This is a genomic window from Trichococcus pasteurii (assembly GCF_900112935.1).
Classification (GTDB): Bacteria; Bacillota; Bacilli; order Lactobacillales; family Aerococcaceae; genus Trichococcus; species Trichococcus pasteurii.
This window is the reverse complement of record NZ_FONM01000001.1, coordinates 363,132-420,802: the sequence shown is the minus strand read 5'-3', so window position 1 is coordinate 420,802 and position 57,671 is coordinate 363,132. Positions and strand designations below refer to the sequence as shown.

General features: G+C 47.2%; 51 protein-coding genes and 1 CRISPR repeat array (1 of these 52 only partly in view). Of the genes, 20 read left to right on the top strand and 31 right to left on the bottom strand.

The genetic code is table 11. From position 1 onward, the window contains the following. From BM184_RS01985 to BM184_RS01965, 5 genes are all read left to right on the top strand, one after another. Nucleotides 1–276: the 3' end of a polyphosphate polymerase domain-containing protein gene (locus BM184_RS01985; RefSeq protein ID WP_086942334.1), read on the top strand. It extends 411 nt beyond the left edge of the window; 276 of the gene's 687 nt are visible here — the last part of the coding sequence; its start codon lies beyond the left edge, outside the window; its stop codon occupies nt 274–276. A 25-nt stretch (nt 277–301) separates the two neighbouring features. Next, complete coding sequence (locus tag BM184_RS01980) at nt 302–976, top strand: DUF4956 domain-containing protein (RefSeq protein ID WP_086942333.1); 675 nt, start codon at nt 302–304, stop codon at nt 974–976. A 78-nt stretch (nt 977–1,054) separates the two neighbouring features. Continuing rightward, a complete protein-coding gene (locus tag BM184_RS01975; RefSeq protein WP_086942332.1) occupies nt 1,055–2,911 on the top strand; it encodes a carbohydrate-binding domain-containing protein in 1,857 nt (618 codons plus the stop codon). Between the two features lie 32 nt (nt 2,912–2,943). Next, a complete protein-coding gene (locus BM184_RS01970; RefSeq protein WP_086942331.1) occupies nt 2,944–3,912 on the top strand; it encodes a serine hydrolase in 969 nt (322 codons plus the stop codon). 256 nt (nt 3,913–4,168) lie between these two features. Further along, nucleotides 4,169–4,765 carry a 50S ribosomal protein L25 gene (locus BM184_RS01965; protein ID WP_086942330.1) on the top strand — a complete coding sequence of 199 codons (597 nt, stop codon included), beginning with the start codon at nt 4,169–4,171 and terminating at the stop codon, nt 4,763–4,765. 103 nt (nt 4,766–4,868) lie between these two features. On the opposite strand, the gene BM184_RS01960 is transcribed toward BM184_RS01965, so the two are convergent. Continuing rightward, a complete protein-coding gene (locus BM184_RS01960; protein ID WP_086942329.1) occupies nt 4,869–5,390 on the bottom strand; it encodes an NAD(+) diphosphatase in 522 nt (173 codons plus the stop codon). Nucleotides 5,391–5,626: 236 nt separating this feature from the next. Beyond that, nucleotides 5,627–6,076: an SRPBCC family protein gene (locus BM184_RS01955; RefSeq protein ID WP_086942328.1), complete on the bottom strand. Its 450-nt coding sequence runs from the start codon at nt 6,074–6,076 to the stop codon at nt 5,627–5,629. A 401-nt stretch (nt 6,077–6,477) separates the two neighbouring features. On the opposite strand from BM184_RS01955, the gene BM184_RS01950 reads away from it, so the two are divergent. Further along, entirely contained in the window at nt 6,478–7,710 is a 1,233-nt protein-coding gene (locus tag BM184_RS01950) for a DUF438 domain-containing protein (RefSeq protein WP_245830608.1), read from the top strand. Between the two features lie 107 nt (nt 7,711–7,817). On the opposite strand, the gene BM184_RS01945 is transcribed toward BM184_RS01950, so the two are convergent. The 4 genes from BM184_RS01945 to BM184_RS01930 form a co-directional block, all read right to left on the bottom strand. Next, on the bottom strand, nt 7,818–8,078 hold the full coding sequence (locus tag BM184_RS01945; RefSeq protein WP_086942327.1) for a hypothetical protein: 261 nt from the start codon (nt 8,076–8,078) through the stop codon (nt 7,818–7,820). An 18-nt stretch (nt 8,079–8,096) separates the two neighbouring features. Further along, the gene (feoB, locus tag BM184_RS01940) at nt 8,097–10,226 is read right to left on the bottom strand and encodes a ferrous iron transport protein B (protein ID WP_086942326.1); all 2,130 of its coding nucleotides are present in this window, start codon (nt 10,224–10,226) and stop codon (nt 8,097–8,099) included. Continuing rightward, nucleotides 10,226–10,462 (bottom strand): FeoA family protein, encoded by a 237-nt coding sequence (locus BM184_RS01935; protein WP_200831798.1) that lies wholly within the window; start codon nt 10,460–10,462, stop codon nt 10,226–10,228. Before BM184_RS01935 ends, feoB begins: the two co-directional genes overlap by 1 nt. 232 nt (nt 10,463–10,694) lie before the next feature. Next, nucleotides 10,695–11,192: an AI-2E family transporter gene (locus tag BM184_RS01930; RefSeq protein WP_245830606.1), complete on the bottom strand. Its 498-nt coding sequence runs from the start codon at nt 11,190–11,192 to the stop codon at nt 10,695–10,697. Between the two features lie 159 nt (nt 11,193–11,351). On the opposite strand from BM184_RS01930, the gene BM184_RS01925 reads away from it, so the two are divergent. Continuing rightward, nucleotides 11,352–12,692 (top strand): hydroxymethylglutaryl-CoA reductase, degradative, encoded by a 1,341-nt coding sequence (locus BM184_RS01925; RefSeq protein ID WP_256212988.1) that lies wholly within the window; start codon nt 11,352–11,354, stop codon nt 12,690–12,692. A 283-nt stretch (nt 12,693–12,975) separates the two neighbouring features. Here the strand turns inward: BM184_RS01925 and BM184_RS01920 are convergent, their stop codons facing one another. Beyond that, on the bottom strand, nt 12,976–14,148 hold the full coding sequence (locus tag BM184_RS01920; RefSeq protein WP_086942323.1) for a hydroxymethylglutaryl-CoA synthase: 1,173 nt from the start codon (nt 14,146–14,148) through the stop codon (nt 12,976–12,978). A gap of 257 nt (nt 14,149–14,405) precedes the next feature. On the opposite strand from BM184_RS01920, the gene BM184_RS01915 reads away from it, so the two are divergent. The 6 genes from BM184_RS01915 to BM184_RS01890 all read left to right on the top strand — a co-directional run bounded on the left by BM184_RS01915 (nt 14,406) and on the right by BM184_RS01890 (nt 20,619). Next, complete coding sequence (locus BM184_RS01915) at nt 14,406–15,587, top strand: acetyl-CoA C-acetyltransferase (RefSeq protein ID WP_086942322.1); 1,182 nt, start codon at nt 14,406–14,408, stop codon at nt 15,585–15,587. A 188-nt stretch (nt 15,588–15,775) separates the two neighbouring features. Beyond that, complete coding sequence (gene thrC, locus BM184_RS01910; protein WP_086942321.1) at nt 15,776–17,263, top strand: threonine synthase; 1,488 nt, start codon at nt 15,776–15,778, stop codon at nt 17,261–17,263. Between the two features lie 322 nt (nt 17,264–17,585). Then, nucleotides 17,586–18,029 (top strand): YaiI/YqxD family protein, encoded by a 444-nt coding sequence (locus tag BM184_RS01905; protein ID WP_086942320.1) that lies wholly within the window; start codon nt 17,586–17,588, stop codon nt 18,027–18,029. A 114-nt stretch (nt 18,030–18,143) separates the two neighbouring features. Then, on the top strand, nt 18,144–18,755 hold the full coding sequence (locus BM184_RS01900) for an IS607 family transposase (RefSeq protein WP_086942319.1): 612 nt from the start codon (nt 18,144–18,146) through the stop codon (nt 18,753–18,755). Next, nucleotides 18,742–19,839 carry an RNA-guided endonuclease InsQ/TnpB family protein gene (locus BM184_RS01895; RefSeq protein ID WP_086942318.1) on the top strand — a complete coding sequence of 366 codons (1,098 nt, stop codon included), beginning with the start codon at nt 18,742–18,744 and terminating at the stop codon, nt 19,837–19,839. The genes BM184_RS01900 and BM184_RS01895 overlap by 14 nt, the downstream gene beginning before the upstream one ends. Nucleotides 19,840–19,995: 156 nt before the next feature. Continuing rightward, nucleotides 19,996–20,619, top strand: coding sequence for an HD domain-containing protein (locus BM184_RS01890; protein WP_086942317.1), 624 nt, complete (start codon nt 19,996–19,998; stop codon nt 20,617–20,619). 96 nt (nt 20,620–20,715) lie between these two features. Here the strand turns inward: BM184_RS01890 and BM184_RS01885 are convergent, their stop codons facing one another. The 12 genes from BM184_RS01885 to BM184_RS01830 all read right to left on the bottom strand — a co-directional run bounded on the left by BM184_RS01885 (nt 20,716) and on the right by BM184_RS01830 (nt 35,186). Beyond that, complete coding sequence (locus BM184_RS01885; RefSeq protein ID WP_086942316.1) at nt 20,716–21,687, bottom strand: ROK family glucokinase; 972 nt, start codon at nt 21,685–21,687, stop codon at nt 20,716–20,718. Nucleotides 21,688–21,778: 91 nt separating this feature from the next. Beyond that, entirely contained in the window at nt 21,779–22,846 is a 1,068-nt protein-coding gene (locus BM184_RS01880) for a Gfo/Idh/MocA family protein (RefSeq protein WP_086942315.1), read from the bottom strand. A gap of 15 nt (nt 22,847–22,861) precedes the next feature. Beyond that, on the bottom strand, nt 22,862–23,830 hold the full coding sequence (locus BM184_RS01875) for a sugar phosphate isomerase/epimerase family protein (RefSeq protein ID WP_086942314.1): 969 nt from the start codon (nt 23,828–23,830) through the stop codon (nt 22,862–22,864). Nucleotides 23,831–23,881: 51 nt separating this feature from the next. Next, complete coding sequence (locus BM184_RS01870) at nt 23,882–24,613, bottom strand: ThuA domain-containing protein (protein ID WP_086942313.1); 732 nt, start codon at nt 24,611–24,613, stop codon at nt 23,882–23,884. A 15-nt stretch (nt 24,614–24,628) separates the two neighbouring features. Next, nucleotides 24,629–25,735 carry a Gfo/Idh/MocA family protein gene (locus BM184_RS01865; protein WP_086942312.1) on the bottom strand — a complete coding sequence of 369 codons (1,107 nt, stop codon included), beginning with the start codon at nt 25,733–25,735 and terminating at the stop codon, nt 24,629–24,631. Nucleotides 25,736–25,944: 209 nt separating this feature from the next. Next, nucleotides 25,945–26,772, bottom strand: coding sequence for a carbohydrate ABC transporter permease (locus BM184_RS01860; protein WP_086942311.1), 828 nt, complete (start codon nt 26,770–26,772; stop codon nt 25,945–25,947). After that, complete coding sequence (locus BM184_RS01855) at nt 26,772–27,632, bottom strand: carbohydrate ABC transporter permease (protein ID WP_086942310.1); 861 nt, start codon at nt 27,630–27,632, stop codon at nt 26,772–26,774. The genes BM184_RS01860 and BM184_RS01855 overlap by 1 nt, the downstream gene beginning before the upstream one ends. A 72-nt stretch (nt 27,633–27,704) precedes the next feature. Continuing rightward, nucleotides 27,705–28,952 carry an ABC transporter substrate-binding protein gene (locus BM184_RS01850; protein ID WP_218150964.1) on the bottom strand — a complete coding sequence of 416 codons (1,248 nt, stop codon included), beginning with the start codon at nt 28,950–28,952 and terminating at the stop codon, nt 27,705–27,707. Between the two features lie 167 nt (nt 28,953–29,119). Then, complete coding sequence (locus tag BM184_RS01845; protein ID WP_086942308.1) at nt 29,120–30,133, bottom strand: LacI family DNA-binding transcriptional regulator; 1,014 nt, start codon at nt 30,131–30,133, stop codon at nt 29,120–29,122. Between the two features lie 690 nt (nt 30,134–30,823). Next, a complete protein-coding gene (locus BM184_RS01840; protein WP_086942307.1) occupies nt 30,824–32,011 on the bottom strand; it encodes an iron-containing alcohol dehydrogenase in 1,188 nt (395 codons plus the stop codon). A gap of 26 nt (nt 32,012–32,037) precedes the next feature. Then, nucleotides 32,038–33,432 (bottom strand): aspartate aminotransferase family protein, encoded by a 1,395-nt coding sequence (locus BM184_RS01835; protein ID WP_086942306.1) that lies wholly within the window; start codon nt 33,430–33,432, stop codon nt 32,038–32,040. 338 nt (nt 33,433–33,770) lie between these two features. Next, nucleotides 33,771–35,186 carry an aminotransferase-like domain-containing protein gene (locus tag BM184_RS01830; RefSeq protein WP_086942305.1) on the bottom strand — a complete coding sequence of 472 codons (1,416 nt, stop codon included), beginning with the start codon at nt 35,184–35,186 and terminating at the stop codon, nt 33,771–33,773. A gap of 147 nt (nt 35,187–35,333) precedes the next feature. Here BM184_RS01830 and pdxS point away from each other — a divergent pair, with 147 nt between their 5' ends. After that, entirely contained in the window at nt 35,334–36,224 is an 891-nt protein-coding gene (pdxS, locus tag BM184_RS01825; protein ID WP_086942304.1) for a pyridoxal 5'-phosphate synthase lyase subunit PdxS, read from the top strand. 2 nt (nt 36,225–36,226) lie between these two features. Beyond that, on the top strand, nt 36,227–36,799 hold the full coding sequence (gene pdxT / locus BM184_RS01820) for a pyridoxal 5'-phosphate synthase glutaminase subunit PdxT (RefSeq protein WP_086942303.1): 573 nt from the start codon (nt 36,227–36,229) through the stop codon (nt 36,797–36,799). A gap of 255 nt (nt 36,800–37,054) precedes the next feature. Here pdxT and BM184_RS01815 read toward each other — a convergent pair whose 3' ends face one another. The 6 genes from BM184_RS01815 to BM184_RS01790 form a co-directional block, all read right to left on the bottom strand. Next, nucleotides 37,055–38,464, bottom strand: a complete 1,410-nt coding sequence (locus BM184_RS01815; RefSeq protein WP_086942302.1) for a 6-phospho-beta-glucosidase — start codon at nt 38,462–38,464, stop codon at nt 37,055–37,057. An 11-nt stretch (nt 38,465–38,475) separates the two neighbouring features. Beyond that, the gene (locus tag BM184_RS01810) at nt 38,476–39,894 is read right to left on the bottom strand and encodes a glycoside hydrolase family 1 protein (RefSeq protein ID WP_086942301.1); all 1,419 of its coding nucleotides are present in this window, start codon (nt 39,892–39,894) and stop codon (nt 38,476–38,478) included. Nucleotides 39,895–40,136: 242 nt separating this feature from the next. Next, nucleotides 40,137–42,092 (bottom strand): beta-glucoside-specific PTS transporter subunit IIABC, encoded by a 1,956-nt coding sequence (locus BM184_RS01805; protein WP_086942300.1) that lies wholly within the window; start codon nt 42,090–42,092, stop codon nt 40,137–40,139. Nucleotides 42,093–42,226: 134 nt separating this feature from the next. Beyond that, nucleotides 42,227–43,066: a BglG family transcription antiterminator LicT gene (licT, locus tag BM184_RS01800; protein WP_086942299.1), complete on the bottom strand. Its 840-nt coding sequence runs from the start codon at nt 43,064–43,066 to the stop codon at nt 42,227–42,229. Between the two features lie 271 nt (nt 43,067–43,337). Then, nucleotides 43,338–43,994: a DUF6198 family protein gene (locus BM184_RS01795; RefSeq protein WP_086942298.1), complete on the bottom strand. Its 657-nt coding sequence runs from the start codon at nt 43,992–43,994 to the stop codon at nt 43,338–43,340. A 31-nt stretch (nt 43,995–44,025) separates the two neighbouring features. Further along, nucleotides 44,026–44,667: a pentapeptide repeat-containing protein gene (locus BM184_RS01790; RefSeq protein WP_086942297.1), complete on the bottom strand. Its 642-nt coding sequence runs from the start codon at nt 44,665–44,667 to the stop codon at nt 44,026–44,028. A gap of 140 nt (nt 44,668–44,807) precedes the next feature. On the opposite strand from BM184_RS01790, the gene guaD reads away from it, so the two are divergent. Next, the gene (gene guaD, locus BM184_RS01785; protein WP_086942296.1) at nt 44,808–46,178 is read left to right on the top strand and encodes a guanine deaminase; all 1,371 of its coding nucleotides are present in this window, start codon (nt 44,808–44,810) and stop codon (nt 46,176–46,178) included. A 311-nt stretch (nt 46,179–46,489) separates the two neighbouring features. Beyond that, complete coding sequence (gene gloA / locus BM184_RS01780) at nt 46,490–46,870, top strand: lactoylglutathione lyase (RefSeq protein ID WP_086942295.1); 381 nt, start codon at nt 46,490–46,492, stop codon at nt 46,868–46,870. Between the two features lie 103 nt (nt 46,871–46,973). On the opposite strand, the gene BM184_RS01775 is transcribed toward gloA, so the two are convergent. Then, the gene (locus tag BM184_RS01775; protein WP_086942294.1) at nt 46,974–48,287 is read right to left on the bottom strand and encodes a uracil-xanthine permease family protein; all 1,314 of its coding nucleotides are present in this window, start codon (nt 48,285–48,287) and stop codon (nt 46,974–46,976) included. Between the two features lie 330 nt (nt 48,288–48,617). Between BM184_RS01775 and BM184_RS01770 the strand changes: the two genes are divergently transcribed. Beyond that, a complete protein-coding gene (locus tag BM184_RS01770; protein ID WP_086942293.1) occupies nt 48,618–49,034 on the top strand; it encodes a bis(5'-nucleosyl)-tetraphosphatase in 417 nt (138 codons plus the stop codon). 201 nt (nt 49,035–49,235) lie between these two features. On the opposite strand, the gene BM184_RS01765 is transcribed toward BM184_RS01770, so the two are convergent. The 5 genes from BM184_RS01765 to BM184_RS01745 form a co-directional block, all read right to left on the bottom strand. Then, nucleotides 49,236–49,949, bottom strand: a complete 714-nt coding sequence (locus BM184_RS01765) for a GntR family transcriptional regulator (RefSeq protein WP_086942292.1) — start codon at nt 49,947–49,949, stop codon at nt 49,236–49,238. Between the two features lie 196 nt (nt 49,950–50,145). Then, nucleotides 50,146–52,221 carry a DEAD/DEAH box helicase gene (locus BM184_RS01760; protein ID WP_086942291.1) on the bottom strand — a complete coding sequence of 692 codons (2,076 nt, stop codon included), beginning with the start codon at nt 52,219–52,221 and terminating at the stop codon, nt 50,146–50,148. Continuing rightward, on the bottom strand, nt 52,221–53,549 hold the full coding sequence (locus BM184_RS01755; protein ID WP_086942290.1) for a BREX system ATP-binding domain-containing protein: 1,329 nt from the start codon (nt 53,547–53,549) through the stop codon (nt 52,221–52,223). The genes BM184_RS01760 and BM184_RS01755 overlap by 1 nt, the downstream gene beginning before the upstream one ends. Then, nucleotides 53,542–54,858 carry a tellurite resistance TerB C-terminal domain-containing protein gene (locus BM184_RS01750; RefSeq protein WP_086942289.1) on the bottom strand — a complete coding sequence of 439 codons (1,317 nt, stop codon included), beginning with the start codon at nt 54,856–54,858 and terminating at the stop codon, nt 53,542–53,544. Before BM184_RS01750 ends, BM184_RS01755 begins: the two co-directional genes overlap by 8 nt. A gap of 72 nt (nt 54,859–54,930) precedes the next feature. Then, nucleotides 54,931–55,401, bottom strand: a complete 471-nt coding sequence (locus tag BM184_RS01745) for a hypothetical protein (RefSeq protein ID WP_086942288.1) — start codon at nt 55,399–55,401, stop codon at nt 54,931–54,933. Nucleotides 55,402–55,698: 297 nt separating this feature from the next. On the opposite strand from BM184_RS01745, the gene BM184_RS01740 reads away from it, so the two are divergent. Both BM184_RS01740 and BM184_RS15475 read left to right on the top strand, forming a co-directional pair. After that, the gene (locus tag BM184_RS01740; protein WP_086942287.1) at nt 55,699–56,226 is read left to right on the top strand and encodes a type II toxin-antitoxin system HicB family antitoxin; all 528 of its coding nucleotides are present in this window, start codon (nt 55,699–55,701) and stop codon (nt 56,224–56,226) included. Between the two features lie 783 nt (nt 56,227–57,009). Then, complete coding sequence (locus tag BM184_RS15475) at nt 57,010–57,132, top strand: hypothetical protein (RefSeq protein ID WP_256212976.1); 123 nt, start codon at nt 57,010–57,012, stop codon at nt 57,130–57,132. 155 nt (nt 57,133–57,287) lie between these two features. Next, nucleotides 57,288–57,662: a CRISPR direct-repeat array (repeat unit 33 nt; unit sequence ATTTCAATCCACGCACTCGTGTAGAGTGCGACC). Nucleotides 57,663–57,671 lie beyond the last annotated feature (9 nt).

Here is a 57,671-nt window from a genome sequence, read left to right as displayed (position 1 = left end):
CCGAAAGTGATCATCACCTACGAGCGGGAAGCTTTCGCCTATGGACCAGGGAACACACGCATCACACTGGATTTTGATATGCATGCCAGCACGCAAGTAGCCGCTTTCTTCCATGATGGCCGTATCGGAATACGAGAACCCGGGATTGACTGCGTACTGGAAGTCAAATTCGACAACTATCTGCCGGAATGGATCCAAAGTCTGGTCCAGACAGAAGAAACAACCAGCACCTCCCATTCAAAATACGTCATCGGAAGACACCTAAACCAAATATAAGAAAATACCCAGGAGGAACATTGAAATGACAACATTTACAGACATCTTAAAAAACAGTTTTTTGGAGGCAACTTCCGATTTTTCAATCGCAGCGGCTTCGGTTTCCCTGCTATCGGCGCTCTTCATCGGCCTGTTCATCTTCTTCATCTATAAAAAAACCTATGCCGGCGTCATGTATTCGAAACCCTTCAACACTTCTTTGGTGCTGCTGACGGTCCTGACGACTTTCGTCATCCTGGCTGTAACTTCCAACGTAGTCCTTTCCTTGGGGATGGTCGGTGCCCTTTCTATCGTCCGCTTCCGTACCGCCATCAAGGAGCCGCTTGACCTGGTCTTCCTTTTCTGGTCGATCAGCGTCGGCATCATCCTGGGAGCTGGCTTGTATTCTCTGGCTTTCCTCGGATCTGCATTCATCACGGTCATCCTGCTCGTTCTGACAGGAAAGGTCGATTCTTCGGCCCCCTACATTTTGATGCTGCAACTGGAGAATGAGAATGCGGAATTGCAGGCGACCGAAATCATCAAAAACCGTTTCGGCAAAGTCATCGTAAAATCCAAGAGCATCACAGACGGCCAACCGGAATTGATCTATGAAGTAAAAGTCAAGAACAACGAAACAAGCTTCATGAATGAATTGAGCGCCATCGAAGGCGTCCAGAACGCCACATTGGTCAGCTACAACGGCAACCAAGCAGGATAGGAAAAAATTACCAATGAAGCTGGACATTAAAATCAGATATTAAATAAAAAAAACAATTCCCGATAGGAGAACACACCCATGAAAAGTACTATAATGAACTTAAAGAACAGACCTCTTACGCAAATGCTCGCACTAACAGGCACCCTTGCCTTATTGACCGCTTGCTCCACTGAAGCGAGCACGACTACAGCATCCAGCGACGTCTCGACCACTGAGGCGACCGTTGAATCCACCCTTGTATCGGATTCCAGTTATTCAGAAAGCAACAGCACAGCCATCACTTTTTCCGATCAAACGATCACAGTCGACGGATCCGGAGCTGCTGCTGACGGTTCCATTCTGACCATTACCCAACCGGGCACGTATATCCTCAGCGGAACCTTGAGCGAAGGCCAGGTCCGTGTCGAAACAGTCGATGAAGCCGATGTCCAGATCGTTCTCGACGGGGCTGCCATCACGAATTCCGCCGGAGCCGCCATCTACGTGAAAAGCGCCAACTCCGCGACCATCACTTTGGCTGAAGGAACGACCAATACTTTAAGCGACGGAGAAACCTATACCTTCGAAGACAGTGAAGACGAGCCGGACGCTACCCTGTTCAGCAAATCAGACCTCATCCTGAACGGAAAGGGAACGTTGGTCATCGATGCCAATTATGCCCATGCCATCAAAGGTAAAGATGATGTGACCATCGCAGAAGGAACCTATGAAATCACTTCTGTCGGCGATGCAATCAAAGGAAGCGATTCGCTCTTCATCAGTTCCGGTACTTTCACGATTGATGCGGGCGGCGACGGACTGCAATCGACTAACGAGGAAGAAGAAGGAAAAGGAACTTTGACGATTGAATCAGGCACCTTCGCGATTACGGCAGCTTCTGACGGCATCCAAGCCGCAACCGATCTGCAGATACTTGGTGGCGACTTCACGATCACAACCGGCGGCGGCAGCGCGAACAGCAGTACAGCGAGCGAGGCTTGGGGAACATGGGCAGTACCTAGCGCAGAAGCAGCCGCAACTACCACTGAGGAAACAACCAGCGCCAAAGGTTTGAAAGCGACAGGCTCATTAGCGATTTCCGGCGGTACCTTCATCTTGGACACATCCGATGACTCCATCCATACCAATGACACGATCCAAATCACGGGCGGAGACTTCACGATCGCTTCTGGGGATGATGGTATCCATGCCGACAACACCTTGACAATCGATGACGGAACCATTAATATCAATCAAAGTTATGAAGGCATCGAGGCTACCGAGATCACTCTGAGCGGCGGGGTCATCACTTTGACATCCTCAGATGACGGCATCAATGCCGCAGGCGGAAACGATGCGTCAGCCGTCAGCGGACGCCCTGGCGAAAACACGTTCACCTCGACTGCAGAAGGAGCAGGACTCTTGACAATCAATGGCGGGACCCTTGTGGTAAACGCTAGCGGAGACGGACTCGACAGCAATGGCAGCATCGAAATGAACGATGGCACTGTAATCGTCAACGGCCCTACCGACAGCATGAATGGTACATTGGATTACGACAGCACGTTCAACATCAATGGCGGGACCCTGATCGGTGTCGGCAGCTCCGGAATGGCGATGAGCCCTTCTTCAACATCCACCCAAAGCTTCCTGTTCACGTCTTCAATCCCATTGGCTGCGGATGAAGCCATCCAGATCACCGGCCCGGACGGAGAAGTGATCCTGACTTTCGAAGCTTCGACAACGGCCCAGTCCTTGGTATTCTCCAGTCCTGAACTGGTCAACGGTTCTGCGTACACTATCACAACCGGCGGAACAGTATCCGGCGACTCCGCTACCGGCATCTACGAAGATACGTCCTTCAGCGGCGGGTCATCCACCGTTGAGGTCAGCGCAACAACCGAAGCTAGCGGCGGACAAATGGGCGGCATGCCTTCTGGTGGCTTCGCTAAATAATAAAATGATTATCCGGAGTAGGTGTACTTGATATGAAAAAAAGAAAAAGATTAAAAAAGAAATATTCGTTTCTCCTTACTACCCTCTTCCTTGCGGGCTGTGTCACGTTCCTTTTGTGGGACTTAGCCAACTCTCAAGAAGGAGAAAGTGCTGCATCAGCCCAGACCCTGATGACCGATGTGGCGTATGAGGCTGATGAAATGCAGCAAGCGGATGAAACCAGCATTGCGGAAGCGAATGCTATTCTCCAGAGCAGCACCATTTTATCCGCTTCAGGCGAGGATTTGGCAGCGGATTTGGATGAGTTGAATGCAACTTATCCTGATCAGCTTGGTTTTGTCCTCATCAATGAGCAGACCGGAGAAGCCATTACGACCAATGAATCCCGCATCTTCACAAGCGCGAGCCTCTACAAATTGTTTCTGACGTACGCCATCCTTGAACAGGTCGATGCCGGTGTACTTTCCTTGCAGGACCAGATGGCGGACGGGGCAACAATCGATGATTACCTGACCAGCACCATCACCGTTTCGGCAAATGAAACCGCAAAAGAGCTCGCATACCTGATCGGATGGGAAAACATCGAAACCTTCATCCATGAGCAGGGATTCGTTTCCACGAGTTTCAACCCTTATCTGGAAGCCGATGGCGTCTATTACAACAGTGACTTGGAAACAACTCCAGCCGAAGTGGCCTTCTTATTGGAACGCTTGTTGGATGGCGAATTGCTTTCCGAATCCAGCACGGCATACTTTCTCGGATTATTGGGCGATCAGCAGCTCGTCTATGCACTGAACACTGGTCTTACCGATGAAGTAACCTTTGCTCACAAAACCGGCCTGTTGGATGACGTATCCCATGATGCGGGTATCCTGTCAATGGACGGCCAGAATTATATCGTAGCCGTTTTGACGGATGGTTGGCTAAACGCGACCGATGACGCGACTCCAGTATTTGGGGAAATCGGATCGGCTGTAATGACTTACTTGTATGCACAGTAATCAAAAAAAACATGACGAAAGCTTGGGGGTACGGAAACCTTTTCCGGACCTCCAAGCTTTCGCTGTACAGCAACGATTTCTAGCGACTGACCCTTGCGTTATAAGCTGCACTCCGGACAAAGCAAAAGGCTTATCATTAGCTATCGTATCGGATTTGCGGTAAGGTATAGAAGTACTATCTATTTGCTGACGTAAATATTTTTTATAGCCAGCTCAAATCCAAGCCAGTACAGGTATACTTCCAGGAGGAAAACATATGAAATTACAAGTAGAGAAACGCGACAAGGTTGGCTCATCTGCAGCAAAGCGTGCACGATCGGACAAGAAACTCACTGCAGTCATCTATGGTAAAGATGTTGAAGCCACTCCAGTATTACTTGATGCAAAAGAATTTGACGAAGTGCTCAAGCAATTAGGTAAAAATGCGATCTTCGAAGTCAGCATATCCGGCGGAAAAACGACGCAAGTCATCGTCAAGGATATCCAACAAGCTGCACTGAAGAACCAAATCCAAAACGTAGCATTACAGGCTCTCACAAAAGGGCAAAAATTGACGATGACCGTTGCGATCCATTTAGTCGGCAGCGAAGACCTCAAAGAAGGCGTCCTGACCCAAACATTGAACGAATTGGAGATTGAAACGGACGCTGCCCATGTCCCTACCGAATTCCAAATCGCTGTTAATGAAATGACCATCGGTGATACCCTGACGGTTGCCGATATCAAAGTCGATGCCGGTATTTCGGTCCTTACGGATCCAGAAGCAGCAGTCGCCATCCTAGCAGCACCTGCTACAGAAACAGTAGACGAAGAGGAAGCTTCAGCGGAAGCTGCTGAAAAAGTCGCTGAATAATCATCAAATCAAAATTTACCTTTAGACAAAAAAAGTTTCGGTTTTGACATTCAAAACCGAAACTTTTTTGGTCTATACCAAATTAATTTCTGAACAATACTGCTTAGGAATCCTTCAAAACAGTACACGGCTCCAGCCTGTGGCTTTTTTCCAAATAGTTTCCCAGGAAGCGCTGAGCCAAACTGCCTTTTTTAATGTTGGCCCGCGCAGCTTCGATGGAAAACCATTCGGCCTGATCCACTTCATCCGTCATGCCATCAAGGCACTCGCTCGCGACGGTACAGGAAAAATTCAGCATCAGTGTGTTGTTTTTTTCAAAATATTCGCTTTTGTTGTAGCGCAATCCAACCGTTTGCAGTCCGAGCTCTTCAGCAATTTCACGGGCCGCTGCCTGCTCCGCATTTTCACCTTTATTGACGTATCCCGCACAGAGAATATAATCCGCCCCACCGTACTGTTTGATCAACAAAATTTTATCTTGTTTTTTGTTCAAGATGACCATGCTGACAGCCGTGTTGAATACAGGGAATCGATACCCCTCACAACTGTTGCAATAAGGGATATTCCCTTCATTTTCCAGATGTTTCGCTTCCAGTTCTGTTCCGCATTCCATGCAATAATTCATCTATTATGTACTCCCCTTCCGATTATGATTCCCTTCGCTTCCTCTAAAGCGGTCCCCCATCTCCAAAAAGGATTCGACGTTGATTATTCAATTCTAGGACAATATGGGATATTATAGCACGCCGGCTTTGCCTTTTTTTCCTTTCGAAAGAAAAAAATAACCCGAAGAGTGAACATTCGAAAAAACGAGTGCTCCCTTTTCAGGTTTGATTTATGGCTGACAACCTGGTTTCCTTTTTATTGTGCTGATTCACAGATGGCTTTTATGTTTTCCAGTGTATGTTGGGTGGAGTTTTCTTCCATCTTGTCCGTCACCAGTTTATCGAGAATCTTGGTGAACAGCGTTTCAGGCGGAACGCTGTCGATATCGAACGTCAGCTCCGTTCCGCCATCTTTTGCAACATAGCGGCTGGTTTGCTTGGTCGGAAAACTCCCGGTGATGTTCCCTTTCCAGATTGCGCCATCATCAGTAAGCTGGCTTTCCGTTACTTCGATGGTGATCGGGAAATGGATACCCATCATGGAATAGCTCGATTTGACGATCGTACCCACTTCGCCTTTTCCGCTGACGCTTTCCGGTTCGGAAAGACCGTTGTAGAAGTGTGACCAATTCTCAGGGTTGATTGTGTACTCATAGACTTTTTGGACTGGTGCATTGATGAAGATGGTTTTTTCAAAGGTAGCCATTATTGATTATCTCCTTTCAAAATCCAAGCAGTGCTTTTAGCTTTGTTGACGATAGGAATGACCGGAAGGACGAAAAAAGAAACTTTGCGATTGCATTCTCCGATTGGGAAATTTGGACATTTTTCTTGTTCGTCCTCATTATACGCCTGTGTCCGCCATTATCAAAAAAGTAATGCTACCCTTCTTCTAAAGCAATTAAATTTCAAAATAACCCTCCTAATCTAAAAGAATTCAAGAATATCTCCAACTTATTGACCGTATCGTTTGTCCTCTGTCCGGTATCGCACTAAAATAGAGTTATCAAGTGGAAGAATTCCTTATACATATTCACACTGTTTTTTGGCCGCCCAGTTCACATGCCTTCTGCTTCGGGAAGATGATTATCAAGCGAGGGGATCACAATGGAAGAAGACGTCAAGAAAAACACCCGGGAAGATGAAATGGAGCTCCGCCAAGCAATTTTGAAGGATTTGATCCTTCGTCTTCATGCAGGTGATGACTACGAACAGATCAAGAAGGAATTCAAGGAACATTTCGCGACGGTCAGTGCTCTGGAAATTTCGATGATGGAACGGAGATTGATCGAACAAGGCGTCGCAGTCGAGGAGATCCAGCGCCTTTGCTCGATCCATGCTGATTTATTCGCCGATGCAGTGACCTATGGACAATCCCCCTCTCCGGATAGCGAGAAACCGGGGCATCCGATCCGGGTACTGAAGGAAGAAAACGTGGCCATCGAAGCGACGCTCGACCGGATTTCGCGCCTTTTGGCAAGCTATCTGGAGGAGCCAGACTCCACGCTGAAAACCGGGCTGCTGAAACAACTGGATATCCTCTGGGGCTTCGACAAGCATTATGCACGCAAAGAATACGCCATTTTCCCGATCATGGAGCGCTATGGCATGACTGCCCCGCCGAAAGTGATGTGGGGCGTGGACGACGAGATCCGGGGACTGTTCAAGAAATTGAAACAGATGGTGGAAGGCGGACAGTTGGACAACCTCAAAGTGACTTTCGAAACACTGCAGCAGGAAATGAAAGAAATGTTCATTAAAGAGGAAGATATCCTCTTGCCGATGGTATCCGATTCATTCACTGAAGACGATTGGCTGAAGATTGCGGCTGAATCAGACGAAATCGGCTATTGCATCGTCCACCCGGTATCACCGTGGCAACCTGAACGCGCCGCTTTTGAAACGGGAGAAGCAATGGGCTCCGTTCCGGAAGGCAACATCGCCTTCGGCACCGGCTACCTCACGGTGAAGGAACTGGAAAAGATGTTGAACCGATTGCCGTTGGAGCTCACCTTCATCGATGCGGACGGGATCGTGAAATATTACAATGACGGACCGGAAGAGAAGATCTTCATGCGCATGAAATCCGCTTTGGGAAGGCAAGTCGAAAACTGCCATCCGCCAAAAAGCGTCGCATTCATGCGACAATTGGTTTCTGACTTGAAATCGGGGGAAAAAAGCCAGGAAATCATGTGGTATGAGGAAGGCGGAAAGTTTATCGTCGTGAATTATTGCGCGCTTCGGGATGAGGACGGCACCTATCTGGGCGTCCTGGAATATGTGCAGGACGCCAAGTCCATCAGAGACCTGACAGGGGCAAAGCGCCACCTTTCCGAATGAAGCCTGCTTGTTCTCTTAACCGGATATGCCGCTCTTTTCTCCAGATAAAAAGTCGGGGCCTCAATCAAAAACGATTGAGGCCCCGACTTTTTTGGCTTTTCATTCCATTATTTGATGATTTGGGAGGTCGGGCAGTGCTTTTCTGCCGCTACGTCCTCTTTCACAACACCAAGTTGCACCATCAATGCGGTACCGGCAATGCAATCAGCTTCCGCCTCTACCTGAGCGGGCTCATTCATCGGACAAACCGTTACGGTGCAGGCATTGCACTTCTTTCTGCCGCTCGCAATCAAACGGATTTGACGGAATAAGACGTACCCCATCAAGCTCATAAACAAAAGCAAAACGATCCAAGATTGAACATTCATAGGTTATTCCTCCTCTTCCTATTTGACCATCGGTTTCGCCAAGCTTCCCCACATCGGAGAAGCTTTCTTCGGCGCGGGTCTGACAACCAGGAATACCAATATCGCCGCTGCTGCGGCTGCTAGGCTGGCTCCCGCCCCGAAAGGCGTGCCCAACACGATTACGGATCCAAGCTGATTGATGATGAAGGCCAGGACATAAGCCAAGGTGGTCTGATACAAGACGCCAAAAAGCGTCCATTTGGCGCTGCCGAATTCGGTGCGCATCGCTCCGACAGCCGCGAAACACGGCATGCAGATCATATTGAAAACCAGGAACGATACCGCACTGACCGGATTGAACAGTGCGCTGAATGCGGCAGCTACCTCCGCTTCCGAACCGGTCGCCCCCATCAGCACGCCCAGCGTACCGACGATATTTTCCTTAGCGATCAACCCTTGAATGGTCGCGACCGTGGCTTGCCAAGAACCGAAGCCCAATGGTGCGAAGAAAACCGCAACCGCACCGCCGATTTGAGCCAGGATGCTTTGATCGCTTTCGACAATCATCTGCATCTGCCAATTAAAGGAAGAAAGGAACCAAACCAAGCTGGCACTCAGGAAAATGACGGTCCCGGCATTTTTTACGAATGCCATGCAGCGGGCAGCAACCGCGCGGAAAATGCTTTTCCATTGCGGCCAGTGATACATCGGCAATTCCATAACGAAGGGCGATGCTTCCCCGGAAAAGATGGCAGTCTTGCGCAGCAGCACGCCGGAAAAGATGACCGTCGCGATCCCCAACAGGTACATCGACAAGGCAACCCAGGATGCGCCGCCGAAGATGGCATTCGCGATCAGGGCGATGACCGGCAGTTTCGCACCGCAAGGAATGAAGGAAGTCGTAAGGATCGTCATGCGGCGGTCCTGCAAATTTTCGATTGTGCGGGAAGCCTGAATGCCCGGGACCGAACAGCCGGAACCGATCAGCAACGGAATGAACGATTTACCCGACAGGCCGAAGCCGCGGAAAACCCTGTCCATCACGAAGGCGACGCGGGCCATATAGCCGCTGTCCTCCAGCAAGGTCAAACAGAGGAACAAGGCGGCCATCTGCGGCAGGAAGCCCAGAACTGCACCGACCCCTCCGATGGCACCATCAACCACAAGGCTGCTGACTGCAGGATGGATATCAATGCTGTCAAAGAAAGTTTGCACAGCCTCTGGAACGATGCTTCCGAACAGCACATCGTTGACCCAATCGGTCCCCCAAGTCCCCACAGTAGTGATGGAGAAGTAGTAGACCGCGTACATGATCAGGACAAAAATCGGCAGCCCAAGCCAACGGTTGGTCACGATGTGATCGATCATGACCGAGAAAGAAGGCTGGTCGGCATTTTTAACAAGCACTTGACGCGTAATCTTCGTCACCAACTTATAGCGTTCGTTTATCAGGATAGCCTCGGAATCCTCGTCCAATTCCTTTTCATACCGGCTGAGCAGACCTTCCATAACTGTCTGGCCGTCTTCAGGAATCGCAAGTTTTCCAGAAGTTTGTCCATCCCTTTCAAAAAGCTTGATGCTGTAGTAGCAACGCAATTTTTTCGGAACAAACGGAGCAATAATTTCTTCGATCGTATCAAGGATGCTTTCCACGACGATACTGTATGTAATCGGTTCAGCTACATTTATCGGTTCAGCGATGGCCTTGTACAGCTCCTCCAATCCGCTTTCCTTCAGTGCCGAAATCGTCACGAACGGCAAGCCGAACGCGCGCGACAATCCGGCGACGTCCAGCTGATCGCCCCGTTTCTCGATGATGTCCATCATGTTAAGAACGACAACAATCGGCAGCTGCAATTCCATCAATTGGGTAGTCAGGTAAAGATTCCGCTCCAAGTTGGAGGCATCGACGATATTGATGATCAGATCCGGAGCATCCAGCGTCAGATAATCGCGCGTGACGATTTCCTCGATTGTGTATGGGGAAAGCGAATAGATGCCCGGCAGATCGATGACCTGCGTTTCGCCGTCATGCAGCAGCGTGCCGGCTTTCTGTTCGACCGTAACCCCCGGCCAGTTGCCGACGCGTTGAGTGGAACCTGTCAAATGGTTGAATAGAGTCGTTTTCCCGCTATTGGGATTTCCGACCAGCGCTATGGTTTTCCCCATCATTTTTCCTCCCCGAACGTAACTTCGATCATCTCGGCATCTTTTTTGCGTATCGATAATTCATACCCACGCACCATCACTTGAATCGGATCGCCCAATGGAGCGACTTTTCTGACATAAATGGCAGTCCCTTTCGTGATTCCCATATCCATCAATCTTCTGCGGGTAGCGCCTTGTCCTGTTATTTTGTTCACAATTGCAGATACACCGATCGGCAAGTCCCTTACATTCGTCAAAATCGTCCCCTCCATTCCTTCAGCAATAATAATTCTCCAAGACTAATTGAGAACCATTCTCATTAAGTCATAGCTTAAGGCATAGACGCCTTCAGGTCAAGATAATTCGTGCATTTTTACTTATTTTTTTTCATCAGTAATGCGTGAATGCGTCCTGTCCATAAGGGTTTGAAAAAATAAAAAGGCACGGAAGAAGTCAATCTCTCCCGTGCTTGTGAAATATTGTCTCTTTTCAGCGACGATGTTTGTCATAATTGTTGCGGCTGACACTCGAGACTTCCAAAACGGCTTTGATCACGACAGCAACCACTGCACCCAGAACGGCTCCAATTGGCCCGAACAAGAGGATGCAGACGACTGTCGCCAGAAACGTGTACAGCGGCCGGATGCCGAGTTCCTTGCCGGTGATGAACGGTTCGGCAATCTGACGGACGACCACCAAAATAACATAAAGCAGTCCGATTTGCCAAGCCAGCGTTGTGTTCCCGAGCAGCAGATGGATCACCGCCCAAGGAATCATCACCATCCCGCTCCCCAGAATCGGGATAAGATCGAACACCGCAATCCCCAGCGCCTTCAGGAACCAAAAATCGATGCCGAAGTACAGGAATCCGAGACACAACAGGATAAAGCTTATGGCAGCCAATTTGACGGCTGAAATGAGGTACCCCTTCAAGCCCTTTCCGGTTGCGTTGATGATCTCTTTGATATAATAGCTGATCGTATCCAATGCGATCCCTCGCTTTCTCTTTATGAATTCAGTATACACGCCTGTGTACCAGCCAAGCATCGGCCATTGGTCGGATTCTTTGCCGTTGCATATAGGAGGTTTGCCGGCTGATGCCTTCAGGAATGTTCTATGCTAAAATGATATAGGAAACAGAGACTGATTACACGTCAAAACACTTGGGAAATGGAGCATAAAATGGAATCCAACTATCTTCAGAAATTTTACGATAAAACCCCAGACGAAAGGATCACTGCCCTGCAGTCGGCCGGCATCCTGGATGAAGAAGCGATAGCCAATCTTCAGGAAGGATTAAAGTTACCGCAGGAAATCGCCGACAACATGATCGAAAACCAGTTGAGCACCTACGAGTTGCCCTACGGTGTCGCCTTGAACTTTTTGATTGACGGAAAAGATTATGTCGTCCCGATGGCCATCGAAGAGCCTTCCGTCATCGCTGCGGCCAGCGCCGGCGCGAAAATCATCGCCAAGGCGGGCGGATTCCGTACGACGATCCAGAAACGGGTCATGATCGGTCAAGTCGCATTGAAAAATGTCCCAGACAGCGTTGCTGCTGAACAACTAATTCTTTCACATGAGGAAAATATTCTGCAGGCGGCCAATGCTGCCCACCCTTCCATCGTGAAGCGTGGCGGCGGAGCTCGCCGCGTCAGCGTCAGGATTCTTCCTGCAGATGATGTTGAAGGAATCCCGGCGTTTCTTGTCGTCCATCTCCATGTCGAAACGTTGGAGGCGATGGGCGCCAACATCATCAATACGATGATGGAAGGTGTCATTCCTTACCTGGAGCGTTTGACCGGCGGCGAAGCATTGATGGGAATCCTGTCCAATTACGCGACCGACTGCTTGGCGACAGCCGAGTGCCGGATACCCGCTGCACTTCTGGCCAAAGGAGAGTTCTCCGGTGATGAAGTGCGCGACCGGCTGATTGAAGCCTATCAGTTTGCCTACGTCGATCCTTATCGCGCCGTCACCAACAACAAAGGCATCATGAACGGCATCGATGCCATCGTGTTGGCATCAGGGAACGATTGGCGCGCCATTTCTGCCGGGGCGCATGCCTATGCCTCCCGCAGCGGACAGTATCGTTCCTTGACCTCCTGGAAAAAAGCGGAAAATGGCGATTTGCTCGGAAGCCTGACTTTGCCGTTGCCAATTGGAGCAGTGGGCGGGTCCATCAACTTCCACCCTGCCGCTAAAATGACGAAGGAAATCCTCGGCTACCGTTCGGCATCCGAATTGGAGTCCATCATCGCCTCGGTCGGGCTGGCGCAAAATTTCTCCGCCATCAAAGCGTTGGTGACGGAAGGTATCCAAAAAGGACATATGGGCCTGCATTCGCGGTCACTAGCTATCAGCGCTGGTGCAGTCGGACAGGAAATCGAACAACTATCCCAGCTGCTCAAGGGCGAAAAAAACATGAATCTGGCGACGGCGCAGTCACTTTTGGCGCAAATCCGTGGTGCGGATACAGTCGACTGAGGCATAGCACCATGATTGGTGAAAATTTTCAGAACTAGCTCCCGGGCTGCATTCCAGTTTTTTCTCCGGTGAGGCTCGCCTCGCCGAAGTAGAGGTGCCGGATTTCGATTCTTCTTCGGTCGAAGCGGCTACGCCGGAGTACAAGGCCGAAATTTGTTTCTTCTCCGGCCAAGGCCGGCTTGGCCGGAGAAGCCGGCCCCCGGAAGCGTTCAAAATAAGAAACAGCACGCCGTCCACCATTTACCTGGCGGAAAGCGTGCTGTTTTTTATTGCAGTCTATTCATCATCTGGTTTTGTTCAGATAGATGCGCTTGTTGTCTTCCATTCCTTCGATGCAGATGATTGCAGGATCTGCGTCCACATCCAGTTCGATGCTTGAACCATCGATCGGCAAAACACGAGAAAAGATTTCTTCATATTCTCTGACGGTAACTTCTTTGCGACCCGCGAACAATTTTCCGTGCTCAGCGGCAGCCAAAGCTTCTTTGAATCCGTCCTGCAGTGTGGCTGAGAAGAACTCGCCGACCGCTCCCGATCCGTAACTGAAGAGACCGATTTTGTCACCAGCCTTCAGTTCGTCGGAAAGTTCCAGCAAGGACAGCAGGCTCAGATACAATGACCCCGTATAGATATTGCCGACGATTCTGTTGTAGACAGTACTGGTTTGGTAATGCGCCGTTAGACGTTCACGGTCCGCCTCAGAACCTTCATCGAGCACTTCGCGCAGAGCTTTCATACCCATTTTCGTGTAAGGCAGATGGAAACAGATTGCTTCGAAATCAGCCAACGTAGCACCGTATTTCGCCTTGAACTCTTCCCAAGTGTTCAAGAAGAACGAGATGTACTGTTCATTTGAATACTTGCCGTCGACAAAAGCCGTTTCCGAGTAGATGGGTCTCCAAAAATCCATAACATCAGCGGTCAAATAGCTGCTTTCATTTTCCAGCGCAAGGATGCGTGGTTCCGCACTGATGATCATGGCCACTGCCCCGGCCCCTTGTGTCACTTCACCAGCCGTGCCGATTCCGTAACGGGAAATGTCCGAACCGAGCACCAATACTCGGCTCTCCGGATTCAAAGCGACATGTCCTTTCGCCAATTGGATGCCGGCAGTCGCTCCGTAGCAAGCCTGCTTCACTTCGATGCAACGGGCATGTTCCTGGATTCCAAGCAGGTCATGTACGTAGACGGCCCCTGATTTCGAATTGTCGATGCCGGATTCCGTTCCGAAAATGACCAAGTCGATTTTCGCTAAATCCTCTTCATCGATGATGCGTAAAGCGGCATTCGCGGCGAGCGTAACGGCGTCCTGCGTGATGGGCGCGACAGCCATCTTTTCTTGCCCGATGCCGATCGTGTACTTGGCCGGATCCACTCCCCTGGCCTCCGCCAATTTTTCCATATCCACAAAAAAGTGCGGCGCATAAAAGCCAATCTTATCTATCCCAATCTTCACGACAACTACCCCTTACTGTTCATATATATAACATTTTTGATGCCTCTCATCCCAAATGATAGACCAGACCGCTCAAAAAAACAACCTCAGGCCTTCCAAATTAAGGATATCTTAGAAATCACTTATTCGAAAATTGCGTTCCGATTGTAATTCTTTACTAATTCTTATATGATAAAGTGCACTGAATATCGTAAAATAGTTAATACACCGTCTGAAAGAACAGACCTACACAAATATACGCTTAAAGGAGACCTTAAATGGAAGAAGTCGTAATTGTCAGTGCTGCCAGAACCCCAATCGGTTCATTCGGAGGCAGCCTCAAGAACTGTACCGCAGTGGATCTGGGGAAAACAGCAACAGAAGCTGCGCTGAATCGTGCCGGCCTTTCCCCTGAGGAAGTCGATTCTGTCATTTTCGGAAACGTTCTGCAGGCAGGCATCGGCCAAAACACGGCGCGGCAGATCGCAGTCGCTGCCGGTATCCCGTATGAAAAAACAGCCATGACAATCAATGAAGTCTGCGGCTCCGGTTTGAAAGCGATCATTCTGGCGAGCCAAGCCATCCGTCTGGGCGATGCCAGAACAGTAGTCGTTGGAGGCACCGAAAGCATGTCGCAAGCACCTTATCTCTTGCCGAACCAACGTTGGGGAAGCAAACTCGGCGATATCAATGCCATCGACAGCCTCGTGCACGACGGCTTGACGGATGCGTTCGACCAGCAGCATATGGGCATCACAGCTGAAACTGTGGCGGAAAGATTCCAAGTGAGCCGCGAGGATCAGGATGCTTTCGCGCTGCGCTCACAACAGAAGGCCGCCGCCGCTCAAGAAGCGGGCTACTTCAAGCAAGAAATCGCGCCTGTTATCCTCACGGACCGCAGGAATCAACAAACGGTCGTGGCCGATGATGAATATATCCGTAAAGATGTCACTATCGAGAGTTTGGGCAAATTAAGGCCAGCTTTCCAAAAGAACGGCACGGCGACTGCCGGGAACTCATCCGGGATCAATGACGGAGCCGCCGCCTTGGTGCTGATGCCGAAATCGGAAGCCGAAGCGAAAGGCATTCCTTACCTAGCCACAATCAAAGGCTACGCCGAAACCGGGATTGACCCTGCAATCATGGGCTATGCTCCTTATTATGCCATCAAGCAAGTATTGGAAAAAACCGGGATGCATGCAGATGATATCGACCTCTTCGAATTGAATGAAGCATTCGCCTCCCAAAGCATCGCCGTTATCAGGGATTTGGGCTTGCCCGAGGAAAAAATCAACATCAGCGGCGGTGCTATCGCCTTGGGTCATCCTATCGGTGCTTCCGGATCACGAATTTTGGTGACCTTGCTGCATGCGCTGGAACGCACCGATACGAAAATAGGTCTCGCCTCCCTTTGCATCGGTGGCGGAATGGGCATCGCCATGATTGTCGAGCGTCCTTAAACCTGTTTTTGACAGCACCCAATCAACTCCCCTGTCATTTGCTTGATGGGGGAGTTTTTTTTCATAAAAATCCTGATAAGAACAGCGCGCATTTCGATATGTTATTGAGTTTTCAACAAAAATGTGGCATACTCTTTATGAGAAATTTTTAATTTAAAAATGAGAATAATGTAGAGGAGACTGAATCCGTGACGACCTATCATAGCACACGAAATGCAGAAAAAACACTGACGGCTTCACAAGCAATATTACAAGGGATAGCGCCAGACGGCGGATTGTACGTACCCGATCACATTCCGGCTCTGGACATCGCGTTGGATCGCCTGGCCGACATGACTTACCAAGAATTAGCCTACGAAGTAATGAAAAACTTTTTTGACGACTTCACTGAAGAAGAATTGAAACATTGCGTCAACGCAGCCTATGATGACAAATTTGACGACTCCACCATCGTCCCGTTGGTGAAAGCCGGCGGACACCACTACCTGGAATTGTTCCATGGCCCGACCATCGCCTTCAAGGATATGGCCCTTTCCATTTTGCCACACTTGTTGACGACTTCAGCCAAGAAGAACGGCAGCACGAAAGAAATCGTGATCCTGACAGCTACTTCCGGCGATACCGGAAAAGCGGCTTTGGTCGGATTTGCGGATGTGCCGAACACACGCATCATCGTGTTCTATCCTAAGAACGGCGTCAGCGCCATCCAGGAAAAACAGATGGTGACGCAAAAAGGCGACAACACATCTGTTGTGGCAATCGACGGAAACTTCGATGACGCACAGACGAACGTCAAAAACATGTTCGGAAACGCAGATTTGGCTGCACGTTTGGATGAAGCAGGATTCCAATTCTCCTCTGCGAACTCCATCAACATCGGCCGTCTGATCCCGCAAGTGGTCTACTACGTCTATGCATACGGCCAAATGGTGAAACAAGGCGCCATCGCTGCCGGCGAACCGATGAACGTTGTTGTCCCTACCGGCAACTTCGGGAACATCTTGGCTGCCTACTTCGCTAAACAAATGGGCTTACCGATCCAAAAACTGATCATCGCTTCAAACGAAAACAAAGTATTGGTCGATTTCTTTGAAACAGGCGCTTATGACCGCAACCGCGACTTCATTTTGACGACTTCCCCATCCATGGATATCCTGGTTTCCAGCAACTTGGAGCGTCTGTTGTACCTGATGGCCGACGAAAGTACGGAAGCAGTCCAAACGTTCATGGACCAATTGAAGGAAATCGGCCGCTATGAAGTGACGGAAGCAATGAAGGAAAAAGCAAAAGATTTCTATGCAGACTACGCGACTGAAGAAGAAGTAGCGGCACAGATTGCTGCTCTTTATCACGCTGATGGCTACGTCATCGACCCGCATACAGCTGTGGCGGCGCATGTAGCCAACACTTATGTAGCCGAAACCGATGATCACACACCGATCATCATCGCATCGACTGCCAGCCCGTATAAATTCCCGCAAGCCGTCCTGAATGCCATCGATCCTGAATTTTCGGATGATTCCATGGAAGAAATGTTGGACCGCCTGAAAGAATTGAGCGGCGTCGCCTTCCCAGCAGCAATCGAAGAATTATTGCATGCGGAAGTTCGCCACAACACCGTTGTCGCTTCCGACGAAATGCAGAAGAGCGTCGAGTCCATCCTGGGCTTGAACTGATTCAGATATGTTTAAACGCCTAGCCGACGGTCCGGAATGTTTCCGGACTGCCGGCTTTTTTGCGCTTTGGTTATGTTTCGTGCTGTCCTCCTGTGAGAACAGTCCTCTCCGGAACTGAGGATGCAATGATATGCTCTCCTCCGGCCACCCCCCCTCGTCGGAAGTAGCGCCCATTTTCCACTCCCAACTCCGGTCAGCTGTTCTTGGCCGGAGTTGCCGGTAACATTTCTTTCATTTTTCTGACCAGGCACACACATCATAGCGAATTCCACGCTTTTTTTTGGTAAAATGGAATCAGAAAGAAACAGAATCGAGGCGCCATATGAATATACTGATCGACGGGGATGCTTGCCCCGTAAAAGACATCATCATCGAAGAAGCCGGCAAACGCGACATACCGGTCACGATCGTCACCAGCTTTGCCCACTTTTCCAATGCGCCCCTCCCGCTCGGAGTGAGGACCGTTTACGTCGATTCCGGAGCCGACGCAGCCGATTTCAAGATCATCCAGCTAGCGCACAGAGGCGATCTGTTGGTCACACAGGACTACGGTTTGGCCTCCCTCGCCTTGCCGAAGGGACTGACCGTTCTTCATCACAAGGGTTTCGCCTACGATAACAGCAATATGGAACGGCTGCTTGAAGACCGCTACATGAGCGCCATGGTCCGCAAAAGCGGCAAACGCACAAAAGGCCCGAAACCATTCACGGATGCGGATCGGCACAAATTCCGGAAACTGCTCATTTCCAAGCTGCAGGAAGATTAACAGAATCAGGAAAGGGGGTTTTAACAGCCAAAATAAATTTATCTAAATCTCGTTAAATTTTTGATTTTAGCCACATTTGTTGCTATACTTGCCGTATAGAAAGGAATGTGGCTAATGTATGCAATCGGAAAATTCTCCAAAGCAACTGGGATATCCACATCGACGTTGAGGCGCTGGGATAGAGAGGACAAATTCAAGCCTGCGTTCGTGTCCGACGGCGGAACCCGGTATTACTCGGACGAACAGCTGAACAAAATTTTGGGCAAGACTATGACCACAGGTCAAAGTAAGGTGACCATCGGCTATTGCCGGGTGAGTTCACCCAAGCAAAAGGACGACCTGCGGCGACAGGAGGAAGACGTAAGAACCTATATGCTGGCTAACGGCTACCAATTCGAAATCGTAACCGACATCGGCAGCGGCATCAACTACAACAACAAAGGGTTGAACGAACTCCTCGACAGGATCACCGACAATCAGGTAGACAAAATTGTCATCCTACACAAGGACCGTCTGGTTCGTTTTGGTTTTGAACTGATCGAGAACCTCTGCAGAAAGTATGGCACCATGATAGAAATCATCGACCATACTGAAAAAACCGAAGAACAGGAACTTGTCGAAGACCTCGTTCAGATTGTCACCGTATTCAGTGGCAGTCTGCAAGGCAAACGCGCAAACAAAGCCAGAAAGATGATTCAGGAGCTGATCCAAGATGATGCTGACTAAGAAGGTCCGTTTGATTGTGACAGACGAAACTTCCAAACTCTACCAAGCAGCTGGCGTTGCCCGCTGGGCGTACAACTACACGATCCGGATGCAAGAGATGAACCATCGCTTCGGCGGGACGTTCATCAGCGACAATGAGTTGCGCAAGCATATCACTAAGATGAAGAAGCGAAAAAAATACGCTTGGTTGAACGAGGTTTCCAATAATGTCGTCAAACAGGCGGTCAAGGATGCCTGCAAAGCCTATAAAGTCTTCTTCAAAGGGCAAGCCCAGCATCCCCGATTCAAGACCAAACGCCGCTCCACACCGAGTTTCTACAATGACTGCATCAAGCTGAAAGTGAAAGGCAACCGCATCCTGTTGGAAAAAATCGGTTGGGTGAAAACCAACGAACCGTTGCCCGTGGATTGCAAATACTACAACCCGCGCATCAAGTTCGACGGCAAATATTGGTATCTGACGGTCGGCGTCGAGGTGACCCCGAAAATCGTCGAATTGGACGATCGGGTTGTAGGGGTGGATGTAGGCATCAAGGAGTTGGCTGTCACCTCCGATGGTGTTTTCTACAACAACATCAACAAAACAGCCTCCGTGAGGAAAGCGGAGAAACGCCTCAAGAGATTACAGCGGCGTGCAAGCAGAAAATACAAGAAAGGAACGCCTAAATCTAAACATCTCCTAAAACTAGAAGGTGAAATCCGAAAGCAACACAGACGCTTAGCCAACATCCGAACCAATCATGTCCATCAAGCAACGGCGGAGATCGTGAAAACCAAACCCTCCCGCATTGTGATGGAAACGTTGAACATCAGCAGTATGATGAAGGATAAGCATATGGCAAAGGCGGTCGCAAATCAGAAACTCTATTTCTTCAAGCAATGCCTGCAATACAAATGCGAACTGAATGGCATTGAATTTGTGGAAGCGGACCAATGGTTCCCGAGCTCCAAGTTGTGCAACAATTGTGGAACGCTCAAAAAGGACCTGAAACGCAGTGACAGGGTTTACCACTGCGCGTGCGGTCACCATTGCGATAGGGATCTGAACGCAAGCTACAATCTGAGGGATTACCAAGCAGTCTAAGGGTAACTCGGATATGTACGATTCGTTGCGTCGGAATTTACGCCCTCGGAGTGCTGCAACAAAGGAAAGTAGTCCGTCAGGACCAAATCGGGCACGAAGAACAGGGAAGCAAACATAAACTAGATTTAGTTAGATTTATGGCAACGGTGCATCAGGATGCGCAATGAAATCATTATCGAAGATGTGAAACACATCGTCGCTGAAAAGCTGAGGAACGAAGCAACGGGGCATGATTGGTGGCATACGTTGCGGGTCTACAACACGTCCATGGACATCGCTGCAGCGGAGGGAAAAGGCGATCGGCTCATCATCGGCTTGGCGGCACTTCTCCATGACGTCGCCGACCATAAATTCGGCTATACTGACGCCGACCGCGAAGCCATCATCACCGACATCCTCACACCTTTCGAGCTGAGCGACTCCGTCATCGAGCAGGTCATCTACATCGTGAACAACCTTTCCTTCAAGCAAGGGAAAAACAAGCACGTGCTGGAAACGATCGAAGGCCGGATCGTGCAGGATGCTGATCGCCTGGATGCGATCGGCGCAATCGGCATCGCACGCGCTTTTGCATATGGCGGGCATAAAGACCGGCCTCTCTATGATCCCGAGCACAGTGAGGATCCGGACAGCGATACGATTGGCCACTTCCACGAAAAACTGCTCCTGCTGAAGGACGGCATGCACACGGAAGCCGGCAAACAAAAGGCGGTCGCCCGCCACACTCGGATGGAACAGTTCCTCAAGGACTTCCATTCCGAATGGGACGGCCACCAGTAGCAACACAAATAAGAGTGAATCCAAATCAGTTCGAATGATTTGGAGCCACTCTTTTCCATTAAAATGGCATTTCTAATCTGAAAATAAAGCAAGTTATTAATTCTTACTCGCATGAGCCACTGCTACATAACAGGCCCCGATAATTCCAGCATCGTTCCCCAATTCTGCAAGCTTCAATTTAGTCGATTGCTGTACATTCGGGAAAGCAAATCCCAAGTAGTGTTTATTGACTTTTTCAAGCAAAAATTCCCCTGCAGCAGAAACGCCGCCACCGATGATGATGGAATCCGGATTCAACAGATTACCGATATGGCTACATGCCAGACCTAAGAAATAAGCAAAGCGATCCACGACGATAACCGCCAGTGCATCGCCATCTTTGGCGAAATCAAAAATCATTTTTGAATTGATTTCCTGGCCATCATCAATCAGTTTTTTTAAAAGTGAATCACCCGCGTATTCCTCTGCGTGTTTACGTGCCAGCTTGACGACCCCGGTAGCGCTGGCAACGGTCTCCAAACATCCATTTTTCCCGCAAGTGCACTCAAAGCCATCAGGATCGACCGTCATATGCCCGATTTCTCCACCCGAACCTGCTGTCCCGTGTATCAGGTGCCCGTCAGCAACGATCCCTCCACCGACACCTGTCCCTAAGGTGATAAATACGACATCATCGTTATCTCCACCTGCACCACGCCATTTTTCTCCCAGCGCAGCTACATTGGCATCATTATCGATGACAAAAGGTATACCCGTTTCTTGTTCCATTGTCTCCCTTATCGGTTGCGGGGTAGTCCAATTCAGGTTAAATGCTCCAGTAACGGTCCCTTCGCTTCTGTTGACTGCACCAGGAGAACCCATGCCTATGCCCAAAAAGTCTTCAGAAGTGAGTCGGTATAAGTCCAAATGATGTTTGATGGATTCGATAATTCCCGGCACGATTTTAACCCCGCCGTCACTGTTGTCTGTCGGGATACTCCATTTCTGGAGCACGTCCCCTTCTTTGGATAATATGGCCAACTTCACTGAAGTTCCACCCAAATCTATTCCCAATACTTTTTTCTGCATCTCGTAGTGCCTCCAAATCAAAACTTTTTCACCGTTTACGATGCTTAATTGCTCACATTTTCAAAATATGAATGCAACGGTCCAGCTGTTTTTAACGGCTGTAGCTGTGTTCCCGTACGTCAATAACTTGTCCTGTCTCCGCTGCCTCAAAAATGGATTCAATGATTTTCATCAATTGAAGAACTTCTTCATTTTTGACGATAGGTTCCGACTCGCCTCTGACGACTTTAGCGAAATTCGTATAGAACGGATCCATTTGAGTTGCCACTTTTTCAAATTTTTCTTTTATGATCGCCTCTTCGGAAGGCGGAGCCATCGTTTTGGTCAGCCCTTGGCCAGCTTTTATCGGTTTGGGTGCTGCCACAAGTTCAATTCCACTCTGCTTCACGATTTTTCCTTTTAGATCCCAATCTTCTATCACCGCTGATCCTTTTGTCCCTTTTATGTACCAACGCGGGAGTTTGATATAATTGGTCGTCCCGACTTCTACAAGGGCGGTTACGCCATTTTCGAAAGTCAGATAGCTGATGAAGCCGTCGTCCACTTCATCGCCCAATATGTAACTCAAATCTGCAGCAACTTTCGCCAACGGGCTGTCGATCATATACAAAAGCTGATCCAACAAATGAACCCCCCAATCCAAGAGCATGCCGCCACCGTGCGCTTTCAGATGGCGCCAGTCACCCGGTATACCATTGGCTCCCTGAACACGGGATTCGATGTGGAAGACCTCTCCGATTTTTCGGTTCTCGTACAAATCTTTGACCATCTGAAAATCACTGTCCCAACGGCGATTTTGATGGACCATAAACACGCGCTCGTGTTCCTTTGCGGTATGCATTATTTCCGACAGCTCTTCGCTGGTCAGTGTCACGGGCTTTTCACAAATGACATGTTTTCCTGCCTCCAACGCCTGGACAGCGATCTCTTTGTGTACATCATTCGGAGTTGCGATCAATATGGCATCCACCGTTTCATCATCCAAAGCCTCTTCAAGACTGACATAGGCACTATAACCATCCGCTTCGCCAGCCTGTTGCCGACTTTCCAAAATATCGAATATCCCATGCACTTCTACTTCCGGATTTGCCTGAATCAGCTTAGCGTGAAAGCTGCCCATGCCTCCGTAACCAATGATCGTGACTTTTAATTTCTTCATCGTTAATCCTCTTTTCTACGCCCACCACATAGCGTGTGGGGTCTCTTTAATCAATACAGATTGCAGATTCGTAACAGCTCTGTTCAATCCTTCATCGATGGACATCAAAGGGTCTTCATGTTCAATGCTGACCACATAATCATAACCATACATCCGCAACGCACTCATCATATCTGACCATACTTTTACATCGTGACCACAGCCAACCGATCGGAATGTCCATGCTCTCGTTTTGACCTCTCCATACGGTTGCATATCCAACAAACCATACATATTGATGTTGTCCTGATCGAGATAGGTGTCTTTCGCATGGAAATGATGGATCGCTCCGGCTTCGCCCAGAATCTTAATGGCGCCTACCGGATCAATCCCTTGCCACCATAAATGGCTGGGATCGAGGTTCACGCCGATTGCATCACAGGTATTTTCGCGCAATTTCAAAAGCGTATACGGTGTGTGGCATAAGAAACCGCCGTGCAGCTCAATGCCAATCTTGACGCCATATTCGCTGGCCATTTCTCCGATTTCTTTCCAGTAAGGAATTAACTTATTTTCCCATTGCCATTTATAAATATCGGTGTAGACTTCCGGCCAAGGAATGACCGGCCAATTCGGTGCTGTTGCCTCTTCACTGTCGCCTGCCGTTCCGGAAAAAGTATTGACGACTGGTACCCCCATCAACGCAGCCAATCTGATGGTTTTTCTTAGTATTTCATCGCTCGCCTTTGCCTCTACAGGATCTGGTGAAATCGGGTTGCTGTGGCAGCTGAATGCACTGATGGTTAAGTTCCTTTTTTTCAGTTCATCCAAGTACGCTGCTCGCTTCTCTTCGCTTTCCAATAGTTCATCTGTCGGACAGTGATGGTTCCCGGGATTCCCACCGGTTCCGATCTCCACTGCGTTCAAACCTGCGCGCTGAACTTTATCCAGCATGTCTTCAAAACTTAAATTTGCAAATAAGGGGGTGAATACACCTAGTTTCATATCGATTCCTCGCTCTCTTCATTTCATGTTACGCCAGCATTGATCCTCTTTTTATACGGGTTGCTGCCCATTTTTTATTTCTTCCAACGCTTGGCTGTTTCCGTAAGCAGGATACGCCCGCTTTGACGGTCTACACCAATCGATTCCGTTTATGATGACTTGTTGGATATCTTTATTGTAGTAAGTCGGGTATGTCTCATGCCCCGGCTGAAAATAAAAAATCTTTCCGTTGCCGCGTCTATAAGTCATCCCGCTGCGGAAAACATTTCCGCCTTCATACCATCCGACAAAAATCAATTCATCCGGTGTCGGAACATCAAAGTGTTCGCCGTACATCTCTTCTTTTTCGAGTTCGATGTATTCGTCGATTCCGTCAGCGATGGGATGGCTTGGATTCACTACCCAAATCCGTTCTTTTTCTTCGGCTTCGCGCCATTTCAGGTCGCAACTTGTGCCCATCAATTTCATAAAAATTTTGGACATATGCGCCGAGTGCAAAACAACCAGCCCCATCCCTTTCAGAACATATTCATGGACGCGGTTGACTACTTCATCCGTTACTTCGTTATGGGCAATGTGTCCCCACCAGACAAGAACATCGGTTTCTGCTAAGACCGCTTCCGTCAACCCGTGCTCCGGTTCGTCCAGTGTAACTGTCTTTACATCCAAACCTGCTTCCTTCAAAAAGCTTTCAATTTGTCCGTGTATCCCATTCGGGTAAACTTTTGCTACAGCCTCATCCGTTTTTTCATGCCGATATTCGTTCCATACCGTTACTTTCATTCGATTATCCCCTCTTCAGACCAGTATTTTTCCCAACTCTTCTTTATGTTGATTGATGTATACCGGCGCTCCGGTCTTGGCAGATTGATAAATGGCTTCCAGTATTTGGGTCACTACCAATGCCTGTTCAGGTGACACAACCGGTTCTGTATCGTTTTGGATGCTCTCAATCCATTGTTTCGCTTCCAGATAGGCGGGATCATCACCCGATCCGTCGTAGAAGTCTACTCCACCAGGCTCCAACACCATCGTTTTGTCGTACATCATGCCATCAGCTTCACCATTGATACGCAAACCATCCTTCATATCAGCCCCGCCCTGAGTCCCGTGCAGTGTCGTTTTAGCTTCGCCTACCTCCAAAGTGTTCAAAGCCCAACTGGATTCCAGGTAAATGGTCGCTCCGTTCTCCATTACGATAAAGCCAAAAGCGGAATCCTCAACGGTAAATTCAGCTGGATTCCAAGGACCGAAAGCATTTGCGGCATTTTCTGTCCCCGCCAATTTATGATAGGTATTCCCCACAACATACTTTGGTTTATAGTTATTCATCATCCACAACGTCAGATCAAGCGCGTGCGTTCCGATATCAATCAACGGGCCGCCGCCTTGCGCTTCTTCATCGAGAAATACGCCCCAGGTAGGAACCGCGCGTCTCCTGATCGCATGCGCTTTTGCGTTATAAATGTCTCCCAATTCTCCCTTTTGACAGATTTTGTGCAAATAGGAAGAATCTTTTCTGAATCGATTCTGATAACCGATCGTCAGCTTTTTACCGGTCCGATTCATCGCGGCTATCATAGCTTCCGCTTCTTCCGAAGTTTTAGCCATCGGTTTTTCACACATCACATGTTTACCGGATTCCATCGCTGCGATTGAGATTTCAGCATGAGAAATATTTGGTGTGCAGACGTGAATGACATCAATCTCTTGATTTTTTAAAAGCTCTTTGTAGTCTGTGTAGACGTTCGCAGCATCTGTTCCAAATTCCTCTCTTGCTTTGCTTGCCCGTTCCTCGATAATGTCACAGAACGCCACCATTTCAACAGCTTCCACTTTAGCCAAAGCTGGCATGTGTTTGTTGTTTGCAATTCCTCCGCAACCGATAATTCCAATTCTGATCATATCATTAACTCTCCTTCTATTATTCTAATTTTAATGTGATGAACCCATCCGTTACTTGCTTTCTTTTCGAAACATCAATCATATTTTTTTGATGATAAAGATTTCATGTGATTATAACTTCAAAATTTCCAATCGATTGAATAGTTGTATCTACACTCATATCATCCAATACCGACATTTCTTGATCTACAGCTCTACTTACACCTCCATCATTTTACGGCACCTCTAGTGACACCCGCGATAATTCTTTTTTGTGCAACGAAGTAGAGAATCAACATAGGCAGCATCGATAATAAATACGATGCAAATGATAAGGTATAATCCGTGCTGAATTCTGACTGGAATATATATTGTGTCAATGGTAACGTTGCAGCTTCATTTTTCCCACTCAATACTACTAGTGGTAACATGAAATCATTCCAAACACCCAATGTTGTGGTTATTGCTACAGTAGCGTTGATCGGTTTTAGCAGCGGGAAAATAACTTTCCAAAAAACTTGCCATGTTGTAGCACCATCGATGATGGCAGCTTCTTCCAATTCAACAGGAATCGATTTTATGTAACCTGTGTAGATAAAAAGATTAAAAGCTAAATTCAATACTAAATATAGCACCACTAATCCGCCCAAATTGTCCATATTCCAACTGGAAGTTTGTTTTACAATAGGCAACATAATGATTGAGAATGGTACAAACATGGCACTTATGATATAAAAATAGATAAATTTATACATTTTTTTTTGAAGATTACGGGTAATTACATACGAGATAATTGAATGGAATAAAATTGTCAATATTACTGTCGGAATCGTAATAAGCAAACTATTCGCCAATGCCCGAAAGAAGTTGGTCATCTCTATCGCTGTAACAAAATTCTGCAATGACCAACTCTCTGGAAGTGCCAAGATGCTATTTTGAGCTAATTCCAAGGGCGTTTTAAAGGCTATCGTAATCGTCAGATATAAAGGAAATAAAACAAAGAGTGAGCCGATCATCAGTAAAGTTGTCGTCATCCAGTTCGTTTTAGAATTGCTCATCAAGCATTCCTCTTTTCTAATATTTTGATTTGGAACAGGGATATAGCCACAACGATGATGAAGAAGATGACCGCATTTGCGGATTGATAAGCAAATTCTCCACCAGAGAAACCACCCTTATAGATCAAGAGTGAGATGGATTCTGTTGAGGTACCAGGTCCACCGCCAGTCAATGCCACAATTTGATCAAAAACCATCAAATAATTTTTCATTGATACAACAACGTTGATTATGAAGAACGGCGCTATCAATGGGAAAGTAATTTCCCTAAATTTAATCCATGACGTAGCCCCATCGATATCTGCAGCTTCATACAAATCAGGATCTATAGTGACCAAGCCGCTCAGATAGAGGATCGTGTTGAATGCAGTTGATTGCCAAACTGCCACGATGACGATGCCTATCCAAGCCAAATCCGGATTACCCAGAATATTATTGGCCAACAAGGCAATACCTAAATTTTTACCAATGGTCGGTAAAAAATATGAAAAAATGAAATTAAAAATGTATCCGATAACTAATGTACCTAATATGTATGGAAGGAAGTAAATACCTCTAAGTGACCTTTTAAATGAAATTTTAGAATTTAATCCGATAGCAAGCGCCAAACTGACGATGTTCGTTATGACAGTAGAGATGATTGCAAATCCTATCGTAAAAAGATAGGCATGCCCCACTCTATCGTCTTTAAAAACGTTAAAATAATTTTTTAAACCCACAAACTCAAAATTTCCATACCCCTTCCAGTCCGTAAAACTGTAAAAAACACCTTGTAAAAGTGGGTAAGTATGAAGTACAAAAAATATAATGAGTGCAGGAATCATTATTGTTAGATATACTTTATTGAATGACTTTTTCATTTTCTCCCTCGATTCCTATCCATCATGAGGGCACTGAATGAATACAGTGCCCTTATGATCAATAGATAATTTTTATCGGTTTACTACTTTATCCCACTCGCTGTCCATCGACTTAAGAAATGTATCTTCCTCGCCGTCGATTAGGTAAGCTTGAATAATATTTTCCGCACCCAAACCAGCCGGATAGAAATGATCAGGGAAACTGTCTATGTTTCCATCTTCAAAGAATACTTTGATATTTGTAAAGGTAGGATCTTCTTGCAGGACACCTTGGATGGCAGAAAAAGCTTTTTGTTCATTAATATATTGGCCGGCAATTTCTTCGCTGATCATAAATTCAACAAATTTCATTGCCTCTTCTTTATGCTCGGATGATTCACTGACTGCCAGCATTACGTCAATCCCTGAAACAAGTTTATTTTGCGTCTGATCGTCTGAAGATGGTAAAGCCATAAAGTTTATGTTTGCATCAGGATTATTTTTTAATATTTCAGGGATTGCCCAGTTACCTTGTATGTAGAAAAGTCCTTCTCCATTAGCAAATTGCTTATTGCCGTCATCATAACCCAATCCGAACATATCGCCCTCGCCGTACTTTACTAATTCTGCTATTTTAGTTGCCACTTCAGTATAATCTTCAGCAAAACTGGCATCGCCTGCGTTTTTAAGTTCAGCAAAATTTTCTGGGGCTAAGTTCCCGCCAAGCCCATTCCATATGGGCAATGCGGTCCATGCATCTTTGAGAGTGAAAAGTATCGGAACTTCTCCTTGCTCTCTTGCAATTTCCAGAGCAGCAATAAATTCTGTATACGTTGTAGGAATGGCAAGTCCCAATTTATCCAATTTATCTTGATTGATTATTACACCGTTAGCATTTGTGGCGTACGGGATACCAAAATCACCCTTTATCTCAGTCCCAACCAATCTATTGGACATGTCAAGGTAAGCTGGTTGGACTGTTTCCAGTAAGTTTGTGTCAGATACATCCACTAGAACACCTGCCCTTGCAAGTTCTCCAAATGTAGCATTTCCGCCAATGGACATAATATCTGGCACATCATTTTTAGTTAATCTCGTTTTTAATACGGTTTCGGCTTCAGGTGGTGACTGCAATTCGATATTCACATCTGGGTTTGCCGCTTCAAATTTTGCGATTACAGATTCCAAAGTTTTTATATTTTCGCTTTTATTACTGAATAATTCCAAGGTTATACCATTCTCCTCAGCGCCTTCACTGCTCGCCGCACCCCCACAAGCTGTCAAAAGTAAAATTGAAGAGATGGAAATAGTAGTCATTAATAATTTTTTTGTTTTCATCATTCATTCTCCTTTTATATCGTCATAAATCAGCAGCAACGTAAACGTTTACGTTGCTGCTGAAAAAAATAAAAACTAACACACTCCGATACGTAAACGTTTACGTATCGCTCAAAAACTAAATTTCCCGTGTCGTTCCAGGTAAACTTTTACGTCAATCGGGAAATTTGTTACTTTATATTTTTCACACTGTCTCTTTCAATGATTTGATATGGCATGATAATCGAATGCACATCGCTATCCTTATTATTTATGATTTTGAACAATATTTCAGTTGCCTTTTCAGCCATTTTTACTAATGGCTGAGCAGTTGTTGTCAACGGCGGTACTGACATCTCAGATATTTTCAAATTATCATAGCCCATAATAGAGACATCTTCCGGTATGCTTATACCTAATTTATACGCAGCAGAAATCGCTCCGATAGCCATTTCATCGCTCGCACAAAATATCGCTGTCAATTCAGGAAATTGCTTCATTAATTGAATGAAGTTATCTCTTCCATCATCGAATCCGAACCCGTTTCCTGATACAATTTGTCTCTCTTCAACAACCTTGTTAAGATTTTCTAATATTGCTTTTTTGTAACCGTCAATTCGTGGATTCCCCGCAATTGGATCAGCAGAGCTTCCGCTTATTAAACCAATTTTTTTATGCCCCATCTTGATCAAATAATTGGTGGCTGCATAAGATGCATCATAATCATCAACTTTTACATATGGGACACTCGCATATTCAGCTGATTTCGTAGACAGCAATACACAAGGGATATTATTTCTTTTTATATAGTCATAATATTCCTTTCGCAGTATTTCACTGACGAATATAATGCCATCCACTCGCTTCTCGTGCAGCATCTTTAGATTCTCTTCTGTGCTTACAATATTCGATTTCGTGTAGGTGACAATTAAGTTTGAACTTTCTTGCTTGGCTATAGCATCAATTCCATTGATGAATTCTGAACTCAACAGGCTCGAAATCTCAGGTATGATAACACCTATCGTGTTCGTTTTTTTATTTATCAAGCTTCTGGCGACTTCGTTTGGTTCATAACCCAATTCTTGAGCTATTCTCATAACTTTTTTTCTTGTTTCTTCCGAACATCCAGGCTGATTATTTAAGGCTCTGGAGACTGTAGCGATAGAAACTTTTGCTTTTTCTGCAACATCTAGTATTGTACTCACAAAGCATCCCCTATTTCGTAAACGTTTACGTGGAATAATATATCATGTGTTTTTGGTTTTGTAAACGGTTTTTATTAATATATTATTTGCTTTAAATTAGTCATCAGTCGATTGTTTCAACTTAGACCCTTGGTCAACCAATTAATTCCTTTGCTCTATGTGCTCAGTATCGGCTAAATGAGATATATTTATACACCACATAGAATTACTAATGAGTTTAATTTGACAGTCCAAAATAATACTCTCCTAAAAGCAGTTTCCAAAAAATGATTTCCAGACGTGTACATTAACTACCTCAGTTGGTCCCACTAAAGAGGCATCTTTTATACCTTAATTGATTAAATTTTCATCTTGGAACATTCATTTTATTTTACGTGAATGTTTCCAAACTCTGCTTTATGATTCCACCACTTACGAATTAGCCTTGCAAAGTACGGTATTTCTGATAACAGCAGCTTAAATTTCTGCCCTATGTTCTTTTATTACACACAAAAATATATCCCTATGAAATACCTCCTGTTTGGAGATTTTCACAGGAATACAATTCACATCAAAACATACTTTCTTTGGCGGTCTTATTAGCAAACAGTTATAAATAATACCGATTCTTAAAATCTTTTTTATTTAATATACGAGTGTCTTTAGTTTCATATGCATCAGTATAGTCTTTGTTTTCATTTACTGGCTCTATCACAGCGCCATTTCGTAGATTTTTCTGCTGATATCCAGTGTCTGGTCAGCGCGCTCCGAAAGGCGATCGCGCTTGTGGACTTCCAGTTGTTCAACCATGTAGTCGATGTCCGTCTCTTCGATGCCGATTTCACTGAATCGGGTCGGCATTTCCAATGAACGGAAGAATTCCTCGGTTTTGCGGATGCCAAAATCGATCCGCGCTTCTTCATCACCGGAATCGGCACCCCATACGCGCTCTGCGTACTGCAGCAGCTTATCCCATTTTTCCTTTTTGCGTACCTTCATGGTGGCAGGCAAGATGACCGAAAGCGTACGGGCATGATCGGTACCGTTCAATGCGGTGATTTCGTAGCCCAAGGCATGGCTGGACCAGTCCCCCGGCACCCCGGAAGCTGTGAATCCGTTGAAGCCGTTCGTGACAGTCCACATGAAATTCGCCCGCGTGTTGTAATCAATCTCCTCATCCGCCAGGACTTCCTGCCCGATTTCGATGAAAGTATGCAAAATGCCTTCAGACCAGCGATCCTGCAGCTTTGCACCGACAGGATAGGTCAAATAGTTCTCCATGACATGGACAAAGGAATCAGAGAGGCCGTTCGCCAATTGCCTTTTCGGCAAAGTGTACGTCAATTCGGGTTCCAGAATCGAAAAAGCCGGAAAGAGGTTCTCGTTTTTGATGCTCACCTTTGCCTGCAATTCCTCAAAGCTGACTACAGTGATCGGGTTCATTTCCGAAGAAGTCGCGGGAATCGTCAATACCGTCCCGAAAGGCATAGCCTTTTCGACCGGCAGCCCTTTGCCGACGCCGCTTGCGAAGATATCAATCGGGTCGCCTTCAAACAGGCTTGCGGCCGCGATGAATTTCGTGCCGTCGATGACCGATCCGCCGCCCACCGCAATCAGGAAGGTGTAGCCTTCCGTTTTGATATTCTCGACAGCATCCATCAGATATTCAAAGACCGGGTTCGCCGGAATGCCGCCGAACTCGCCCCATTCCCTGTCGCCCAGAGCCTCCACGACACGTTCGAAGGTACCTGAGCGTTTGGCGCTGCCGCCTCCATAGGTGATCAGCACTTTTGCATCTTTTGGAACAAATTTGTCGATTTTTTTGACCTGATCCCGTCCGAACGCGATCCGGACAGGGTTATAGAATTCAAAATCCATGATTTCAGCTGACGGTGACATAAAATTCCCCCATTGGTTTCAGATAATTATGCTAACTTTGTGCACAAGGCATCGATTGCATTTTCAAAGATGGCAAGGCCAGCCTCCAACTGATCATCCGTCATGACCAACGGGGCCAGGAAGCGAACCACATTCCCGTAGGTGCCTGCATTTTCGATGATCAGGCCGTTCTGAACGCAATGTTGGATCAACGCATTCACCAATTCCGGTGCAGGTTCCTTAGTCAGACGGTCTTTGATGAATTCAACGCCGATCATGCCGCCCAAGCCGCGCACATCGCCGATTTCTTTGTATTGCTGTTGCCAATCCTCAACGCGGGCAGTGTAAGCTGCACCCAGTTCCAATGAACGTTCGCAGAGATTTTCGTCTTCGATGACTTGAATCGTCGCAAGTGCCGCAGCACAGGATACCGAGTTGCCTCCGAAGGTGCCTCCGATCAATCCGCCCCCGATCCCTTTGACGATTTCGTCACGGGCAACGATGGCGCTGAGTGGGAAACCGCCTGCGATTGATTTTGCCGTACACAGGATATCCGGTGCACAGCCAGCTTCTTCGTAGTAGGAAGATGCGAAAAGTTTACCTGTGCGCCCGAATCCGGTCTGTACTTCATCCGTCATCATCATGATGCCATTTTCATCACAAATCTGACGGACAGCTTTGACCCATTCGATTGGAGCCGGAATGAAGCCACCCTCGCCTTGCACCGGCTCGAACACGATGGCAGCGACTTGGCTGGCCGGCGTCAATTCATCAAAGGCGCGTTTGATGCGTTCGATGTAATAGGCAACTGCCTCTTCATCCGTATAATAGGCCGGTTTGCGGTAAAGGTTCGGATAATCAACTCGGAATATGCCATCCGGAAATGGCCCCAAGCCGACCGAGTTGGCTTTTTTCGCAGTCATATGCGTCGTCAGCAACGTACGCCCGTGGAATGCACCAGAGAACACGATGACATTCGGACGTTTCGTGTAGGCTCTTGCCACCTTTACGCCGTTTTCGATCGCTTCCGCACCGCTGTTCGCAAAGAACGTCCGCTTCTTGAAGCCCTTCACCGGAACGATTTCATTCATTTTTTCAGCCAATGCGATATACTTTTCGCTCGTAAGGATATTGATCATCGCATGAAAATAATCGTTCTCCTGTTTTTTGACTGCTTCGACAACTTTCGGGTGGCGGTGGCCGATATTCAGAACGCCTACGCCTCCGACCCAATCCAAAAAGCGGTTGCCGTCCACGTCCTCGATGATGGCCCCCTCTGCCTTCGCGATCGCAACCGGGTAGACGCATGTCAAAGAGGGAGGGATCGCTTCAGATCTCCGTGCCAGGATGGCTGCTGCCTTTTCCCCCGGCAATGCTGCAGTGATGATTTCCGGCAATTGATATCTTAATTCTGTTTCCGTTAGTGATGTTGTTCCTGTCATAAAGCTCGCTCCCCTTTTCATGCATACTTGTAATATCTTTTGTAACTTCGATGGTTTGATTATATAGATTTGTCAGGCAAACAAAAAACATTTCGTGACACGGGATAGGACATTTTCTGTTATGTGATGTCAGTTTCGTTCACATCGCTTTGGGAACAAGGTTGCAATAACGGTCAATATCTTTGATACATAAAGGATTCCAAGAAAAAAACCTCCCGTTATCTTTACGGAAGGTTTCCTGACATGGATATCGATTTATTTTTCGTTTTCATTTCATTTAAAGAATATTGCCCAGCAAACGGGAGCGGAAATGTAAGGATTTCCGGGACAATCCGGACTCATGACTTTATATCCCGCTCCACAAAATGGCCGAAACTGAAACGGACCGCATTTTTTTTGTCGCCGAATTGGATGCCTTCCTTCACGACCACTTTTTCTTCCAACAATTCCTGAAGTAGCTCATCCATCTCAGCATCGGTTTTATTGGCGAAGCGACAATAAAGATGGTAGCCGCCTTTTGCCGCTTCAAAACTTATCTCTTGTCCATATTTGTTTCGGAGCCAGGTCTGCAATTTATCAGCTCTTTCTTTCAAAGCCGAAACGATTATCGGGAGATGGGCAGTGATTTCACTAGTCAAATAATGTTCGGCCAACAGTTGCGGCAAGAAACTCAATCCGGAGTCGATCTGATCCCGAATGTCGGCCAATTCCCGGATAATGGCGGCTGGCCCAACCATCCATCCGATCCGGATGTGCTGGCCGGCAAATTTGGATAAGGAACCGAGATACAGCACTTGTTGCCGTTTATCCAGGCTTTTCAACGGACGGTTATCAACCGTTTCATCAAAAACAAAGCTGCCATATGCATCATCCTCCACAATCGGGATGCGCTTCAGCAAACAATAATCAAGTATGGCCTGTTTCCGCTCCGGACTCATGACCGTTCCTGTCGGATTCTGGAAAATCGGATTCAGAAAAATCATCTTCAGAGGATACTGCAAGGAAGCTTCCTGAAGGCCATTGACGGTCATTCCCTCGCCATCCATCGGAATCGGAATAATCCGCAGACCGGCAGCCTGAAAAAGCCGCAAAGAATAGAAATAGGAAGGAGCCTCGATGCCGATCGCATCGCCTGGCTTCAAAAGCCCTTGCGTGATCAAAAACAATGATTGCTGGGTTCCCGAAGTGATGAAGATTTCCTCCAGCGGGACAGTCATCCCGTACGCAGTCTGCAGGTGTTTTTGGACACTTTCCCTCGTCGCTTTGATCCCTCGGTTCTCCCTGATGAAGGTCGCTTCCCCATGCAACATTTCCCCCAGCGAAATATCCGGGATCTTCAGTTCCGGCAAAAGGTCCTTCGGCAAATCCCCATTCCCCAAATCCAGTATTTCGCGCGATCGGTGCTGCGCCAACAGCTCTTTGACGTCCCTTTGATAAGGGGTGTCCACCGAAAGATTATCCGGCGTTAAGGAAGTACGCCAATTGATGGTGGGCCTTGTCTGCATCCCCCATTTGTTCGGATTCACGAATGTGCCGCTGCCCCTTTTGCGGATGAGGATTCCCTGCGTCGTCAGTTCTTCCAGTGCCCGGATGACGGTCGACCGGTTGACCTGCAGTTCCTCCGCCAGCTTGCGTTCCGCCGGCAAGGCTCGGCCGGGGACCAAATCTCCGGCTTTTATCTTCTCTTCGATCAGCTGCATGAGCTGTTGATAGAGCGGCATGCCCCTATCCTGGTCCAGTCTCCATTCCGCCATTCCTTCACTCTCCTTGGTTTCCACTCATTATACACCAAATTGGTTGGTTCGGAAACAGTCCAATTGGATGTAGGTGTTTCTGAAAAAAGGGATTATGATTTAACCATTCTTTAATCATTTTATCATTTAAACCAAGGAGGATTATTTATGACAACTAAAATCATCGGTTCGGAAAAAGTAAAACGCGGGATGGCCCAAATGCAAAAAGGTGGCGTCATCATGGATGTCGTTAATGCGGAGCAGGCAAGGATCGCCGAGGCGGCTGGTGCCGTAGCGGTCATGGCCTTGGAGCGCGTGCCCTCGGATATCCGCGCAGCCGGCGGTGTTGCACGGATGGCGGACCCTACCATCGTCGAGGAAGTGATGAACGCGGTTAGCATCCCCGTCATGGCGAAAGCACGCATCGGCCACATCACCGAAGCACGCATCCTGGAAGCGATGGGCGTTGACTATATCGACGAGAGCGAAGTGCTGACCCCTGCCGATGAGGAGTTCCACCTTTTGAAATCCGACTATACTGTTCCTTTCGTCTGCGGCTGCCGCGATTTGGGTGAAGCGCTGCGCCGCATCGGTGAAGGAGCTTCAATGCTGCGCACGAAAGGCGAGCCGGGGACCGGCAATATCGTGGAAGCCGTCCGTCATATGCGCAAAGTCAACGGCCAAATCCGCCAGTTGATCACAAAATCGGACGATGAACTGATGACATTCGCCAAGGAAATCGGAGCCCCTTACGAATTGGTCAAGGAAATCAAACTGCTCGGAAAATTGCCTGTCGTGAACTTCGCTGCCGGCGGTGTCGCAACACCTGCTGACGCGGCCTTGATGATGAGCTTGGGCGCGGATGGCGTCTTCGTCGGATCCGGCATCTTCAAAGCCGAAAATCCCGAAAAATTCGCCCGCGCCATCGTCCGCGCGACAACCAATTACGAGGACTATGCCTTGTTGGCCGAACTGTCCAAAGGCTTGGGCGAACCGATGAAAGGGATCGACATCAGCACGCTCCACGCCTCCGAACGCATGCAGGAAAGAGGCTGGTAAGCATGACGAAAAAAATCGGCGTATTGGCCTTGCAGGGTGCGGTCACGGAGCACCTGCAGGCTCTGAATAAATTGGGTGTCACTGCGACTGCCGTGAAACTGCCTGGCGATCTGGACGGCTTGGATGGGCTGATCATCCCTGGCGGTGAATCGACCGCCATCGGCCGTTTGATCCGCGAACAGCAGCTGGAGGAACCTTTGCGGCAGTTCTATGCTTCTGGCAAAGCGATTTTCGGCACCTGCGCTGGACTGATCCTTTGCAGCACGGACAGCAGCCATGCACCCGCTGAATTGCGGCTTGGCTTCATCGACATCGAAGTCGAACGGAACGGCTTCGGGCGCCAAGTCGACAGTTTCGAAGTGCGGCTGCCTTTTGAAGGCATCGCCGAACCGGTGGAAGCCGTCTTTATCCGCGCCCCTTACATCCGCTCCGTGGGCAACGGCGTACGGGTGCGGGCCAGCATCGACGGCAAAATCGTAGCGGCTGAAAATGACCAGATTCTGGTCACGGCTTTCCATCCGGAATTGACCGATGATCTGTCGGCATTCGAGTACTTTTTGAAGAAAGTCAGATAAAGCACTATTATCGGACGCATACACCTCTTATGGGCACCGGACTGTCTGATATCTTATTGTTATCGGACATTCGCAACCCTTGTAGGCATCAACTTGTCCGATATCTCACCATTATCGGACATCCACAACCCTTACAGGCACCTTCTTGTCCGATATCTCACCATTATCGGACATCCCGGCTGAAGCCCAACCGCATATAGGCAAATAAAAATCCCCTGCCCACGCCTAGCGTGAAACAGGGGATTTTGTATTTGTTTAGTCCAAATCTTCGCCATTGCTGGCGATAGCTTTTTGGTACCAGTAGAAGGAATCCTTCTTCAGGCGATCCAAGCTGCCTGAACCGTCGTTGTTGCGGTCCACATGGATATAGCCGTAGCGTTTCGCCATCTCGCCCGTACCAGCCGAAACCAGGTCGATGCAGCCCCAAGACGTATAGGCGACGAGATCCACGCCGTCAAGCACGATCGCATCACGCATCGCTTTAACATGGTCGCGGAGATAGGAGATGCGGTAATCGTCATGGATTTCGCCATCGACGATTTCATCCACAGCACCCAAACCGTTTTCGACCACCATCAGCGGCAGTTGGTAACGGGAATGGAACGTATTCAAAGCGACACGCAGACCCAACGGATCGACTTGCCAACCCCATTCCGATTCCGCCAAGTATGGGTTCTTCTCGCCCATTAAAGCATTGCCTTCACCCGGTACACCGGATTGCGCAAAACTGGCTGCGCTGGAAGCATAGTAGCTAAAGGAAATGAAATCGACCGTATGTGCAGCCAAGATTTCCTCGTCGCCTTGTTCGAACGTAACGTTGATGCCTTTAGTAGCGAAATAAGCCAGTTTGCTCGGCGGGTAATACCCGCGGGCATGGACATCTGAGAAGAACAGTTTTTCTTCTTCTTTACGTTGCGCCGACCAAACATCTTCCGGTTTTGCCGACAACGGATAGACCGGTGCATAGGCGATCATGCAGCCGATGCGGTTCTCGGGATCGATTGCCCGCGCAGCCTTCGTTGCCAAAGCGCTGGCGACGAACTGGTGATGCAAGGCTTGATACATGACTTCTTCCTGGCTTTCGCCCGCTTCGGCTTTCGAACCGATCGAGATCTGCGGCAGGAACGTCGCCATGTTGATTTCATTGAAGGTCAGCCAATAATTGACTTTCCCTTGATAGCGTTCAAATAAGGTTGTCGCATATCTTTCGAAGAAGCCGATCAGTTTGCGGTTTCTCCAGCCGCCGTAGTGGTCGACCAGATATTGCGGCATTTCGAAATGGGAAATCGTCACCAATGGTTCGATGCCGTATTTCGCCAATTCATCGAAGACGTCATCGTAAAAGGCCAAGCCGGCTTCGTTCGGTTCCAGTTCATCGCCATTCGGGAAAATCCGCGTCCAAGCGATGGACATCCGGAACATCCGGAAGCCCATTTCTGCGAACAAAGCGATATCTTCCTTGTAGCGGTGATAGAAATCGATGCCGATGTGCGAAGGGTAGTAGTCGCCGACGCCTGCAAAGCGTTCAGCAAAGTCGCGCGAGCAGGTCAGTTGGTCGATGACAGACGGGCCCTTCCCATCAGCGTCCCAACCTCCTTCAAATTGGTTGGCGGCAGTAGCGCCGCCCCAGAAGAAACCTTCCGGAAATCCTTTACCTGCAGACATGACAATTCCTCCTATTTCTGTACCAAAGATGCGCCATTTGTAGCGATGACTTCTTTGTACCAGTTGAATGATTTTTTCTTGTAACGGTTCAAAGTGCCGGATCCGTCATCGTGGCGGTCGACATAGATGAAGCCGTAACGTTTCTTCAATTCTGCAGTGGATGCGCTGACCAAGTCGATGCAGCCCCAAGTCGTGTAGCCCATCAGATCGACACCGTCTGCGATTGCTTCAGCAACCTGCACCAGGTGGTCGTTCAAGTAGTTGATGCGGTAGTCATCGTTGACGGTCGGTTGTCCGTCCTCACCGGTCACCAGCTGATCGACTGCACCCAAACCGTTTTCGACGATGAACAATGGTTTTTGGTAACGATCCCAGAAGGTATTCAGAATAACACGCAAGCCTTTTGGATCGATCTGCCAGCCCCACTCGGAAGCCTCCAGGTACGGATTATGGATACCGCCCAAGATATTGCCTTCGCCTGCTGCTCTCTTTGTAGGATCAGCCGTTTCCGTTGAACTCATGTAGTAGCTGAAGGAAACGAAATCGACAGTGTTCTTGAGGATTTCTTCATCTTCCGGCGTGATATTCAACTCGATGCCGTGTTCACGGAAATAGCGCTTCATGTAACCAGGGTATGCACCGCGTACATGCACATCCGAGAAGAAGAAGTTTTGGCGATCCGCTTCCATAACCGCGATGATATCATCAGGATGGGAAGTCAACGGATACGTCGGCATTGCGATGACCATACAGCCGATTTTGAAGTCTGGGTTGATTTCGTGGCCGATTTTTGTTGCCAAGGCGCTGGCTACCAATTCATGGTGGCAAGCTTGGTACAAGTCGGATTTCGATAATTGATCCGGAGGAGTTGCAATCCCGCCGCTCATGAATGGCGCGTGGATGATCGAATTGATTTCATTGAACGTCAGCCAGTATTTGACTTTGTCTTTGTAGCGCGTGAAGACGGTGCGCACGTAGTTTTCGTAGAAGCCGATCATTTTGCGGTTGACCCAGCCATCGTACTCGCGCGCCAAGTGCAGCGGCGTTTCGTAGTGGGAAAGCGTGATCAGCGGCTCGATGCCGTATTTTGCCAATTCATCGAACAGGTCATCATAGAACTGCAAGCCAGCTTCGTTCGGTTCGGTTTCGTCGCCGTTCGGGAAGATGCGCGTCCAAGCGATGGATGTACGGTATGTTTTGAAGCCCATTTCAGCGAACAAGGCGATATCTTCTTTGTAACGGTGGTAGAAGTCGATCCCTTCCAATTTCATGTTGTCAGGTGTCGGTCCGTCGGTGATCGGTCCGAATCCGCCTTGAGGGGTTACGTCCTGAACGGAAAGCCCCTTTCCGTCAACATTATAAGCACCTTCGTATTGGTTTGCGGCTGTTGCGCCACCCCATAAAAATCCTTTTGGAAATACAGTTTGCATGTGATCGCTCCTATTCTTTTTCTGGTTCTATTTTATGCACGGGTCTGACTCATTGCGGGACAGCCCTGAATGATGGCAATTCATCCCAAATGGGTTCGGGCGCCTGAGACCACAAACCTAATTCCCGAATATCTGGTTATTATTCGAGAACTTGGCTTGCGGTCTAGGTTTTTTCCCCGGATATCTGGTTTTTATCCGGAAATATTGCTTGCGGTTAAGATTGATTTCCCGAATATTTTTGTTTATGCGATGACCGTCAGCAGATAGTCGCCGTCAGTCAAGGTTGCTTCTTTCGTCGTGATGACATCCAAGTAGTCGTTGCTGTTTGTGACGATGATCGGTGTGATGATTTCATAGCCTGCTTTTTGGATAAAGTCGATGTCGAATTCCAACAGCAATTGTCCGGCTACGACTTTATCGCCTTGTTGTACGTGGCTCGTGAAGCCTTTACCTTCTAATTGGACCGTATCCATTCCGACGTGAATCAGAATTTCCGTTCCGTTTTCAGTGGTCAAACCGATTGCATGTTGGGTTGGGAACAAGAGTGTTACAGTTGCGTTTGCTGGAGCATAGACTTCACCGACAGTCGGACGGATTGCGATCCCTTTACCAAGTGCACCAGTCGCAAAAGCTTCATCCGGAACATCTGACAAGACAACCATTTCGCCGATCATTGGGCTAGCGACCAAATCTTTTTCAGCGGCTGCGCTCAAGTCTTTTTTCATTGCTTCAACAACTACAGAGTTTGTGCTCAATGTTGTTGTATTTGTTGCAGTTGTTGCAGTTTCAGTTTCTCCGTAAAGAACCGGAATTTTTGAGAAGAATACAAGCAGGAAGCCTGCAACAAGCCCTACTGCACATACAATGATGGAAGCCCAGAAGTTGAAGCTCATTGTTCCATTTGCATCCAAGTAGCTAGGGAAAGCGAACACACCCAAGCCGCCCATACGGTAGCTTGTCAATTGGAAAACACCTGCAACGATACCGGAGATGGCACCAGCAATACAGCTCAATTGGAACGGACGTTTCATTGGTAATGTAATACCGTAGATAGCTGGCTCAGTTACCCCGAACAAGCCGGAAATGAAAGCCGGAATACTCAATTGTTTCACTTTTGCTTCTTTCGTTTTCAACAAAATAGCCAATACCGCACCAGTCTGTGCAAAAGAAACACCTAATACAGTTGCCAATAACTGGTCATAGCCCTGCGTCGCCAAGTTGTTGATTGCGATCGGCACCAAGCCCCAATGCAAGCCGAACATGACGAATACCTGCCAGCCGCCTCCCAAAACAGCACCTGCGACGATTGGGCTCAAGTTATAGACAAATGATACTCCAGCTCCTAGCAACGTTGCAGCCCATGTGGAGAGCGGTCCGACAAACAAGATGGTCAATGGAACGACGATCAACAAAGTCGTGAAAGGCACCATGAACAATTTCACAACATCCGGAATGACTTTTTTCAAGACATTTTCGACTTTGGAACCCAGGAAGACAGCCAACAGAATTGGCACAACCGATGAAGCATAGCTCATCATGATGACCGGCAAGCCCAAGAAGGTCATGAAGATCGGCGATTCAAAAATGCTGCCAGCGAACAAAGTGTACAACGGATCAACACCAGCAGGATTGACCATGCCCGGATAGACCATTGCAGCAGCGACTGCCATCGCTGTGAAGCTGTTCATTTTGAAATGTTTGCTGGCTGTATAAGCAAGGAAGATCGGCAAGAAGTTGAAGAATCCATCACCGGCTGCTTGAATCAGGACATAAGCCCCATCCGTAGTCGACATGCCCGCTGCCACCAAAAATGCGGCCACACCTTTCAGCATCCCTGTGGCTGCCAAAGGTCCCAGAATCGGTTGGAAAATTTTCGAAATCATATCGATGAACTGATTGAAAATACTGCCTTTTGGACCTTCGTCTTCAGCAGCTACTTCGCCGCCGCCGTTCAATCCGCCGACTGCGTTGACTGCAGCGTATACATCCGGTACATGGTTGCCGATGACAACTTGATACTGGCCGCCGCTTTGGATGACGGTAACGATGCCTTCGCGTTTTTTCAGATATTCCGTGTCCGCTTTGCTTTCGTCAACCAATTTGAAACGCAGACGCGTGATGCAGTGCGCCAGGCTGCGGACGTTTTCTTTGCCGCCCACATGAGCCAAAATGTCTTTTGCTAATTCTTCATACTTCATGTTATATCCCTCTTTTTCTATTATTTTTTAATAAAAAAAACCTAAATAGAGAGCATGGGAATTTCTTCCGCTGCTGTCTACTTAGGTTTTGCCTGCTTTACCAGTAACAATCCTCTTGAGAGCATCTTAGGTATTCACTTTTGCTGCACAACCCGATGGATATGGATCGTGAGGTAAACAATCTCGTCGGTACCGACCTGGAAATGATGGGCACTTCCGACATAGGTGGAGATTTTATTCGCGCACTTGTAGGCATTCGGATAGTTGGCCTTCACTTGCTCCAATAAGAAGGTATCCGGAGCCGTCTGGAAAACTTCCCCCATGACGACCCGTTGCGCAAAGTACTGCAGATGGGTGTAGAAACGATTATAGGAAATCGAGTCTTCATCAAAGGCGACTCCAAAATGCAAACGGACGATGTTCAGGATATCCTGAACGATCCGGGTCACTTTCATTGTCTCTTCGATCAGTTGGCCTTCCTTCTGCGCATTCACAAAATGAAGAGCGATGGATGTCGCTTCATCGGGTGCCATCATGACACCGGTGTGTTCCGCGATGAGTTCCAGCCCGATTTTTCCGAGCTCGTACTCCCTACGATAGAACTTCTTCACTTCGAAGGCCAAAGGATTGGTCAAGTCGATCCCTTCCTTTGTCCGCTGGATGGCGTAATGGATATGGTCGGCAAGCGTCAGATAGACGTTTGCCTGGAAGATATGATTCAGCCTCGTCTCGGCCTCTTGGATGATCTTAAAAATGGCATCTGATTCTTCTTGCGGTAAATCTTGATAAATGGCCTTTAGTTGATCTGCTGAATCATTTTCCTGGATGACGAAGGTCTTCTCGATCAAAGACTTGTCGAAAACGTCCCCTGATCTTTTCTGGAAACCGATCCCTTTTCCCATCACAATGACTTCGGATGAATCGCCGGCTTTCGCCAGCACTACGTTGTTATTGTAGACTTTTTCAATCTTCATCGATTATCCCCATTCCCCCTTCCATTAAAAAAAACCTAAACTAACACCAAATGATGTGCACATCATCTCGTATCAATTTAGGTTTTGCCTGCACAACCAGTAACAATCCTATGAACAACATGTTAGCACTTCCAATAAAAAGATGCAAGCCCTTTCCACGAAAAAATCTATTTTCATTTTTTTCGTTGATGGATCAACATTTTTTTGAAAGCGATTTTTACAGTTTGAAATAAATGAAAAAAAACTGCCTCGCTAGGAGGCAGCCACTGCGTTACGCGCGTTCTTTGATTGTCATCATTTTCTGGAAAACGAAGCGGCTGTTCAATCGGTTCACGAAATGTTGCGTCACCGTACCAGTGAAGAGCATGGCGAACACGGTCCCAAGCCCGACTCCGGCGATTCCCTCCAGGAACAGCAACGAGAAGACAACACTCAATCCGACGCAAACGGCGTCGAATCCCGTCTTCATCTGCTTGACGGTTAGTCCGAAATGCTCGGACATCTCACGTACGAACAAGTCGAACGGAAGAGCCGGCAAGCGGCAATTCAACATCAGGCTGATCCCAAGCGACAACATGAAAAATCCGGTGAAAAAGAACACGATCCGCAGCGGTATGTTTGCGACGATTCCCGAAAAAAGCAATTCAAAGAAATCCAGCAGGTAGCCGAAAAGCAAAGCCAATGCAATTGAAAAAACATAACCCAAAAATTTCCGCGTGATCAGAGCCATCACCACCACAAGGACCACTTGGAAGAGAAAGTTCCAGCTGCCGATCGTCACGTGCGCAAACATTTCGTTCAACACCACCGGCACGGATGAAATCGTCGACACCCCTAATTCACTTTTGATCATCAACGACACGGCAATGGCGTTGCACATCACGCCCATCGCCAAAGCAAGTTCACTTGCTAACACTTTTTTCTCCATATCGTCCTCCTTATTCTATCCTTCACATTTTTTACTCTTTGATGACCAGTCCGAGCATCACAACAAAGGCCAGCGCCTGTTCCTCGCTGACGATCGCGCCTTTGAGATCCTCAAGCGTGACGCTGATTCGCTCGAATCGGCAACTGCTGATGTCGATCGCCTTCAGGGGAGTCCCCGTGAAATTGATCCCGGACAGCTCGCACTCCGAAAAATCGACTTTCTTCAGTTTGCATGTATAAAAATCGGCTTCATTCAGGCGACAGTTCTCGTAACGGACATTCTTCTGCTTGCTGAATCCCAAGGCCGCCATCTGCAGGTTGCATTCCCGGAAGATCACATCCTCAAAGACCCCTTCAGTCATCGAGGTGCCGATGAGACGGCAATTCACGAAGCGGACCCGCTTCATCGTGACTTCATCCAACTGAACATTAGCGAAATCGCAGCTTTCGAAGATGACATCCCGCAAGTACAATTGAGGTACTGTCGTTTCGCTGAAAGTCACGTTCTGGAATCTGACTTCGGTGAACTCCACTCCCCGTCTGTCGCCAAGGTCGATGGCAGTATCTTTGAAGATGGCATGCTCTATGTAAGGCTCATCCGGATCGAAACAGTCGGCGAAATTTTTTTCAGGTAAATCCTTTGGCAGAATGGGTTCCATGATTTTGGCGGGCACTTAGTTCATTCCTTCCTGATGGTTTTCTTTCTTTAAGTATACCTGAATAATCGTCGCTTAGATATCATTGCTTTCGCGATCTCCTCTTTCGTCCGGAGTGATATAATGAAGGCAAGGAAACAGGATAAGGAGGAGTTCATATGGATCATGCATATGCTAAAGTGTTTCGGGGGGCGGCTTTCACAAGCAAGACGCCGCAGGAAGTGGACGCATTGAAAGATTGTCTGTTTTGTCTGGATGCGGATGGTGTGATCCAACGCATCCTGAAGCCACTGGATCCAGATTACGGAACGACTTTGGCTGCCTACAGCGGAACGGATAAATTCCACGAGCTTGCTGAGGGACAGTATTTCCTGCCGGGGTTCATCGATCTGCACATCCATGCACCGCAATGGGCCCAGGCCGGCACTGTCATGGACATCCCTTTGCATGATTGGCTGGACACCTATACTTTCCCGCTGGAATCGAAATTCTCCGATCTGGATTTCGCCCGCAAAGTCTACCAGGACCTTGTCGCGACGCTGTTGGCAAACGGAACGACGACTGCGCTCTATTTCGCGACCGTCCACAAGGAAGCCAGCTTTCTGTTGGCCCAGATCTGCGCCGACAAAGGCCAACGCGGTTTGGTCGGGAAAGTGGTCATGGATGATTGGGAGCAGAATCCGGCGTATTACCGGGATGAAAGCACCGAAGCCGCATTGGCGGATACGGAAAGTTTCATCCAACTCGTCCAAGAATTGAACAAGACGACCAAACAAGGCGTCTACCCGGTTGTGACGCCCCGTTTCATCCCAAGCTGCACGGACGAAGCGTTGGCGGGCCTCGGCGAGTTAGCGAAAAAGTATGATACACATATCCAATCACATTGCAGCGAAAGCGATTGGGAGCACAACTATGTCCATGAACGGATGCACAAGAGCGACACCTTTGCGCTCCATGAGATGGGCCTTTTGCAGGACAAAGCGGTCATGGCTCATGCCGTCTTCCTTTCGGATGCGGATGCCGAACTGTTCGCCGAAACCGGCACCGCAATCGCGCATTGCCCGATCTCCAATGTCTTTTTCTCGAACGGCGTCCTGCCGGCTGCACGTTTCACTCAGAAAGGGATAGACATCGGTTTGGGCACGGACATTTCCGGTGGCTTCTCCCCTAGCCTATTCGACAACATCAGGCAAGCGGTCATCGCGTCGAGAATGCTGGAAGAAGGCGTCGATCCGTCATTACCTGCTTCGGAACGCGGCCTGCCACATTCGCGGATTTCCGCCAACGAGGCATTCTACTATGTGACTGCCGGCGGAGGACAGAGCCTGAGCCTGCCGATCGGACGCTTGGAAAAAAACTACATCTGGGATGTCCAAGTGATCGACGTCAACGCACCTAATGCCAAGCTACAGATTTTTGAGGAAGCGATTTCCATGGAAGACCTGCTGCACAAGATCCTCTTTTTGAGTCGTCCGGAAAACATCCGCGAGGTCTGGGTCCAGGGGGAATGCGTGCATAAAAGGTTGTAATTGACTCATGAGATGAATTTGTAGTGTGCTGCTTTTGGGGTGCTGCCTCAGCAACTCCAGCTAGCCTCCGGATTATTGATGATTCGGAGTTTTTTTTATCGTAACATGGTTGTCCGGGGGATAGTTGTCCGATTCTTCCGGGTTATCGGACAATTTTGTCAATGAATACTCGCATTAACAGATTAAGCTCTGTGCCCATTTCCTGTCGATATATTGAAAATCAATATAGAAGATGAAATGGAGGTAAATAAAATGCCCATATGACCTATTCATGTTAGAATAATAATAAGAAACTATTGGAGGATGATATTATGAACCAAAAACTCGTTGAGATTTGCCTGCGTGTCAGAGACATTGACGCTACTTTAGACTTCTATACGAATCTATTTGAATTTGAGGTTGCCAGCCACAGAAAATTCCCTGAAAATAAGTTTGATTTAATTTATCTGAATTCTCCCGGTTCTTCTGTACAAATTGAACTCACTTACAATTACGATGCCGAGCCATATAACGTAGGAAATGGCTTCAGTCATTTAGGTGTGACTGTCAGTGACTTAGAAAAAATGCACGAAGTTTGTAAAGCTTCTGCTTATGAAACAGGTGAGTTAAAAGGACTTTCAGGCGGCACACCGACTTATTTCTTTGTGACGGACCCTGATGGCTATCGAATTGAAGTAAAGCGCGAAAAATAATTTTTCGAATACTCTAAAAAAAATAGTATGAAAAGAAACACGTAAGCAGCCAAGCGGATGCTTACGTGTTTCTTTTCATACAAGCTGCTCAAGCAGCATATATTTAGGCTTTTTCTTTCAAAATGATGTTCAACAACAACGCTACGATTGTCCCTGCGGAGATACCGGAAGAGAACAATCCGCTCAAGATGCCCGGCAATTGCGCCACTGTATCCGGAACAAAGGAAACACCCAGACCGACACCCAACGCAGAAGCGACGATGATCATGTTGCGGTTGTTGAATTCAACACGCGACAATGATTGCACACCGGCAGCGGCAACCGTACCGAACATCAAGATGCCGGCACCACCCAATACAGGTTGCGGCATGATTGAAATCAGCGTAGCAAATTTAGGGAACAGGCTCATCACGATCATGATGATACCGCCCATGATGGCTACTTTGCGGGAAGCATTGCGGGTCAACGGAATCAATCCAGCATTTTGGCTGAAGGTTGCGGCAGGACCGGAACCGATGAAAGGCGCGATGAATGAACCGAAACCATCCGCACGGACACCGGCAGCGATTCTTTCATCCGTCAGTTTCGTTTCCGTAACAGCGCCCAATGTCTGCATAACGCCGACTGTTTCGATGACTGTCACCAGATATCCGGATACAAAAGGAATTGCGTATTCAAGTTTGAAATCAGGCACTCCGAATTTGAAGAATTGTGGAAACGCGAACCATTCAGCGGCAACGACTTGCCCGAAGTCGACCATCCCCAACAGAATACAGACAACATAACCGATTGCGGCACCAATCAGAACAGCTGCTGGCGCAATTCTGCTTGGACCATAATGGTTGATCAAAGCGATGACCAAGAACACAAGCACTGCGATACCGATGTTCATCGGATTACCGAAATCCTCAGATCCGAAACCACCGCCTGCCCAGCCCATCACAACGGACATCAGCGTCATCCCCATTAAAGAAATAACCGATCCGGTAACAACTGGCGGGAAAAATTTCAACAAAGGTTTTACAAAATAACTTAAACCAACTTCCAACAAAGCCCCCAACATCGTACCGCCGAAATAGGCAGTGATGCCGCCAGCACCGATGACGGAAGCAGCCGGCGCCACAAAGGCAAAGTCAGTTCCCATGATCGTCGGTAAGCCTGCACCGACGCGGAACCATTTCGGACCAAAACCTTTTGATTGAATGATTGAAACGATACCCGAGGCCAAAAGCGCCGCGCTGACCATATAAGCAGTATCCTCAACCCCGAAACCTGCGATTCCGGCAATAATAAGCGGTACTGCCACTAAACCACCAAAAGCGGTGATGACGTTCTGAAACCCTAAAACGATTGTCGTGCCTAAATCCGGTTTATCTTCCACACCGTAAGTCAGGCCTGAATGTACTTTCTCTTCCATGCTTCTCCTCCTGATAACGAACATTAATGATTGCAAAACAAAATATAATTCGTTTATTAACGACAAATAAAATTATATCGATATCACATACAATTGTAAAGTGTAAACACCGAATTATAAGGGCTTTCATTATGAGAATCTTCACATTTTCATGCTTTTTAGAGGATAAAGACGAACATTAAAGAGAATTATTATGTATTTATACTGAATTTCCGAATTACGAAAAAAGATTCCTTATCTGATTTGTCTGCGATTTGAACCATTTTTTTGTTATACTATATTCATAAGCAACCTGTAGAATAAATGAAACAATTGAATGGAGCATAAACTATGAAATCAGAAAAATCGTGCGGAGCCATCGTGTTCTCCCCGGATAACACGAATCGAAAAGTATTATTGATCAAACATGAAAACGGAGGCCATTGGGCATTCCCGAAAGGCCACGTTGAGGACGGCGAAACGGAAGTCGAAACAGCATTGAGGGAAATCAAGGAAGAAACCGGCTTAAGCACCGATCTAAGCACCACCTTCCGAAAATCCGTCAGCTACTCCCCGGCTCCCGACGTGATCAAAGAAGTCGTCTACTTCATAGCCTTCGCCCACACGGAAACGATCGAAAAACAGGATGCCGAAGTCACCGACTTCGCCTGGATGCCGTTCAACGAAGCTTTGCAGGCCATCACCTACGACAACGACAAAAATATCCTGCAGTCCGCCATCGATTTTATTGAAGGCATGAAAAACTAACAGAAAACACAAAAGGTCCGTCTCATTTTCGAGGCGGACCTTTCTGCTTAAAATTTTAGTAGTTAATGTAGCCTGCTCCGGCGAGCTCTGCGCCACCGTAGGACCGGATCGATTCAAATCCCCTTCTCCGTCTAACGACAGCTTCCCCGGAGTTCAAGCCACCGCGCCGCCGAATCGCAACTGCCCTCACAGAACTTCCGCTCAATTGCGCGTCAAAACGATTTCGACGGCAAATTTATCGTAGCGATGGACAGAGGTGGAGAACTCAAACGCATGACCGGTATCGAGATAGCCGACCTGTTCGGCTACCGCCACAGGATCACCCTTTTCCAGTCCCAGCTCATCCGCTTCGAAATCAGTGGCTTTGCGAACAGAAACCGTCCGATGCGCACTTTGTATTTTCAAATGAAGATCCTTTTCGATGTAGTCATAAATGGATCCGTTGATATTTTTTTCTTTGATGTTAGGAATCAAATCAATCGGCATGTAGATTTTTTCCATGACGGTCGGCTCGTCCTCCACATAGCGTACGCGATAGATGTCATATACAAAGCTGCCAAGAGAAATATTCAACTTTTTCGCGGCATCTTCCGGCACCTTCATGATTGAAAAGTTCAGTATTTTGCTGTGGACCTTCTTCCCGGCATTGAGCGCAGTTGTGCCGCGGAATTGATTCGCCATCGTCACGCGCTCGATTTCCTCCAGATTCAGATCCTTCACAAAAGTACCGGATCCTCTCCGTTTGATGATCAACCCTTCCGCAACCAAAATATCCACCGCTTTTTTGACCGTCATTTTGCTTGCGTTGTAATGGATGCACATATCTTTTTCGAAGGGAATCTGTTGATTAGCAACGAACTCTCCATTTACGATTTTATTCCGAATATCGTTGGATATGACGACATATTTTTGCATATCTTAGCACTGCACCTCTCGTTAAATAATCTAGCTTAAAACAAGAAAAGTCAAAATAATTAGGCTTTATCGAAAAAAGTCTATATTTTTAGTATACATAAAATATGGCTTTAAGACAATCTTTCCGCCTTCATAGACACGAAAAAGAGCACAACACCAAAAATGATGGTATGCCCTATTTCGTACTCTGTCACATTCAAACCGAAAAGAAGTTGTTCAGGATCCATTTGATTTTCAAGCATGTGGGAACCAATTGCATAAATTTTTGATGGGCCGTCAATTCTTCGATGGCCTTCTCGTTTTTCTCCAGATAGGTTACGACATTATCCAGAGAAACATCACCTCCAGCAAGTCGCTCCACCATCCTTTTTATGTCGGGACCCGTAATCAAGGAGTGCTTGTCGTGCAGTTGATATTTTTCTCCCTCAGCCGCAATGCTCTTGATGAGCAACAGCAAAGCGATATTAAACTTGGTCCCCCTGAAAGTCACGACACCTATATTCGTCTGGTTATCCTCATACCAATAGTTCCCGTCATCGTAGTAGAGTGCACTTTTCAGAAAGTCAAAGTCGCGCGTAATCTTATCGTTGTTCAGATTCAGGTACTCCTCCGTCCGCATTAGCTTTTCCATATTTTCACGCACTTCATTGGAAACGAACCCTTCGTCGCTGATGAATTTCGGGGGTCTTCCTTCTTTCGTCATTTCCACCATGATGCGTTTTGCCTTAACATCGATATCTTTCACGATCCACACCCTGCCCGCCAACAGGATTTTGCTTTCGATTTGAATATCGGGTGTGAACGGCAGACTGCCGATGCGCTCGTGCTGGTAATGGACAGAAAAATCGCTGGTTGTGAAAAACAATGCGTAGAAATCCCTGGAGCGCAGCAGACGTTCCCCCTCTAAGCCGACAATCGCCTCATCATCCATGATTTCGATGAAATCTTTTTCCACCAAGTAATCAATCAACAGCGTCAAATCCGCATCCGGAATCGCTCTCCAGACCGGAAAGGTTTTATTCAGCTGCAACAATTGCGTCATCGGTATACTGACCTTCTGGAAGAGGATCGCCATCACTTGATGCGCCAAAGCATTGTAGGGTGTCTCAATCATTTCAGTCGCATCCAATTCACCGCGTTCCAGCAAATCCAGTGCGGCATAGGTCTGAAGCATTTCCCAGGAGTCGTCTTCCACAATATGCAGGATGCTTTGGTGGCTTCTCCGTCCGCTGCGTCCCAGTCTTTGGCTCAGCGAAGAAGTGGATGGTGGGGAGCCATACTGCACCACGCTGTCCACCGATCCGATGTCTATGCCCAATTCCAAGGTGGAGGTACAAGTGATCGTGAACAGCTGATCCTCGTTATTTTTGGCAAAAAATTCCACTTCTTCTCGCAAAAGTTTGTCCACCGATGAATGATGGGCAAAATAGCGGATAGGCGCGTTCTCCTTCTTTGCCATCTTATCCAATTTATGGGTAATTTCTTCCACCCTGTTGCGGGAATTCGGAAAAATCAGCATTGTTTCCGTTTTGGAATACTGGTAAATCGCTGCCAAGGATTCCCTTGCAACGAACGGGCCCGCCTCACGACTCGTGTAGTCTATCGTGATGAGCAAATCATTTTTATCACGGTCCACAAGAATATCCGTATCCCGATGGCTGCCAAAGAAGGCTTTCGCATAACCGAAATCTTTCTTGTTCAAGGTTGCACTCATCGCGATGAAACGTGGTGCTTGCATGAATTGACTGATCCGTTGCAGCAGCGATTGCAGGTGAATACCCCGTTCCGTCCCCAGAAAACTGTGCAATTCATCGATAATGATCCATTCCACCCCTTTAAAGAGGTGCTGCGCTTCTCCAGGACGATTCACCAACATGCCCTCAATCGATTCCGGTGTGATCAACAGAATGCCTTTCGGTTGATTCACAACTTTCTTTTTCTGCGCCTGGGAAACTTCACCATGCCAGCGCGTAATCGGAATATCCAAATACTCACTGAGTTCGCTGATGCGCTGGAATTGATCATTGATAAGTGCTTTCAGAGGAGAGATGTACAACACCTTCAGCCCCGTTTCCCAATCTTCCACACTGTTCAGCGCCGGGATGAATGCAGCTTCCGTTTTCCCGGATGCGGTCGGAGCGGATAGAATCAGGTTATGATCGGTATTGGCAACCTGTTTGATTGCAGCATTTTGGATGCGTGTTAAGCTCGGCCAACCTTTATCATAGATGTACTGCTGGATGTCTCTGCTGAGACTGCCGAATGCCTGCATCAGTAAACCTCTATTTCATCGTGGTCATCTGCGTCCTTCACCACAACGGAAGACTTTCTGCCGAAGCGATCGGCAAGGATCTGGACGAAAGAATGGTCCGGATTCTGGCGCTGCAAGGACAGGATTTCGATGTAATCCTTGATGACGGACCGCGGCGTCAAGAAGGCAGCAGCTCCCGGTCGGTTCAATTGCTCTTCCATATATTGCTGAATTTCGCTATCCTTCACCGCCAGCGTCGTTTGATAGGCCGTGTTGTATATTTCCAACAGCTTGGTCAAAAGGATAAAAATTTCTTCCGGTGTCAGCGGCTTCAGATCGATGACGGTGCTATTCACATTGACATAGTCCTTATTTTTCATCAATTCGTTTCCAAAGCGTGTTTTCAAAGCACCGTAGCTGGCCAAACCTCTTCGTTCGTCATAAACCGTGTTCTTCGTTGCGCCAAAATTAATGAACAACCCTTTTGCTTCATTCGTTTTCGTTTCGTTGTACAGGTTGAGGATCATTTCATAATTTTTTTCACGGGTCAAAGAACGGGGTAATTTGTACAGATTGACGGATTCATCAAAATTGATGACGAATCCTTTGTAGCCGATTTTCAAAAATAATTCTGCGAGATTTTTCAAGGCAATGAGATAGTTCGAGTCGTTGATGACGTTCTTGATGCCCAATTCTTTGGATGCTTCTGTTTTCGTCGTGATATCCCCGCGGATCCAACGAATCGCCTCGATCTGCAAGGACATATTGTCGCCGGCAATCCCCTCGAAATATTTCATCAATGCTTGCCCGAATTCATAGGAGAGACCTGATGAATAGAAGGAATTCGTCGTCTTCAGGATGGCATTCTCAACCAATTTCCAATTGGCCTTTTCCATCAAAACGGGAACGGTGAGGCCGTTTTCCATGGCGATCTGCTCGAGCAGAACCTGAATCCATTGCTGAACGATCGTCTCGATGGCATTCCCGTCACGGTTATTCTTGATGACGATTTTGTTGACGACTTCGTTATACAACGCCAAAGCTTTCCCGGATGAATCGTAGAATCGGCGCGTCGGGGTCAAATCGATCGTGGAGACTACAAAATTCTTTTGCAGTGCCAATGATTCGATCGTCCGCAATACAAAACTTTTACCCGAACCGAAATCGCCTACCCAAAACCGCAGATCGCTATTGCCGTCTTCCAACTTTTGCAAGGTTTCGATGATTTCCTTGACTTCATTGCTCCTGCCCACCAGCACATGCTGTACCCCTTTTACAGGCACAACGCCTGCCTCAAGTGAGGCTATAATCGTTTGGGCATCCTTCTTTCTCAGCTTGATTTCAGCCATCTATCCATTCCCTCATTTCTTCCATAAAATCTTCTTCAATGATGACCTGCTGGTGGCTGATCACCAACACTTGATCATCAAATATTTCATACAACACTTCATTCAATTCTGTGAGATAGGCTTGATGAAGTTTCCCTTTAATTTTTGCCTGCTCCTTGAAATCATCCAAAGATATCCCGTTGCTTGCCACCAACTGTCTCAGGAACAGCATATGCTCAGGCTCCTGTTCACTGTCCGGATTTTCGGTCTCTTCTATAGTGGCGGATGAAATAGATACCGATGTGGCGACCGAACTTTCTGGTTCGCTTTGTTCCTCTTCCGACGACATCTCCATCTCAGTAAAAATGTTCAGGCTTATAGTTGAATCCAGCCCTTCGCCAGTGTCCTCTTCACTCAGGTAGGTGTCGACCATATCAATAATGGTATCCAAGGCTGAATGTGACGCGGTGATCAAGGCTGTGTCCAGCTTGATTTCTCTGCGCATCGGTCGCGTGCAATCATTTAGAAGCTCGGGTAAACTTTCCAAATGCAGATTCGCATCAAGCAGCAACTGTTGATAATCGGCCTGTCTGGTTGGATGAATGAAGCCATCCCGTTCTTTTTGCAGCGCTTTTGATACCGGCAAAGCCATTTTTTCCATCAAGAAAATAAAAATGATGCGCTTTTCCGGATTCTCACTTTGCTTGATCACCTTCATGGCTATCTTTTTCAAATCCGGATCATTTGCAATATCCTGAAGCAGTCCACTGACTTGCTCCAGTGATTGATTGATGAACAGGTTGGCCGCCTCGTTCCAGACGGACTTGTTCACGTTCCGCAAGGCTGTGATAGTTTGATAATCCAGCTCTAGCTGTACTTCTTGGTTCAGATATATTTGAATCTTCCGGAACGTTTCATCCGGCAAATATTTTTGCAAGCTCTGCATACTTTCTTCAGCTGGAAGCACACGGAGCCCCTCGACCTTCTTGCGGATCATATTTTCAGCCAGGATATAAAGATCCGCCGGCAGCCGGAACGTTTCTGCCCATACACGATCATCGTCCAGCGGCAATTGGAAATATTTCCTGAAATAATTATTGGGCTTGATTTTCCACTTGATGGATCCATCCTCAAGGTCATGCAACACAATCTGCATGAGGTCTGCGTATTTCCGCAAACAAAGGGCCATTACTGTCGACACTTCGGTAAACTTCGTCACTCTTTTCCTTAGTTGATCGAAATACACCATTTCGGTACCGTCGAAAATTTGGTTTTCGCGCAGCATTCCGGACGGATCCCACCAGACGATTTTTGTGCCGAATTGCGTCAATCCAAACCGATTTCTGGTTTCCTCATCCGGAGAAGGTAGATATTTACGATATTCTTCAACCTCGCGGACAAGTTATTTTTGGATATCCCGGGACAGCATGGCTTGTAGGTCATAGGAAAAATAAGATTCTGGATACATATTATCCTGTCTGTAAAACGAGAAAACCATTTCCTTGGCTAGCCGATGAATCTCGTCAAATACGGAGACACGGTAATAGTAACGCTCATATCTCACATGCTTGATGTTTTTATGCTTCTTCTTCAGTTCGTCATCGACGACAGTGCATAATCTTTCAAATAATGCACAAACCACTTCCTCAACTTGCTGTGTAAAATTGTCGTTCATTCGCAAGGGTGGTGAAACGTAACTGATCCAAGCTTTTTCTGCAGCCTTCTTTTCAGCTTTTTTCAGACGCATCTGCTCCACGATGAGGTCTCTCGGTTTGATGAAAGACTCCTCATTATTCACCAATTCAATGATCGATACTTTTTCTTCTTCGGTTAGTTGCTTATTCTTGAATATTTTGTTTATGAATTCGAACATTTTGGATGGTCCCCCCTCCCAAGCCACTATAAAGATACGTCCTAAGTATACGTCTAATGGGACGCATATTCAAGAACGCGTGTTCTATTGAAGAAAGATGGATAGGAAAAATCTGGAAAAATAAAATTGTTTAGATGAGTCCCCGCTTTGAGAAATGCGCTTAATGCAAATACAATTTGTATATGATCAGCAATTGCAGTAAAATGCAGTAGAATCACAGTCGGCAAGACAAATTTTTTAATAGTTTTGTTCAGGTCAAATGAATACTTTCGCATATCTTTAAGGAGGAAAATGGTTATGCTTATGGTACAAACACATTATGTCGCTTATCCAGCAATTCTCGATGATAGGGAAAATGTTCCTGGAACATACACCGTGACATTTCCGAATGTCCCGGGTGCCATTTCTGAAGGTATTGGAATTACAGATGCACTGGCTACTGGCGCTGAAGCCTTAGCGTTAATGCTTTACGACGAAAAAGAACTTCCAACTGCATCCTTTTTATCAGATGTACAAGCCGATAATCCAGAAGCAATTGTGAGTTACATTATGGTCGATCTTGTTGCAGCCGCAAAAAAAGTACAATTGGTAGAGCCAACTTCTATTATTAACTCCAACAAAGCTGAAACCGTCATACCCACCACCCCCACCTACGAAGAACTTGTAAAAAGAAACAGGGAGTTTGAAGAAAAACTATTTTATAGCCAACTAAACAATAAGATCAAAGAAGGATCTGGTGAGCTCATTCCCTCTGAAAAGGTAATCGAATCCGACCAAGTGCATAATCCATTCACCTCATTATCTGATAAGGATTTGTTTGATTAATGGCTAAGGTATTTTTTGGAAAAAAGCTGAATAAGATTATACAAATTTGGATGGCACTTTGAAGCAATGAACCAACGCTGTTTTGGAAAAAAGCTGAATAAGATTATACAAATTTGGATGGCACTTTGAAGCAATGAACCAACGCTGCTGAAGAGCGATTAAAGGAAAGCGACCCGGGAATACGACATATTCAAAGTTAGAGTGATTGATATCTTTTCTTCTTCGGTTAGCCGCTTAATTTTGAATATTTTGTTTATGAATTCAAGCATTTCGGACGCTCCCTTCCCAAATCATTATAAGGATACGTCTATTTGGACGCATATCCAAGAGCGCGTTTTCTATGTGCGGTGAGTTAAAGAACCCCTAATCACTAGCGGAAGCGGGATTCCCTAAACCATATGGAACTGAGTCGGTTAAGCCTAGCAGGGCCTTTTACAAAGAATTGATAGATTTTATGAGCCATAAGGTTGTTATTCCCACCTTGACATGCTAGTATAACGTCACTAGAACTTACCACGCTTCCTTGATCGAAAGGCCAATAGCGGACCAGGGTAAGTCTTTTTTTTAGCGCATAAAGAGTTGGATTAGCTTGACTTATTTTTTTGAAACATACCAACAAGTTGTGCGGGCAATTGAAGAACATCAGAACCGCCCAAGATACTTCAAAAAAAAGTATAGATGTAGGGAATTGATGAAGGAACCCTCTAATGTAGAAAACTTTATAACAATCCTTTCTGGAGAGGATGAAGGTCACTTCAGGTACAGTCTGAATGGAATCTGTTCATGGATAATTTAGAAGAGATTTTGAATGACAACTCAGAAATAATAAACTATCCCTTAAATGGACTAAGAGAAAACTGGAAAAACGCCATTGTGATTGAAATACTCCCTACAAATAAAGACTAGCAATTTTATCCGTGAAGGATTAGTTGCCAGTCTTTATTTATTTTGGAGAGTGTAATAGAACAATACGAATGCATTACACATGGGAACATAATCTAATAACAAATTATGTTCCCATGTAAATCAAAGTAGCTGTAGTTGCCTTATAAAATAGGCTAATTTCAATCCACGCACTCACGAGGAGTGCGACATTTTTGAGAGAATCTCATCTATTTATTTTGTATAATTTCAATCCACGCACTCGTGTAGAGTGCGACCAACGCTGGGACAACATGAGCGGATCCGACCAACTATTTCAATCCACGCACTCGTGTAGAGTGCGACCCGCCTTCGTAGTTCCCTTTAATAAATGACTTCAAGATTTCAATCCACGCACTCGTGTAGAGTGCGACCTTGCGTTGGTCCGCGCTGATGCTGATGCTGCGATTGTCAGAATTTCAATCCACGCACTCGTGTAGAGTGCGACCGGAGTACGAATAGCCCCACGTTGTCGGTGTGTCATTTCAATCCACGCACTCGTGTAGAGTGCGACAATATCGCCA

Bases quoted from the DNA above. Each gene is read 5' to 3' on its own strand.
- BM184_RS01805 (WP_086942300.1), bottom strand. From the start codon at position 42,092: ATGAAGTATGAAGAATTAGCAAAAGACATTTTGGCTCATGTGGGCGGC.
- BM184_RS15475 (WP_256212976.1), top strand. From the start codon at position 57,010: ATGGATAATTTAGAAGAGATTTTGAATGACAACTCAGAAATAATAAAC.
- BM184_RS01880 (WP_086942315.1), bottom strand. From the start codon at position 22,846: ATGAAGAAATTAAAAGTCACGATCATTGGTTACGGAGGCATGGGCAGC.
- BM184_RS01745 (WP_086942288.1), bottom strand. From the start codon at position 55,401: ATGTTCGAATTCATAAACAAAATATTCAAGAATAAGCAACTAACCGAA.
- BM184_RS01975 (WP_086942332.1), top strand. From the start codon at position 1,055: ATGAAAAGTACTATAATGAACTTAAAGAACAGACCTCTTACGCAAATG.
- BM184_RS01905 (WP_086942320.1), top strand. From the start codon at position 17,586: ATGAATATACTGATCGACGGGGATGCTTGCCCCGTAAAAGACATCATC.
- BM184_RS01980 (WP_086942333.1), top strand. From the start codon at position 302: ATGACAACATTTACAGACATCTTAAAAAACAGTTTTTTGGAGGCAACT.
- BM184_RS01770 (WP_086942293.1), top strand. From the start codon at position 48,618: ATGAAATCAGAAAAATCGTGCGGAGCCATCGTGTTCTCCCCGGATAAC.
- BM184_RS01915 (WP_086942322.1), top strand. From the start codon at position 14,406: ATGGAAGAAGTCGTAATTGTCAGTGCTGCCAGAACCCCAATCGGTTCA.
- BM184_RS01850 (WP_218150964.1), bottom strand. From the start codon at position 28,952: ATGATGAAAACAAAAAAATTATTAATGACTACTATTTCCATCTCTTCA.
- licT (WP_086942299.1), bottom strand. From the start codon at position 43,066: ATGAAGATTGAAAAAGTCTACAATAACAACGTAGTGCTGGCGAAAGCC.
- BM184_RS01815 (WP_086942302.1), bottom strand. From the start codon at position 38,464: ATGTCTGCAGGTAAAGGATTTCCGGAAGGTTTCTTCTGGGGCGGCGCT.
- BM184_RS01895 (WP_086942318.1), top strand. From the start codon at position 18,742: ATGATGCTGACTAAGAAGGTCCGTTTGATTGTGACAGACGAAACTTCC.
- BM184_RS01870 (WP_086942313.1), bottom strand. From the start codon at position 24,613: ATGAAAGTAACGGTATGGAACGAATATCGGCATGAAAAAACGGATGAG.
- BM184_RS01835 (WP_086942306.1), bottom strand. From the start codon at position 33,432: ATGACAGGAACAACATCACTAACGGAAACAGAATTAAGATATCAATTG.
- BM184_RS01950 (WP_245830608.1), top strand. From the start codon at position 6,478: ATGGAAGAAGACGTCAAGAAAAACACCCGGGAAGATGAAATGGAGCTC.
- BM184_RS01900 (WP_086942319.1), top strand. From the start codon at position 18,144: ATGTATGCAATCGGAAAATTCTCCAAAGCAACTGGGATATCCACATCG.
- pdxT (WP_086942303.1), top strand. From the start codon at position 36,227: ATGACGAAAAAAATCGGCGTATTGGCCTTGCAGGGTGCGGTCACGGAG.
- gloA (WP_086942295.1), top strand. From the start codon at position 46,490: ATGAACCAAAAACTCGTTGAGATTTGCCTGCGTGTCAGAGACATTGAC.
- BM184_RS01755 (WP_086942290.1), bottom strand. From the start codon at position 53,549: ATGGCTGAAATCAAGCTGAGAAAGAAGGATGCCCAAACGATTATAGCC.
- BM184_RS01890 (WP_086942317.1), top strand. From the start codon at position 19,996: ATGCGCAATGAAATCATTATCGAAGATGTGAAACACATCGTCGCTGAA.
- BM184_RS01945 (WP_086942327.1), bottom strand. From the start codon at position 8,078: ATGAATGTTCAATCTTGGATCGTTTTGCTTTTGTTTATGAGCTTGATG.
- feoB (WP_086942326.1), bottom strand. From the start codon at position 10,226: ATGGGGAAAACCATAGCGCTGGTCGGAAATCCCAATAGCGGGAAAACG.
- BM184_RS01765 (WP_086942292.1), bottom strand. From the start codon at position 49,949: ATGCAAAAATATGTCGTCATATCCAACGATATTCGGAATAAAATCGTA.
- BM184_RS01960 (WP_086942329.1), bottom strand. From the start codon at position 5,390: ATGAATTATTGCATGGAATGCGGAACAGAACTGGAAGCGAAACATCTG.
- BM184_RS01810 (WP_086942301.1), bottom strand. From the start codon at position 39,894: ATGCAAACTGTATTTCCAAAAGGATTTTTATGGGGTGGCGCAACAGCC.
- pdxS (WP_086942304.1), top strand. From the start codon at position 35,334: ATGACAACTAAAATCATCGGTTCGGAAAAAGTAAAACGCGGGATGGCC.
- BM184_RS01970 (WP_086942331.1), top strand. From the start codon at position 2,944: ATGAAAAAAAGAAAAAGATTAAAAAAGAAATATTCGTTTCTCCTTACT.
- BM184_RS01795 (WP_086942298.1), bottom strand. From the start codon at position 43,994: ATGGAGAAAAAAGTGTTAGCAAGTGAACTTGCTTTGGCGATGGGCGTG.
- BM184_RS01775 (WP_086942294.1), bottom strand. From the start codon at position 48,287: ATGGAAGAGAAAGTACATTCAGGCCTGACTTACGGTGTGGAAGATAAA.
- BM184_RS01875 (WP_086942314.1), bottom strand. From the start codon at position 23,830: ATGAAACTAGGTGTATTCACCCCCTTATTTGCAAATTTAAGTTTTGAA.
- guaD (WP_086942296.1), top strand. From the start codon at position 44,808: ATGGATCATGCATATGCTAAAGTGTTTCGGGGGGCGGCTTTCACAAGC.
- BM184_RS01955 (WP_086942328.1), bottom strand. From the start codon at position 6,076: ATGGCTACCTTTGAAAAAACCATCTTCATCAATGCACCAGTCCAAAAA.
- BM184_RS01860 (WP_086942311.1), bottom strand. From the start codon at position 26,772: ATGAGCAATTCTAAAACGAACTGGATGACGACAACTTTACTGATGATC.
- BM184_RS01855 (WP_086942310.1), bottom strand. From the start codon at position 27,632: ATGAAAAAGTCATTCAATAAAGTATATCTAACAATAATGATTCCTGCA.
- BM184_RS01885 (WP_086942316.1), bottom strand. From the start codon at position 21,687: ATGCAGAAAAAAGTATTGGGAATAGATTTGGGTGGAACTTCAGTGAAG.
- BM184_RS01865 (WP_086942312.1), bottom strand. From the start codon at position 25,735: ATGATCAGAATTGGAATTATCGGTTGCGGAGGAATTGCAAACAACAAA.
- BM184_RS01840 (WP_086942307.1), bottom strand. From the start codon at position 32,011: ATGTCACCGTCAGCTGAAATCATGGATTTTGAATTCTATAACCCTGTC.
- BM184_RS01965 (WP_086942330.1), top strand. From the start codon at position 4,169: ATGAAATTACAAGTAGAGAAACGCGACAAGGTTGGCTCATCTGCAGCA.
- BM184_RS01740 (WP_086942287.1), top strand. From the start codon at position 55,699: ATGCTTATGGTACAAACACATTATGTCGCTTATCCAGCAATTCTCGAT.
- BM184_RS01760 (WP_086942291.1), bottom strand. From the start codon at position 52,221: ATGCAGGCATTCGGCAGTCTCAGCAGAGACATCCAGCAGTACATCTAT.
- BM184_RS01830 (WP_086942305.1), bottom strand. From the start codon at position 35,186: ATGGCGGAATGGAGACTGGACCAGGATAGGGGCATGCCGCTCTATCAA.